The sequence below is a fragment of the Bacillus niameyensis genome (genome assembly GCF_001375535.1).
In the GTDB taxonomy this organism is placed as follows: Bacteria; Bacillota; Bacilli; order Bacillales; family Bacillaceae_C; genus Lederbergia; species Lederbergia niameyensis.
In genome coordinates this window covers 2,912,712-2,964,607 of sequence record NZ_LN831197.1, presented here as the reverse complement: position 1 = coordinate 2,964,607, position 51,896 = coordinate 2,912,712, and the positions used below count along the sequence as shown (strand labels likewise).

Here is a 51,896-nt window from a genome sequence, read left to right as displayed (position 1 = left end):
CGTGCCCGCAATGAGTTGATCTTCTGTGAAACGGTAACGATTGACACTGAATCGTGCCCGCAATGAGTTGATCTTCTGTGAAACGGTAACGATTGACACTGAATCGTGCCCGCAATGAGTTGATCTTCTGTGAAACGGTAACGATTGACACTGAATCGTGCCCGTAATGAGCTGATCTTCTGTGAAACGGTAACGATTGACACTGAATCGTGCCCGTAATGAGCTGATCTTCTATGAAACGGTAACGATTGACACTGAATCGTGCCCGTAATGAACTGATCTTCTGTGAAATAGTAACGATTGTCATTGAATCATGTCCCATTCAGAGAATAAAACGGCACATAAGGGACATGAGAGGCTTTATCATGTCCTTGTTTGTAAAAAAAGGAACTAACGCCATTTGGAAGTTCGGCAAATTTACGCCTCGTAATTTCGAGAGTCTATTTTATATTAATCCACGGGTAGGTAGCAAGGGATTGCTGTCTGCCTTTTATTATGTGTTTTTAATGATTTCTCCCGCAGTCATTGATTTGTAAAGGTTTATCAAAACTTGTATAATTTTATAGCATACATGAGTATATTTTGAAGATACAAAAGGTTATGATGCAATTAAAGGCGGAAGCGTCGCTGGGCGCTGTAACTAGATAATGAAATAGAATCACAATGAAAGAGCTGGAGGGGAACTTAGATGGGAGATCAGAAGAAAACATTTTATTTAACAACTCCAATTTATTATCCGAGCGGAAATTTACATATTGGACATGCTTATACAACAGTAGCTGGGGATGCGATGGCACGCTATAAACGACTTCGCGGCTTTGACGTCATGTATTTGACAGGAACGGATGAACATGGGCAGAAAATCCAACAAAAGGCAACAGAAGCTGGTGTGACACCGCAAGAATATGTCGATAATATTGTGAGCGGAATCCAAGATCTTTGGAAAAAACTTGATATATCTTACGATGATTTTATTCGAACGACAGAAACACGCCATAAGCAAGTTGTCGAAAGGATTTTTAAACGCCTGCTTGACCAAGGAGATATTTATCTTGATGTATATGAAGGCTGGTATTGTACACCATGTGAATCTTTCTTCACGGAGCGTCAATTAGTAAATGGGAACTGTCCTGATTGTGGACGTCCTGTTGAAAAAGTAAAAGAAGAGTCTTATTTCTTTAAAATGAGCAAATACGTCGATCGTTTACTGCAATATTATGAGGAAAATCCTCACTTTATCCAACCAGAATCTCGTAAAAATGAAATGATTAATAATTTTATTAAACCAGGATTGGAAGATTTGGCTGTATCGCGGACGACTTTTGATTGGGGAATTAAAGTTCCTGGGAATCCTAAACATGTCATTTATGTTTGGATTGATGCGTTAACTAACTATATTACAGCTCTTGGCTACGGTACAGGGGACGAGTCGAAATACGAAAAATATTGGCCAGCAGACGTACATCTTGTCGGAAAAGAAATTGTTCGTTTCCACACGATTTATTGGCCGATTATGCTCATGGCGCTCGATTTGCCATTACCAAAGAAAGTTTTTGCTCATGGTTGGCTCCTCATGAAAGATGGAAAAATGTCGAAGTCTAAAGGGAATGTTGTCGATCCTGTCACATTAATTGATCGTTATGGATTGGATGCTCTTCGTTATTATCTTTTAAGAGAAGTTCCATTTGGCTCAGATGGTGTCTTTACACCGGAAGGATTTGTTGAGCGGATTAATTTTGATTTAGCCAATGATCTTGGAAACTTATTAAATCGAACAGTCGCCATGATCAATAAATACTTTGATGGAGAAATTCCTGCATATCAAGGATCTGTGACTACTTTTGATGATGATCTTCGTTCCATGAACGAAGCAACTATTGAAAAATATGAAGAAGCAATGGAGAATATGGAATTCTCTGTCGCACTATCAGCTGTTTGGCAATTAATTAGTAGAACGAATAAATATATTGATGAAACTATGCCATGGGCACTAGCTAAACAGGAAGAGAAGAGAAATGAATTAGGAAGTGTAATGGTGCATCTCGCAGAATCACTGAGAAGAACAGCCATTTTATTAAAGCCATTTTTAACGCAAACTCCTAATAATATCTTTGCCCAACTGAACGTGCAGGAAACTACTTGGGAAAGTCTGTCGAACTTTGGCGCTATTTCGGAAGGAACGGTCGTAGTTAAAAAAGGTGAACCTATTTTCCCACGATTGGATATGGAAGAGGAAATTGCCTATATTAAAGAGCAAATGCAAGGGTCAGCAACTTCCAATAATAATGAAAAAGAGGAAGAACAAGCTTCGGAAGGACAACTGCCTGAAATCACTATCGATGATTTTAGAAAGATCGAATTAAGAGTAGCAGAAGTAATTAGTTGTGAACAAGTTAAAAAGGCTAATAAGTTGTTGAAACTCCAATTAGATCTTGGTTATGAAAAACGCCAAGTTATTTCGGGGATTGCGGAATTTTATAAACCAGAAGATTTAATTGGCAGAAAAGTTATTGTAGTTGCCAACTTAAAGGCTGTTCAGTTGCGTGGAGAATTATCGCAAGGAATGATTCTTGCAGGAGAAAAAGATGGAAAACTTTCTCTTGCATCAGTAGATCAGACGCTAGAAAATGGCGCAATTGTAAACTAAATTTAATATACCATAATTTTCCATAATTATTGAAAACATAATAACATAGGGAGTTTTAAGCGGATTTTATGTTTTTATCCCTTCTCTCTATGTTATTTCTTTGTAATATAAATGTTAGTTGACTGAGATAAATGTTACGAAATTATGGAGTATACTTCTAGGAAGGAGTTTTAGATTAATGTTATTTGATACTCACGTCCATTTAAATGCTGACCAATTTGCTGAGGATTTGGAAGAAACGATTGCTAGAGCGCAAGCAGCTGGTGTTGAGTTTATGACAGTTGTTGGTTTTGATCGTGAAACGATTGAAAAAGCAATTGAGTTAGTTGATCGTTATGATTTTATTTATGCAAGTGTCGGATGGCATCCAGTGGATGCTATTGATATGGAGGACGAAGACCTAGTTTGGCTTGAGGAAGTTGCACAACATCCGAAAGTAGTGGCACTTGGAGAAATGGGATTAGATTACCATTGGGATAAGTCACCAAAGGATATTCAAAAAGCTGTATTCCGTAAACAAATCAAACTAGCAAAAAAGTTAAAATTACCTATCATCATACATAATCGAGATGCTACACAGGATATTCTAGAGATTTTAAAAGAAGAGGATGCAGGAGAAGTCGGTGGGATTATGCATTGTTTCAGTGGAAGTGCTGAAACAGCAAAAGAATGTGTAGACATGAACTTCTACATTTCTCTTGGTGGTCCAGTCACTTTTAAGAATGCTAAAAAGCCAAAAGAGGTGGCAGTTCAAGTTCCAATGGAGCGCTTGCTTATTGAAACAGATTGTCCTTATTTAGCACCACATCCATACCGGGGAAAAAGAAATGAACCGGCTTACGTGAAACTGGTAGCAGAACAAATTGCAGAGTTAAGAGAATTAAGTTTGGAAGAAGTAGCTTCGATTACAACAGCTAACGCAAAAAAAGTATTCGGCATTGATTGATAAAAAACGATGAAAAAAGTGAAAGAGTAGGATCCGTTTTCACAGAAAAACCCGTTAATTCTACAAAACTTAGCTTCTTCCAGATGATATTTGTCGATAACTTTCTCTTTCTTTTTTATAGCAGTCTATGCATAATAGATTTTACCTTGCGAAAGAGATAGGAGTTGACAATTAAAAGACAATCTGTATAATTTCTCGAAGAAGAAGGAGGAGTGTTTTGATGAACACAAATCTCAAGAAAAAATCACTTTTTTCATCGTTAACACGACGAAAAGTAGGGATTTTGATTGCTAGTTTCATAGTTTTTTCCGCTTCTATGACAGTCCTCGCTTTTGAAGGAACGAAAAAAACAGTTGCTCTTACAATTGACGGAGAAGAAGTAGTCGTAAAAACTCATGCTGCAACAGTTGGGGATGTATTACAAGAACAAAATGTGCCTGTAAAGGAAACCGACTATATATCACTTTCACTTGACACTAAACTTGAGGATCAAATAGAAATTAGCTGGGAGCCGGCGAAGCAGATAGCTGTAAAAGATGGCGATGAACAATCATACTATTGGACAACAGCCAAAACTGTGCAGGAATTTCTAGATGAGGAAAATATTAAGATACAAGAACATGATCAATTTAATTTTTCAGTTGAAGATCAAATTAAAGATCAATTAAAATTGGAGATTGATCGTGCTTTTGCATTAACCTTAGCAGATGGCAAGAAGAAAAAGGATGTTTGGTCAACTTCGACTACGGTCGCTGACTTTTTAAAACAACAAGGAATTAAACTCGGCGATTTGGATCGTGTAGAACCAAATCTGAAAGAAGACGTGGAACCAAATAGTACTGTTAAAGTCATCCGCGTTGAAAAGGTCACCGATGTAGTGGAAGAACCGATTGACTATACTGTCGTAACAAAAAAGGATGCTAATCTTTTAAAAGGCACCGAAAAAGTCGTTCAGACTGGTAAAGAAGGTCTGTTGAAAAAAGAGTTTGAAGTAATTAAGGAAAACGGTAAAGAAGTTGACCGAAAGTTAATTGCTGAAAAGACAGTACAAGAAAGTCAAGATAAAGTTGTTGCAGTTGGAACTAAGGTTATTGTTGCACAAGCATCAAGAGGAGTATCCAAGGCAAACACAGCATCTAGTCAGGAGACTCCAAGTGGCGGCAAAGAGATGTATATGAGTGCTACCGCTTACACAGCTAGCTGTAATGGATGTTCTGGTGTTACTGCTACTGGGATTAATTTGCATGCGAATCCAGGTTCCAAAGTTATTGCTGTGGATCCTAACGTGATTCCGCTTGGATCCAAGGTTTGGGTAGAAGGATACGGGTATGCGATAGCTGGCGATACAGGCGGTGCTATTAAAGGAAATCGCATCGACGTTTTTGTTCCGACGAAGGAACAAGCATATCGCTTTGGTAGAAAAAAGGTAAAAATTCGTGTACTAAATTAAATAATTATTTTCGAGGCGGAGAATATAATCTCCGTCTTTTTTTGGATAAGTCAAGTAGAATATTGTATCCTTAAAAAGAGGCTATCTTTTGACCCACTGGCATGTTTCAAAAGATAACCGAAAGGAAGATAGGGGAAAACTATCTCAATACATTAGACGTTTTAAAAATGAAAAAGTTTCACCTTTTGGAGGAAAAATGAAAATAAAAGAAATAATAGTTGTGGAAGGCAAAGATGATACACGAGCAATCCAAAGAGCCGTAGAGGCAGACACGATTGAAACGAACGGATCAGCTGTTTCTTCTGAAACGATCGAAAAAATAAAACTTGCTGAGAAAGTTAGAGGAGTCATTATTTTTACCGACCCTGATTTTCCTGGAGAAAAAATTAGAAAAACGATTGCAGCTCAAGTTCCTGGATGCAAACATGCTTTCATTGAAAAAAGGCACGCCATTTCTAAAAATGGCGATAGTCTAGGTGTAGAGCATGCTTCGCCAACTGTTATCCAAAATGCCCTTAAGGATGCTCACATTATGAGTAATTCCGAACAGGAGATAATATCACAGGCCGATTTAATGGATGCAGGCTTAATTGGAGAGCCGCAATCGAAGGCGCGTAGAGAGCGTCTAGGGGAGTTGTTAAAGATTGGCTATACAAATGGAAAACAACTTCATAAGCGTTTAGTGATGTTTAGAATTTCGCGCGATGAATTTATTAAAGCCGTTCAAGCCGTTTATGAGAAGGAGCAACAGTAATATGCAAAGGGATATTGCAACACCTATAAGGACTAAGGAAATACTAAATAAATATGGCTTTTCGTTTAAAAAGAGCTTGGGACAAAATTTTTTAATTGATTCAAATATATTAAAAAAAATTACAGAAGCAGCCGGATTAACAAAGGAAATAGGAGCGATTGAAATTGGCCCTGGAATTGGGGCATTAACAGAGCATTTAGCTAGAACGAGTGGCAAGGTCGCCGCATTCGAAATTGATAATCGTTTACTCCCTATCCTAAAGGATACGCTATCACCTTATTCTAATGTAACAATCTATCATCAGGATATTTTAAAAGCGGATTTAAAGCCGATCATAGCAGATCAATTTCAAGATATGAAGGATATTATGGTTGTCGCTAATCTCCCTTATTATGTGACAACTCCTATTATTATGAAGCTGCTTGAAGATCATCTTCCAATTAAGGGAATTGTCGTAATGCTGCAAAAGGAAGTTGCTGATCGTATTGCTGCAAATCCTGGTACGAAGAATTATGGATCGCTTTCCATTGCCATTCAATTTTATACTGTTCCAGAAACAGTGATGATTGTGCCTAAGACAGTTTTTATGCCCCAGCCTAATGTTGATTCCGCAGTTATTCGTTTAACGAAGCGAGAACAACCAGCAGTGCATGTAAAGGATGAGCATTTTTTCTTTGAAATTGTTAGGAAGTCCTTCGCCCAGCGCAGGAAAACTATTTTAAATAACTTAGTTAATGGACTTGATAAAGGCAGGGAAAGAAAAGATGAGATCATTGTGGCTCTTGAAGAGTGTGATATCGATCCAGCTAGAAGAGGAGAAACATTAACGATTCAGGAGTTTGGAAAGTTAAGCGACACGTTATTGCCACTTTTTCAGTAAGAATGTCGATCATCCGATGAACAGGCACAAGGCTTGCATGTTTCGCATAGCCTAATCCATAACCGAATTACTCTGTTCATTGGAGTTGACTACTGTGATAGAAGTAAATAAGATTGTTGGTCGCTTATCCCATAATTGTGACATTTTATTCAAAGTGATCGAAATTATGGAGGTTAACGGTCAGAAAGTAGCTATTTTATATGGAGAAGACTACCGTCTGATTGCAGACGCACCTATTGATGACTTAATACCAATAAGTCATTCTGAACAACTACAGAGATCCTCTGAAGTACGCTCATTAGAAGAACAATCCCTCCAGCTATTCAAACAGGATATTGAATTATTACGCAATGAACAAGAATTTAACACTACGGAAGGTTACAAGCAAGACATTAGCTATTTTCAAATACCTGGCCGAATACTGCATCTGGATGGTGACCGCACCTATTTAGATAAATGTCTTGATTTATATGAAAAACTTGGCGTGACTGTTTACGGCGTGCACTGTAATGAAAAGGAAATGCACCAACGCATTGATTCTTTATTGGATTATTATCGACCAGATATTCTCGTTATTACGGGACATGATGCGTATTCAAAGTCAAAAGGAAAAATGATTGACCTAAATGCTTACCGACATTCCAAATATTTTGTCGAAACAGTCAAGCAGGCTCGGAAAAGAAATCCAAATCTTGACCAACTTATTATTTTTGCAGGAGCCTGTCAATCCCATTTTGAATCTCTTATTCATGCAGGAGCTAACTTTGCTAGTTCGCCACTTCGAGTCAATATCCATGCATTAGACCCTGTTTATATAGTAGCTAAAATTTGCTTTACTCCATTTATGGAAAGAATCAATGTTTGGGATGTGCTTAGAAATACGCTTACTGGTGAAAAGGGAATTGGAGGAATTGAAACGAGAGGTGTATTACGAACAGGAATGCCATTTAAGCCTGTTTGGGACGAAGATTGAAAGTGAAAAAAGCATTGGTGCAGATTATGGCTAGTGCTTTTTTACTGTCCAGTTTTGATTGTCTGATCGAGCGAATGACGCTATTGAGTGAGAAGTCAAAGCCCTAAATAACACCTATGTTTATTCGTCTAAGATACTGATTCTTTTTTACTATACATAATAAAAATAAATAAGATCATACTAAAATTGTAGGAAATTGGGCTATATTGTAGATAAAAAAGTGTTGACAACTTTACTGCAATACTGTTAAAATTAATCATTTATTTGACTATTTTTTTCACCTGTGATATACTTATTCTTAGTGAGGTGGAGCCAATGCCAAAAACATTAGCAAGCATTAAGAAATCCCTTGATTCAAATCTGGGTAGGAGATTAATGTTAAAAGCCAATGGAGGCCGCAGGAAAACCATAGAGCGTTCTGGGGTTTTGGCAGAAACTTATCCATCGGTTTTTGTCATCGAATTAGATCAAGAGGAAAATGCATTTGAACGTGTTTCCTATAGCTATGCAGATGTACTTACTGAGACAGTCGAACTTACATTCTTTGAGGATACAGCAGGAAACTTAGCCCTGGGTCAGCAGTAAACTGTTAAGAGTTTACTGCTATTTTTTTGCCTGTTTTGTAATAGGTATACTTAACTGAGCTAAGTTTCACTTTATGTAAAAAGTTGACTCAAATATAATTTTCTCTTTTGCTAACACTATAAAAGCGGGCAAAGGGGGACTTTGTTTTGGGTCGTAGAAAAGGTATCATGTCTGATAAGCTAAAAGTCGAGTTGGCAAAGGAACTTGGTTTTTATGATACAGTCGAGAAAGAGGGCTGGGGTGGAATAAAAGCTAGGGACGCGGGCAATATGGTCAAACGTGCGATTGAAATTGCTGAGCAACAATTAGCTAACAGATCTGAGAATTAATGAAATGATCCATTTGGAGACAAACAACTACCCGCAGACCGAGGCCTTGTGCTTCGGTCTTTTATGTGTAAAGGGCAGTAAATGCATTTTAGTTAATCAAGCGCATTATTATTTGCGTCCGCTGTGATGCGATAAATCGCAAGACGTGTAGTAGAATGTGCAGAACTAAGATAAATTTGAAGACTGGTGACAGGATCTGATTGACACTGTTCAGTCTTGTAATAGTTTTATGGGAAATTTTCTGATAATGTGCCTTTTTTAGAAAAAGGAGCCGGTCCGAAGGCGCATTATCCTGATTATAAATTAGAGGTTTTAGTATATTTGTCTTTCGTGTTAAAATAGGGAAAATGAATTGACGGAAGCAAGCAGGTGAACAGAATGCGACTAATGGTAAAGGCACCAGCAAAGATTAATTTATCCCTTGATGTATTAGGTAAGCGTATGGATGGATACCATGAGGTAGAGATGGTCATGACAACAATTGATTTGGCAGATCGAATTGAACTCGCCAATTTATGTGAAGATCGTATTGAAGTGGTATCCCAAAGTCGTTTTGTCCCCGATGACCAGCGAAATTTGGCTTTTCAAGCAGCCAATCTTCTTAAAAAAAGATTTGGTGTTACAGATGGTGTTCGGATTTCAATTGATAAGGTGATCCCTGTAGCAGCAGGACTTGCGGGTGGTAGTAGTGATGCAGCAGCAACGCTTCGGGGGTTGAATAAATTATGGGGATTAGGATTGTCGATTGATGAGTTAGCACGACTGGGTTCGGAAATAGGCTCAGACGTATCGTTTTGCGTTTATGGTGGCACAGGCTTAGCCCAAGGGCGTGGGGAAAAGGTTACTACATTGCCTGCTCCTCCTAATTGTTGGGTTATATTGGCTAAGCCAGAGATAGGAGTTTCTACGTCTGAAATATATAAAAATGTTGATATGGACAAGGTAACGCACCCAAATACAGGTGCAATGATTAAAGCGTTATATCAACAATCCTATGAAGATGTTTGTCTTCATTTAGGTAATGCTTTGGAAAAGGTTACGTTAAACATGTATCCAGAAGTTGCTTTGATTAAAGAACAGATGGAGAAGTTTGGGGCAGATGCTGTCCTTATGAGTGGAAGTGGTCCAACTGTTTTTGGACTAGTTCAACATGACTCTAGACTTCAACGTGTATATAATGGTTTGCGCGGATTTTGCAACCAAGTTTATGCGGTAAGAATGTTAGGTTGATCGTACAGTTTGAATAAACTTGTCTAAATCCGTACAATCATGTATATTTACTATTATATTATTCGCATTTTTGATTGTGCAGGAGGGTGAAGTATGAAGTTTCGTCGCAGTGAACGTCTTGTAGATATGACACATTACCTATTAAATCATCCGCGGGAACTTGTCTCATTAACTTATTTCTCACAGACTTATCAATCCGCTAAATCATCCATTAGCGAGGATTTAGTGATCATTAAAGAAACGTTTGAAAGTCAGGGGATCGGTACTTTGCAAACAGTACCTGGTGCAGCAGGCGGGGTTAAATATATTCCTAAAATTAAGCTGGAAGAGGCACAAGAATTTATTAACCACTTATGTAAATTAATTGCTGTTCCAGAGAGGTTGTTACCGGGAGGATATTTATATATGACTGATTTACTCGGTGACTCGCAAATTTTAAATCAAGTTGGGAAACTTTTAGCTTCGGCTGTTTCCGAGCGCGAGATAGATGTAATTATGACAGTTGCGACGAAAGGCATACCTATTGCACAAACAATTGCCCATCATTTAAATATTCCATTCGTGATTGTAAGACGTGATAATAAAGTAACTGAAGGATCAACAGTCAGTATTAATTATGTTTCAGGTTCCTCTAAACGAATTCAGATGATGTCCTTATCTAAAAGAAGTTTAACAGAAGGTGCGAAAGTATTGATTGTCGATGACTTTATGAGAGCAGGAGGAACCATCAATGGCATGGTTGACCTTTTAGCTGAATTTAATGCTACTGTTGCAGGAATTGCTGTCTTAGTAGAATCTGAATTCCAAGAAGAAAGATTGATTGATGATTATATTTCCCTTGTAAAACTGACAAATGTAGATATGAGAGAAAAGAATATATCAGTTTCGGAAGGAAATTATTTCTCTAGTCAGGTTGATTTTCTATAATTAGGGAGTAGTTATTAGCAATGAACATAACAGGAGGTATATATGATGAGAGTAGTATCAACAAATAACGCACCTGCGGCGATTGGACCATATTCCCAAGGGATTATTATTAATAACTTATTTTATAGCTCAGGACAAATCCCATTGACACCAGAAGGCGATATTGTTTCTGGCGGTGTTGTGGAACAAACACATCAAGTATTTAGAAATTTAAAAGCAGTATTAGAAGAAGCGGGTGCATCCTTTGAAACTGTAGTAAAAACAACCGTTTTCATTAAAAATATGGATGACTTTGCAACGATTAATGAAGTGTATGCAGAGTATTTTTCAGCACACAAACCAGCACGTTCTTGTGTAGAAGTAGCTAGACTTCCAAAGGATGTACTTTTGGAAATTGAAGTTATTGCTCTAGTTAAATAAACTTTTAAGCGGCGGTTTTAAAAGTTTTTAAAAAATTTATAATTTAAAGAAGGATATTAGCCAAAAGTGTGGAATACATACTTATGTCTATCTTGGAGAAGAAGGTGGTGAGCACAATGGAAGTAACCGATGTGAGATTACGCCGCGTCAACACAGAGGGAAGAATGAGAGCGATTGCATCCATTACCCTTGATGAAGAATTCGTCGTACACGATATTCGTGTAATTGATGGAAACAATGGTTTATTTGTAGCAATGCCTAGCAAACGCACTCCGGATGGAGAATTTCGCGATATTGCTCATCCGATTAATTCGAACACCCGCAGCAAAATCCAGGACGCTGTATTGGCTGAATATCATCGTTTGGGAGAAGTGGAAGAACCGGAACTGGAAGAAGCCGGTGCTTCGTGATCATAGACTGAGAATAAGGGGGTCTGCTTTCGAGCGGGACCCTTTATTTATATTTAATGTTTTCCCTCTAGTGTATACCCCGTGTACCCCAATCTAAACATTTATCCGTCATCTTTTTAACTATATTCTTGCATTTCTTGAAAAAAACCTTCATATAAGATATATTCATTAATGGAAAAACGTTATTGGAGGGCCGTTTATGGCAAATAGATTCGCTGTTATTCTTGCTGCAGGATTAGGAACCCGTATGAAGTCTAAACATTATAAAGTACTTCATCCAGTATGCGGGAAACCTATGGTAGAGCACATTGTTGATAATATTGCTAAGCTTAATGTCGAGCAGGTTGTAACAGTTGTTGGGCATGGAGCTAATCAAGTTAAAGCCTTATTGAAGGAGAAAAGTGAGTTCGTCATCCAAGAAGAGCAGCTAGGAACTGCTCATGCTGTTATGCAAGCAAAGGAAGTATTGCAAGGTAAAGAGGGAACAACTCTTGTCATTTGTGGAGATACGCCTTTAATCACTATAGAAACGCTAGAAGCTTTATTTGAACAACATGATAAGCTGAAGGCTAAAGCGACGGTTTTGACTGCCTTTGCTGAAAACCCGACTGGGTACGGTAGAGTCATTCGCGATTCATCTGGAAATGTTGATAAAATAGTAGAACATAAAGATGCCAGTGATGAAGAGAAAAAGGTTAAAGAAATAAATACAGGAATGTATTGTTTTGATAATCAAGTTTTGTTTGAGGCAATCTCTGAAGTTTCGAATGAAAACGCACAAGGGGAATACTATCTCACAGACATAATTGAAATTCTTAAGTCGAAACAACAAATTGTTACTGCATTTCAGACTATTGATTTTGATGAAACAATGGGAATTAATGACCGGGTAGCTTTATCAAAAGCAGAAGGAATTATGCGGAAAAGAATAAATGAAAAACATATGATGAATGGTGTAACCATCGTTGACCCTGATAATACTTATATTGATACAAGTGTGAAAATCGGTATGGATACGATCGTTTATCCTGGAACAGTAATTAAAGGAAATACAGTTATTGGAGAAAATTGCGAGATTGGTCCTAATAGCGAGCTCGTAGAAGTGACTGTAGCTTCAGAAACAAGTATTCGACAATCAGTTGTTCATGAGAGTACCGTAGGTTCCCATGTTCATATTGGTCCTTTCGCTCATATTCGACCACAGTCGAATATCCATGATGAAGTGAAAATTGGGAATTTCGTTGAACTAAAAAAGGTGGATTTTGGTAAGGGCTCGAAAGCTTCTCACTTAAGTTATATTGGAGATGCCGAAGTTGGTTCTAACGTAAATTTAGGTTGTGGATCTATCACTGTAAATTATGACGGTAAAAATAAGGCATTAACAAAAATAGAAGATAATGTTTTTGTTGGTTGTAATTCTAATTTGATTGCACCTGTAACGATTGGAAAGGGCGCATATGTGGCAGCTGGTTCAACGATTACAGACGATGTACCAGGAGAGGCTCTATCGATTGCAAGAGCAAGGCAAGTTAATAAAGAGGGTTATGTCAAGAAATTAAATTCCAAGAATTAATGGAGGTCTATCATGTCAATTCAAAATCTTGACCCAAGTTTAAGAATATTTTCTTTGAGTTCTAATCGAGCATTGGCAGAGGAAATGGCAAGTATCGTTGGTTTAGAACTAGGAAAATGTTCAGTAAATCGGTTTAGTGATGGAGAAATTCAAATTAACATTGAAGAAAGTATTCGCGGTTGCGATGTATACATCGTTCAATCAACTAGTTCACCTGTTAATAATAATTTGATGGAATTGTTGATTATGATTGATGCGTTAAAGCGTGCATCAGCGAGAACTATAAATCTCGTCATGCCTTATTATGGGTATGCCCGCCAAGATCGCAAGGCGAGAGCGCGTGAACCTATTACAGCTAAACTAGTTGCCAATTTAATTGAAACAGCTGGCGCAACTAGAGTGATTACTCTTGACCTCCATGCACCTCAAATTCAAGGATTTTTTGATATTCCTATCGATCATTTAATGGGAGTACCAATTCTTGGAGATTATTTTAAGGCGAAAAATTACCACAAAGATGATCTTGTCATTGTTTCCCCAGATCATGGCGGTGTAACGCGTGCAAGAAAACTTGCTGACCGCTTAAAAGCACCAATTGCCATTATCGATAAACGTAGACCGCGCCCAAATGTAGCTGAAGTAATGAATATAGTCGGAAATGTAGAAGGAAAAACAGCTATTTTGATCGATGATATTATTGATACAGCTGGAACAATTACACTAGCTGCTAAGGCACTGGCTGAAAATGGCGCAAAAGAGGTATTTGCATGCTGCACACATCCTGTTCTTTCTGGCCCTGCAATAGAAAGAATTGAAAGCTCAAATATCAAGGAATTAGTTGTAACCAATTCAATCGCTCTTCCTGAAGAGAAGAAAATTGGTAAGATCAAAGAACTATCTGTAGCATCGTTACTAAGTGAAGCGATTATCCGAGTACATGAGAATCTGTCTGTAAGTACTTTGTTTGATTAATTAGAACGCAAAGCTTCTAATGAAAAGAGGGTATGAGCAACTACCCTTAAAGAAAGAAGTCTGTTTTAAATTAGATGTTGATCTGCGATCCAGGCGCTTCGCTTCAATCAACGTCTTAAAACCCAAAGCCACTTCTAAGATAAATAAAATAGGTATAGCTTCGGTAATTTCGGAGCTATACCTTTTGGTGTTTCCAATTTTAACAACACGTTATTTCCTTTTTAAACGTTTTCCCTCTCCAACTGAAATTATAAGCTATTACCATAATGTTATCATCCGTATCAAATATAAATTCATATTCTAAATGAGTTTCGTCTTTATACGAGATAAATATTGCATATTTCCCTCGCATCCTTATATATCTGATTTCCCTTTTTGCTATATTTTGATTGAATCAATTTTCAATTTGTCTTACTGTTTCTATGTTGATTGATAATAAGCTACGAAAGTCACTATGGAAATTGTGCTAAAAATTATTACTAAACTTGTAATTATAGTTGTATGATCCAATATTAATTTATCCAAAAGAACAGTTAAATTTGATGAAACTGGTGTCGGTAGGTTACATTCAGAAAGAAATTTACCGAAAACAGAACTATGATGTTTGGCTAAGAAAGCATTATCGGCAATGTTTTATATCATCCATCCTCGAATATGAGAATATTTATGAAAGAGCAACATATTATCTTAATAACATGTAAAGGAGGAATTATTTTGAAAAAGAATCTATTCATAATTCTATCAGTTTCTTTAATAGCTATAGGAGCATTTTTTATTTTTCAATTAGACGATAAGTCTATCGCTAAAACTCAAAATAAATTAGAAGAACTAAAAGAGGGGAATGATATATTAAAAAAAATAGATGAAACAAAATTATCTGATCAAGTTCTAAAAACTTTAAAAGATAATGGATATAACCCTACGGGTGTTATTGGATATCAAATATATCCGGATCAAAGTCTAATTCTTATTTCTATGGAAAGCACAGATGATACAAATAAACGGAATACAGAAAAAGATATTCAAGAAATTGTTGATAAGGTTGCTGCGAAAAATAACTTTGATTCATTTATAGTTGAAATATTAACCGAAGAAGATTAAAAAAGATAATTATTTGAACTGCCCCCCAATTGTTGGACACAATCTAAAATTGGGAGTCCAATTTTTACATGACTGAATTTATTGTTGGACTTAAAATCGATACAAATTATGAAGTTGTATGTATGTGGATCAAACGATTTGAATATCATCCTATTTTCCTCCCTTTTAATTTTGCGTTTTGCTTATTGTTTATAATTCAACATAAAATTCAAAACACCCCCCCATTTTTCTGAAATTTCCCATGTGTAAAACACTAGGTGTACTTTTGCATCTTCCATTAACTAGGAGAATAACATTTAAATTTAGAAATAGTGGTTTCATTAGTGTCTCTCTTAGTCCACTGAAACCTCTCTTAGCATTGTAAATCATCGTTTTTTTGCTGTTTACTAGTTCCAGCAGAAAGGCAACTAGGCCCTTTTATTTTTAGGGGGAAATTCGTAATGCAGGTAGACGTATAGAGAGGGATTTTGAATGGATTGGTTATAGTCATGGTTTGCCCTCTCCCTAGTTGCTGGGGCGTTTTATAACTTCTAAGAAGTAAAAAAGGAGAACAAAGGAATTGAAAAATTAGAAGAGGAAGTATATAAAAGATTTCTACTAAGGGTGCTTTTGTTAAATATCCTCTTGAGGGTTAGCCTGTTAGCGATAATTCCTCACCAATTTTTGAGGCATTATACCTTTTTACAAAACAATGATAGAAGTGGATACTTTTTAAAATTACTGTTGATTGGCGCGGAAGACCTTGAGACTCCTGCGGGAGTAAGGAACAGGAGAGACCCCACAGGCGCTTGCGCCGAGGAGGCTCCCCGGACCGCCCGCGGAAAGCGAAAGGTCTGGAGCGCCAACCAACAACCAAGTTTGGTAACTTTTAATTTAAAGGTAACTCTTCGGCACTCCCCCTAGTGTTGCCCATCCGTTATTAAATCTTTTCATTAGAAGTTTATTCCGCTATATGATAGGGTAATATTAATGATATAAATTTACATTGGGAAGGTCGTGTTATTGATGAGTACAGTATTAGCTGCAAAAGATCGAGAGCATGGACGTCGTTCTCTATTAAATCAGATTCGTAATAGAGGAGACATTCCAGGAATTGTGTATGGATATCAGACAACAAATACACCTATCTATGTAAACGGTTCCGAATTCATTAAAACAATGAGAGAAGTTGGGCGGAATGGGGTTATTTCTTTAGACCTTAATGGAAAAAAGGTCAATGCTATTCTTCATGAATACCAAGAAGACCCGATTAAAAATGAAGTGATTCATGCCGACTTCCTTGCGGTTGACATGAAGCAAGAAATTGAGGCGCTTGTAAGAGTAGGGTTATTAGGTGAAGATGTGAATAGAGGGGGAGGAGTTGTTCAACAAATTCTATACGAATTATCAGTAACAGCAACTCCGAATAAAATACCTGAAGCATTTGAAGTGGATATTACGAATTTAGAAATCGGTGACTCCATTACAATAGGCGATATCAGGTCTAACTATGATATTACGATTAATCATGATGATATTGAAGCCATTGTTACAGTACAACCACCAAGAGTAGAAGAGGAAGAGCCTCAAACTCAGGAGAATGCAGAGCCTGATGTAATTGGTAAAGAATCTAATTCGAACGAAGAATAAAAAGATTGCTTATGCGCAGCTATATGAGGCTGCGCATATTACTGTGAAATAGAAAAAAATCACATGCCAGAATGCGAGTTTTTCTGTATAATAAAAAGGGTTATGAATAAACAGTGATGTTGATCTTACTGGAGTGTATAGGATGAAGTTAATTGTTGGATTAGGAAATCCAGGTGTTCCTTATCGGCAAACGAGACATAATATAGGTTTCGAGGTTATTGATGAATTAGCAAATAGGTATGGAGCTTCATTAGATAAGTCTAAATTTAATGGGCTATACTCAATGATTCACAAAAATGGCGAAAAAGTGATTTTATTGAAACCTATGACATATATGAATTTATCAGGTGAATCGATCCGGCCGATGATGGATTACTATGATATTGGGATAAATGAAATAACGATTATTTACGATGATCTAGATTTACCTGTTGGAAAAATTCGGCTTAGGCAAAAGGGAAGTGCTGGGGGCCATAATGGAATAAAGTCCACTATTCAACATTTAGGGACTCAGCAGTTTAATCGGATTAGGATCGGTATAGATCGACCACCAGCAGGAATGGCTGTGCCTGATTACGTATTAGGGAAATTTTCGAAAGAGGATAGATCCGTAATGGAAACAGCAGTTATAAAAAGCGCAGATGCATGTGAACTATGGCTTAGTAAGCCATTTCTTGAAGTAATGAATCAATTTAATGCATAGAATAAGAATAACTCCTTGAAATCGTGTTCATACTATATGAACTGAATGTAATCAAGGAGGACGAACAATGATTGTTCATTATTATTGCCGTCATTGTACAGCAGATATTGGCACGATTGATAGTTCCTCTCTAACGGAGGAGCAACTCGGTATTCAAACGCTATCAGAAAATGAAAAACAGGAAATGGTTTCGTACGGGGCAAATGGTGATATACGCATCCAGACTATTTGCGAAAATTGCCAAGAGGCTCTCGAGGAAAATCCCGATTTACATCAGTACGACTATCTAATTCATTAGAAGCTTTGGAATGCATCCAAAGCATTTTTCTGTTACGAGATAGTATACCTATCTTAAGTTTGAATATTGAGTCATAGTCTACTGTTGACGTGTCGAAATAATCATTTTTATAGATAAAGGTGGCATGACAGAAACTAGCCACCTTTCCACTGACAAAAAGGAGTAAGACATGCAAGCGATAGCAAATTTGATATTAGAACAAGATGAAATGCAAACAATTATTTCCGGGGTGGAAGAAAACCTCGGTGAACAATTAGTCTCTGGTTTGTCAGGGTCTGCAAGATCTATTTTTATTGCGGCCACAGCAGAAAAAACAGGGAAATCAATTATTGTCGTTACTCACAATCTACTGCAGGCACAAAAGATTTACGAAGATTTAACCCAATTCATGGATGAGAGTCGACTTTTTCTTTATCCATCTAATGAATTGATCGCTGCAGAAATTGGTGTAGCAAGTCCGGAACTTCGTGCTCAGCGAATTGAGACGCTTAATTATATGGTTTCTGGTAAGCAGGGTGTTTTTGTCGTTCCAATGGCGGGGCTGCGAAGGATGTTGCCTTCCCCTGAGCTATGGAGGAAATACCAACTATCCATTGGAGTTGGGCAAGATCTCAATCTTGAAGAAACTATCTTAACCCTAGTTCAGATGGGCTATCAACGAACAGAAATGGTTAGCGCTCCTGGCGACTTTAGTGTTCGTGGCGGGATCGTTGATATTTATCCACTTACAGAAACTGATCCACTTCGAATAGAACTTTTCGATACTGAAGTAGATTCGATTCGTACGTTTTCTTTAGATGATCAAAGATCTAAAGAAAAAAGGGAGCAAGTTATTATTGGTCCTGCAACAGAGATGATTGTAGATGAAAGTCAATTTGGAGAAATTGCGAAAGAATTGGAAATTGACCTAGCTCAATCTTTAAAACGCTTGAAAAGTCAAAGTGCTAAAGAAAGAATGGCGGAAAATATTGGTCATGATTTGGAACAATTAAGAAATGGCCAAAAACCTGAACAGTTTTTTAAATATCTTACCTATGCTTATAAACCCGCTGTTAGTTTGCTAGATTATCTATCTAGCAACGGAGTACTTATTTTCGACGAGATGAGTCGTATTCAGGAGATGAATGAAAGATTAGAAAAAGAAGAGGCGGAATGGTATACGTCTCTACTTGAGCATGGAGAAATTATTCATGATCTATTAATTTCCCATCCTTTTAGTCATTTAATAGCGAATCAGCGTTTTCCTAAAATTTATATGTCTTTATTTTTACGTCATATTCCAAATACAAACCCACAAAATATTTCCAATATACCATGTAAACTAATGCAAAATTTCCATGGGCAGATGCACTTACTCAAAGGGGAAGTTGATCGCTGGATTAATCAACAATTTTCGGTCTTCTTTTTAGCCCCTAATATAGAAAGAGCGAATAAGTTACACTCTGTTTTAGAGGATTATGAAATTGAGGCGTCACTAGTAAGCAACGGGTCTTTTCCACATTCCGGTATCCATATTATTCAAGGGGCTTTAAACACAGGGTTTGAACTGTCATCAGCAAAAATTGTTGTCATTACAGAAGAGGAAATTTTCAATAAAAAGACACGGAAGGCAAAACGAAGACAAAAGCTTTCTAATGCTGAGCGGATTAAAAGCTATTCGGAATTACAAGTTGGAGATTATGTAGTACATGTGAATCACGGGATCGGAAAGTATTTAGGAATGGAAACCTTGGTCATCAATGGTGTGCATAAGGATTACCTTCACCTAAGGTATCAAGGCAGCGATAAGCTTTATGTCCCTGTGGATCAAATTGATCTTGTTCAAAAGTATGTAGGTTCTGAAGGTAAAGAGCCTAAAGTATATAAATTGGGCGGTAGTGATTGGAAACGAGTTAAGAAAAAAGTTGAATCCTCTGTTAAGGATATTGCCGATGATTTAATTAAGTTGTATGCAGAGAGAGAAGCTTCAAAAGGTTATTCTTTTGCACCCGATGGAGACATGCAACGCGAATTTGAAGCTTCCTTCCCATATCAAGAAACTGAAGATCAACTTCGATCTATTGTTGAGATTAAACGTGATATGGAGAAAGAGCGGCCGATGGATCGGCTTTTATGCGGTGATGTCGGTTATGGAAAGACCGAAGTAGCGATTCGTGCTGCTTTTAAAGCAATTGCAGACGGTAAACAAGTTGCATTTCTCGTACCAACAACGATTTTGGCACAGCAACACTTTGAAACGATTAAAGAGCGATTTCAAGATTACCCAATCAATATCGGGCTGTTAAGTCGTTTCCGAACAAAAAAGCAAATGACAGAAACGGCAAAGGGATTAAAAAATGGCACGGTTGATATTGTAGTTGGAACCCATCGACTATTATCAAAGGATATCCAGTTTGCTGATATTGGACTTTTAATTGTCGATGAGGAGCAAAGATTTGGAGTTACACATAAGGAAAAGTTAAAACAGCTAAAGGCAAATATTGATGTATTAACTTTAACAGCGACTCCAATCCCGAGGACTCTCCATATGTCAATGCTAGGTGTTCGCGATTTATCTGTTATTGAAACTCCACCGGAAAATCGCTTTCCAATTCAAACATATGTGATGGAATATAATGGGGCGCTTGTGAAAGAAGCAATTGAAAGAGAAATGGCGAGAGATGGGCAAATCTACTTTCTATATAATCGTGTTGAAGATATTGAGAGAAAGGCTGAAGAGATTTCGATGCTTGTCCCAGATGCAAGAGTTGCTTATGCGCATGGACAAATGACTGAATCGGAACTGGAGTCTGTCATCTTAAGTTTCTTAGATGGAGAATTTGATGTGCTTGTGACAACTACAATTATTGAAACTGGCGTTGATATACCAAACGTTAATACGTTAATTGTCCATGATGCTGATAAGATGGGGCTATCACAACTTTATCAGCTAAGAGGTCGTGTTGGTCGTTCCAATCGTATTGCCTATGCGTATTTTACGTATAGAAGGAATAAGGTCTTAACGGAGGTAGCTGAAAAGAGATTACAGTCTATCAAGGAATTTACGGAGTTAGGCTCTGGGTTTAAAATTGCTATGCGCGATTTGTCGATCAGAGGTGCAGGTAATTTGTTAGGAGCACAACAACATGGATTTATTGATTCTGTTGGTTTTGATTTATACTCACAAATGCTGAAAGAAGCGATTGACGAACGCATAGGTGATGTTCATAAAAAACAACTACCTTCTTTTGAGGTTGAGTTAGATATAGATGCTTATATTCCGGACGATTATATAAAGGATGGGCATCAGAAAATTGAAATGTACAAGCGATTTAGAAACATCGAAACTCTTGAGGAACTAGAGGAACTGCAAGAAGAAATGATTGACCGCTTTGGTGATTACTCTAAAGAGGTTGGTTATCTATTTACTGTTGCTGAGATGAAGATTTATGCGAAGGAAGCTAAGCTTGAATCGATAAAACAGTCAAAGTCGGAAATCACTATTCGTATGACAGAGGAAGGAACAGGAGAAATAGATGGCTCCAAAGTGTTCAAAATCTGTAATCGCTATGGACGGATGGCTGGTCTCGGGATGGAAGGTACCCAATTAAAAATTACCCTTCAAGTTGGGAAAGTTCCTCAGGATGAATGGCTGAATATTGCTAAGGAAATTACAAAAGATTTAAAAATGGCTAAGAAATAACACAAGAGTTGCTACAGGTCTTCATAAGTATTTCCATCAGTTGATGATAAAAAATGATCAAATAATGTATAGAACTTTCCATATGAAAGATACTAAATTTAATCACCGATGGAAAATTAATCAAACAGAAGCTTACAATTAACTAACATATCGGGTATCAGCCTTTTATAGAACGGCAAGGTACGAGTTTTGTGGCTTCGGTAAATCATCTGATGAAAGTGAGGCAGCTTATGATGAAAGCAACTGGAATCGTTCGTCGAATTGATGATTTGGGTAGGGTGGTAATCCCAAAAGAAATTCGTAGGACTTTGAGAATTCGAGAAGGAGATCCACTTGAAATCTTTGTTGATCGGGATGGAGAGGTTATTTTAAAAAAGTATTCACCTATTAGTGAATTGGGAGATTTTGCGAAAGAGTATGGAGAGGCCTTATTCGAAAGTTTGGGTAGTTCTATTTTGATATGCGATCGGGATGCGGTAATCGCTGTAGCAGGAACATCGAAAAAGGAATATTTAAATAAGCATAATGGAGAGGTTATTGAAAAGGCAATGGCCAATCGTGCCTCTTATCTTGAGAAAAATGTGGGGAACGCCGCTCTTATTGAAGGTCATCAAGAAGAAATAACCTCATATGCAATTTCCCCGATCGTAGCAAGCGGTGATCCGATCGGAGCAGTTGTCATCTTCTCAAAGGATCGGACAATTGGCGAAATTGAACAAAAGTCAGCTGAAACAGCAGCAAGCTTTCTTGCTAGGCAAATGGAAAGCTAAGTTTGCTAAAACCCGGACAGAAGCCCATTTCTGTCCGGGTTTTGTTTAATAGAAATGAAAATGTCTCGTTTATCCCGCATTAACTGGCTGTAAGACTCCCACTGATCGAAGTTTCACTTTATATTTATGCTATAATGGTTTTGGTAAAAAATAGTAGTGTATTTTGAAGATCGGAGTTTGCCTATGGATCAATCGAATCAGTATTTGAAAGGGGCATTCATTTTAACAAGCGCAGCATTAATAGTAAAAATTTTAAGTGCAGTTTATCGGGTGCCCTTCCAAAATATCGTCGGAGATATCGGATTTTATATATATCAACAGGTTTATCCGATTTACGGTATAGCTTTGATACTCGCAACATCTGGTTTTCCTGTTATCATTTCAAAGTTAGCGGCAGAAAGTGAATCAGACGATCGAAAACATTTAGCCCATACGATGCAAGCTGCATTTTTAACCCTTCTCATTGTCGGGATTTTTTTATTCTGCTTATTTTTTTTCGGTTCCGATATTATTGCAGGATTTATGGGAGATCAGTTATTAGCTCCATTAGTTAGAATTAGCTCTTATATGTTTTTATTTTTGCCATTTTTTTCACTTGGACGGGGTTATTTTCAAAGTGTCGGAGTAATGGTTCCGACGGCAATTAGCCAAGTTACGGAACAATCAGTCCGGGTCATTATTATCATTTTAACAGCCTTTTTACTAGTTAAAAATGGTGAGTCTCTTTACAAAGTTGGTACTGGTGCCATTACGGGCTCCTTAATAGGTGGAGTTTGCGGAATATTAGTGTTGCTTTTCTTTGCAATGAAGAGAACGGTTCTGCCGTTTTTATTTGTGAAGGGTCTTTCAGTTAAAAAGTTTTACAGAACGGCTCAAATTGTTCTTATTCACGGGATGATAATTTCCCTGAGTGGAATGATCCTAATCTTATTTCAAATGATTGATTCTTTTAGTATATATTCAATACTCGTTAAATCTGGATATGCAGTTGAAGAGGCAAAAGCGATAAAGGGAGTCTTTGATAGGGGACAGCCTCTTCTTCAACTGGGGACCGTAGCCGCCTCTTCTTTTTCTTTGGCACTAGTTCCTTTAATTGCAACAGCATGGAGGAATAACGATAAAGAAACCATTAACCGAAAAGCAGAAAGTGCCATTAAAATCACAACTGTGATCGGTTTAGGTGCGACGGTAGGTCTTGTCAATATTATGAGGCCGACAAATAGCATGTTATTTTCCACTGTTGATGGTTCTGCTGTTTTGTCTGTTTTGGTAGTGACAATATTTTTTAGTTCTCTTATCTTAGTCTGTTCTGGAGTTTTGCAAGGCTTTGGCCAAGTGGGTACACTAGCTAAATATATTGTCGTCGGTTTATTCGTTAAGGCTGTTGGTAATTTCATATTAATACCAATACTTGCGACTATGGGAGCAGCTATTTCCACTTTAATAGGAGTTCTAGTGATGGCGATCCTATTTTTAGCAAATTTAAATAGAAGGATCCATGTTTTGCGAACGCTAACGGCAATATGGAAACCTCTTTTTTTAGCCAGCATACTTATGACAGTTACTTTACAATTGTGGATGCTTTTATTATCCAATTTTGAGCCTAGTCGATTACTAAACACCTTTATAGCTTTATCCAGTGTAATGATTGGAGCGGCTATATATTTAGGGATAATAATGAAATTTGCAGTTCTTTCAGAAGAAGAGCTTGCTCTAATCCCTTTCGGAGATAAATTTTATAAGAGTAGGAAGTGATGAAAAAATGGGTAAACAAATTACAGTCCTTGGTCTTGGTGCAGGTGATTTGGATCAGTTGCCATTAGGAGTTTATAAAGCATTAAAACAGGCAACTTCCCTATTTTTACGAACGAAAGAGCATCCTGTTGTCGAAATGCTTTCAGAGGAAAAAGTGATTTTTCACTCTTTTGACGATGTGTACGAAAGACATGATGATTTTCCATCAGTCTATGAAGAAATATCAGAGATATTATTAGATAAGGCTGAGCATGAGGAAATTACATACGCTGTTCCAGGACATCCGATGATTGCAGAAAAAACAGTGCAATTATTACTAGAAAGGGGATATAGCCGGGGAATTGAAGTGAAGGTTATCGGAGGTCAGAGCTTTCTAGACAGTTTCTTTACGGCAGTCCAAATGGACCCGATTGATGGATTCCAACTACTTGATGGGACTTCACTTCAAAAGGATGACATCCAAATAAATCAGCATTTGATTATCGCTCAAGTTTATGATGCATTTGTAGCTTCAGAGGTAAAATTAACACTAATGGAGAAATATCCAGACGATTATGAAGTGACGATCGTTACAGGAGCAGGCAGCCAACATGAACAAATAAAAAGGCTGCCACTTTATGAGTTAGATCGTCAAGTGAAATTGGATAATTTAACGAGTCTATATGTACCGCCTATTCAGAAAATGGATCTTACATATAAGGAATTTTCTACATTGAGAAGAATCATCACCACATTGCGAGGACCGAATGGTTGCCCTTGGGATAAAAAGCAGACTCATTTATCTCTAAAAAAATATTTAATCGAAGAAGCATATGAACTTTTGCATGCCATTGATCAAGATGATATTGATAATATTGTAGAGGAGTTAGGAGATGTTCTTCTCCAAATTATGTTACATTCCCAAATTGGAGAGGAAGATGGGATGTTCTCCATTGAGGATGTCATAGAGACCCTATCTGCTAAAATGATACGTCGCCATCCACATGTCTTCGGCGAGGAAGAAGTAGCAAATTCGGATGAAGTACTAGTTAATTGGGAAAAAATTAAAGAAGCAGAAAAAGAAGAAAGGATAACTGACCAATCTGTTCTTTCTGAAGTCGATAAAGGATTGCCAGCCCTTATAAATGCCTATGAGTATCAAAAGCGGGCTGCAAAGGTAGGTTTCGATTGGGAAAAGGCAGATGAAGCATTTGAAAAAGTTCAAGAAGAATTGCAGGAATTTCAGGTTGAGTTGGCGAAAGGAAATAAGCAAGAGCAAATGAAAGAGTTAGGGGATCTATTGTTCTCTATCGTTAATGTTTCTCGCCTCTTAAATATTCACCCAGAAGAAGCTCTTCAAACTTCTAACGAAAAGTTTCTTTCCAGATTCTCCTATGTAGAAAAGAAAGTGAAAGAAAGTGGGAAACCTTTTAAGGAATACAGCTTAGATCAATTAGATGCCTTTTGGAATGAAGCGAAGAAAAAGAGGTGATAGTATGGCAACTATGCGTTTAGACAAGTTTCTTAAAGTATCTCGGCTCATTAAGAGACGGACATTAGCAAAGGAAGTAGCGGACAAAGGACGAATTTTAATTAATGGACAACAAGCAAAGGCAAGCTCTAATGTAAAAGTAGGAGATGAACTAGAAATTCGCTTTGGACAAAAACTTGTGACAGCAAAGATCAACGAACTTCAAGAATCTACTAAAAAAGAAGATGCAGCAAGTATGTACACAATAGTGAAAGAAGAACGTCTCTCTGAAGAAGCAGAGTAAAACGTCACCCATGCTTGTTCTAATTCATTCTATTTCCTCATAAGTATTAAATAAATTTAGTACAAAAATGAGGGATGAAAATGAACCAATATCATGAGTCTATGTCGCCTAAAGGAGCTATACCTGAACATGACATTACGATGAGAGGCAGAAAAATACTCGATATTACTGGTGTTAAGCATGTGGAAAGCTTTGATAATGAGGAATTTTTGTTGGAAACGACGATGGGATTCTTATCGATTCATGGGCAAAATTTGCAGATGAAAAATCTCGACGTTGATAAAGGGATTGTATCGATAAAAGGGAAAATTTATGATCTAGTTTATTTAGATGATCATACTGGGGAGAAGGCTAAAGGCTTCTTTGGCAAGTTATTCAGATGACATTATCGACTCAATTTTACACCATGCTTGCCATGATCGGGATGGGAAGCATCTTTGGTGCATCACTGGATACGTACCAACGCTTTTTAAAAAGAGGACGTCGAAAACAATTTTTTGTGTTTTTAAATGATATCCTTTTTTGGGTGTTGCAAGGCTTTGTTATCTTTTATGTCCTATTCCTTGTCAATTACGGTGAGATACGCTTTTATCTTCTGTTAGCACTACTCTGCGGTTTTGCTGCCTATCAGGCCTTAATCAAGCGTATTTACTTATATATGCTTGAGAGAATTATTCGTTTCGTAAAGGCAACGATATCGTTTATAAAAAGACTTTTCATTATTTTGATTTACCGTCCAATTAAAGGAATTGTTCTTCTTCTCCTATCGGTTTTATTGTTTTTTGGACGAGTTTGTCTTACCCTTGTAAAAGTGACTGGAACCGTGTTACTATGGGTACTAAAGGTCATTGGATATCCCTTCCTCCTAATTGGAAAGGGACTTCTGTATCTCATTCCTGAATCGTGGAAGAAATTGTTTCAAAAAGTATACAAGCTGCTTCGGCAATATATTATACTGTTTATAAATTTTATTAGAAATCCCTTTAAATGGAAGTGACAAAAGGATTTTAAATACCTCGATCATTTATTATTCAAGGGTATGTAAGGAGGGCTCAGGATGGGAATAAAAAATGTCGCCGCACTTGAAACTAAATATATGAAGCAGCAAGAAGTTTTAATGAAAAAAGCTGCACGCAGGAAAAAACTTTTAATTCGCCGTCTCACTGTATTCCTACTCCTGACGGTAGCCTTATCTTATCTAGTTATTTCTTCACTTATTTCTAAGTCGTCTGTTTTAGAATCGATGGAAAAGGAAAAGCTGAATCTTGAACAGACATTAACAGATTTAAAGAAAGAGCAATCAATGCTTGAAAATACGATCGTCAAATTAAATGATGATGAATATATAGCAAAGCTTGCTCGCAGTGAGTATTTTCTTTCTAAGGAAGGTGAAATCATTTTTAACCTTCCAGATGAAAAAAAGGATAAGGATAAAGAAAAGGAAAAAGTGTCTTATTGACACTTTTTTTAAAAATTCGATATAATGTAGTGTAAGGGTATTTTTTTTATTATTCTAAGGAGGAAACATTTTTTTATGTCAATCGAAGTAGGCAGCAAGTTACAAGGCAAGGTAACCGGTATTACTCATTTTGGGGCGTTTGTGGAGTTGCCAGGTGGCTCAACAGGTTTAGTTCATATTAGTGAAGTCGCCGATAATTATGTAAAGGACATCAATGAGCATCTAACTGTAGGTGACGAGGTCTTAGTTAAAGTCTTAAATGTTGAGAAAGACGGAAAGATTGGATTGTCGATCCGTAAGGCGAAGGATCAGCCACCTAAGCAATCTCATTCAAACCATCGCCATAGTAATAATAATAGGATGAATGAGCGCACGAAAGAAAGCTTTGAATCAAAAATGAACCGTTTCTTGAAGGATAGTGAGGACCGCCTGGCTTCCTTAAAGCGCAATACTGAATCAAAACGTGGCGGAAGAGGAGCAAGACGAGGATAACTTGCTGTCTGTTTTTAAAGATAAAAGGAGCCTTTCAATCAATATGATTGGAAGGTTTTTTTGATAAAAATATTATTAAAATTTGTTCATACTTTCTGTGTCTAGCTCCAGCGCTTAATGATCTAGGGCAAAGAAAGAGCTAAAAGTTTCGCTAAACGGGAGCTTGCACTTTTGTTCTAAAATAGATTTCGATGATTAGCAGGCTACTTTAATTTACAAGTAGTTTGCTTTTTTTTGTGATTCCTGTAGGAATATGGAGGAAAAAATTAATATTCAGATAATTTGCTTGAAATCGTCGAACTTTTTTTCTAGGCTACCCCTTCAAAGTGACAAAATTTTGTAACTTGTCCCTCTATAATGGATTTAAATTTAAAAATGAGTGGGGAGTGCAAAAAAATGGGAAAAGGAGAAAGAGTTTATGTGGAGGCATCTATCCATAATCCGGATTTTAGAGATACGAAGCTTGAAATCTCAAATGGATTTAAAAAAATGCTTCAGAAGCTAGAAACAGTTTTTCTGCAAAAGGGAATAGCTCTATTTCTAGTTGCTTTACTTTTAGGAAGGGCATTAATATTGTCCCAATTGACACCGTTTGCTTTACCCTTTTTTGCAGTAGTTTATTTAATAAAAAGGGATCGTGCTCCACTTGTCCTTTTTGGTCTTCTTGCTGGTTCTTTAACACTTGGCATTGATTATGCGATTTATACATTTGCCATTTGTTTACTTTATATGTTTAGCAGTAAATTAATGGAATTATTCTTTAAACAAACTCCTAAAGTTTTACCTTATATGGTTTTGGTCATATCTTTCTTTGTTAAATGTGGTTGGATCTTTTTTCAAAATGGACAAACTATCTCTCGTTTTGATGGAGTTATGGCTGGAGTAGAAGCAGGATTATCTTTTGTCTTAGTCTTTATATTTATCCAAAGTATCCCTTTTATCCTTGCGCAGAAAAGGAAAAAGACATTAAAAACAGAAGAAGTGATTAGTCTTATTATTATGTTAGCGTCCATTATGACAGGAACGATTGGATGGGCTATTTACGGCCTGTCTGTTGAACATATATTGTCCCGTTATCTCGTCATTCTTTTTGCCTTTACTGCTGGTGCATCGGTTGGCTCTACCGTAGGGGTTGTTACCGGCTTGATTTTTAGCTTGGCTAGTGTGTCAAGTCTGCATCAAATGAGTTTACTCGCTTTTGCGGGCCTCCTTGGAGGTCTATTAAAAGAAGGCAAGCAAATAGGTACGGCCATTGGATTGCTCGTTGCAACATTATTAATGGGGCTTTATGGTGAATCGAATGCCCCTATTTTGAAAACGGTTTATGAATCGAGCATTGCTGTATTTTTATTACTTTTGACTCCTCGAAGTTGGACGGCAAAACTAGCACGCTATATACCAGGCACTTCGGAATATGCACAAGATCAACAGAAATACGCTAGAAAAATTCGAGATATAACAGTGCGAAGAGTAGAACAATTTTCTTCTGTCTTTCAAGCTTTATCAAATAGTTTTTCACAGTCTGAGAAAATGAGTGAAGTCAAAGATGGAGAACAAGAGTTGGATTATTTTCTTAGTCATGTTACGGAAAAAACATGTCAAAACTGTTATAAAAAAAATCAATGTTGGGGAGCGGACAACTTTGATACAACTTATGAGTTAATGAAGAAAGTTATGCATGATATGGACGAAAATTCCGGTGCCATTCCCATTTCTTTAAACCGTCAGTTGGAGAAACATTGTCATAAGGCGAAAAAAGTTCAAGGTGCCATTCATCAAGAACTAAATGTTTATCAGGCGAATCAGCAATTAAAAATACAAGTTCGGGAAAGTAGAAGGTTAGTAGCTGAGCAACTACTTGGCGTTTCAGAAGTAATGGGGGATTTCGCGCGGGAGATTCAAAGGGAACAGAAAAACCATTATAGACAGGAGGAAATGATCTTAGATGCTTTGCAGGAATTCGGGATCGAAATTGAGGAGGTAGAAATTTATAATTTGGAACCTGGTAATGTAGATATTGATATCACCTTGCCAAGCCGCCATTTACTGGGGGAATGTGAAAAAATTATTGCTCCATTATTATCAGATATTTTAGATGAAACAATTATTGTACAACAGGAAGACCATGGTAAGGGGAATACAGACTATCATTATGCCACCTTTAGGTCGGCAAAGGCTTATGTTGTAGAAACAGGAGTTGCTCACGCAGCGAAAGATGGTGGATTTCTATCAGGGGATAGTTATTCGATGATTGAGCTTGGTCCAGGAAAATATGCTGTTGCTATTAGCGATGGGATGGGGAATGGGGAACGCGCCTATCATGAAAGTAGTGAAACGTTAAAATTATTGCAAAAGATTTTAAAATCAGGAATTGAGGAAAAGGTGGCGATCAAATCAGTCAATTCTATATTATCCCTAAGATCTACAGATGAAATATTCTCGACTTTAGATTTAGCGATGATCGATTTACAAGATGCACAAACAAAGTTTCTTAAGATTGGTTCCATCCCAAGTTTTATAAAGAGGGGGAATAAAATCATTAAAATAGAGGCAGCAAATTTACCGATGGGTATTCTTCAAGAATTCGATGTAGAAGTTGTCTCGGAACAACTGCGTGCTGGAGATTTACTGATTATGATGAGTGATGGTGTATTTGAGGGACCGAGAAATGTGGAGAATCATGAGTTATGGATGAAAAGGAAACTTCGGGAGATGGAAACGGATGACCCACAAGCTGTTGCCGATTTAATTATGGAGGAGGTTATTCGAACATGTTCCGGGGCAATTATCGATGATATGACGATTGTCGCCGTGAAAATCAAGCATAATACCCCAAAGTGGGCAGCTATACCAATAAGGAGCAGCATGCTAAAAATCTCCTAAATTTTGTATAAAAGTAAGTGCTCCCGGAGAGGATGGTAAAAACGGAGGGTTCACGACCGTAAATTGGAGGGGAGCTTATGAAGAAAGGTAGTTTAAAACAAATTTTGTTAATAACCGATGGATGTTCCAATCAAGGAGAAGATCCGATTGCAATGGCGGCTCTTGCTAAAGAAAATGGAATAACTATAAATGTTATTGGTGTTATTGAAAATGATACGATCGATCAAAAGGGTGTAAATGAAATTGAAGGGATAGCAGCATCTGGCGGTGGAATAAGTCAAATTGTCGTTGCAGAACAATTATCACAAACCGTTCAAATGGTAACAAGAAAGGCGATGACTCAAACATTACAAGGTGTCGTCAATAAAGAGCTTCGGCAAATTCTTGGCAAAGCAACAGAAATTGAAGAACTACCCCCAGATCAACGAGGCGAGATTATGGAAGTAGTTGATGAGCTTGGAGAAACGGCCGATATTGAGGTATTAGTCTTAGTAGATACAAGTGCAAGTATGAAAATGAAGCTTCCAACAGTAAAAGAAGCATTACTGGATCTATCATTAAGTTTAAATGCACGAATGGGCAATAATCGCTTTTCTGTCTTTGTATTTCCCGGGAAACGGAAAGAAGTAGAGCGACTTTTAGATTGGACACCAAATCTGGAATTGTTGACAAGCATTTTCCCGAAGTTGGCTGTTGGCGGGATTACTCCGACTGGGCCTGCCTTACGTGAAGCGATGGCCCATTTCAAGAAAAAGCGTTCTTTGAGAGGGCTGTTATCCAATGATGAATACATGGAAGACTCAATGTAATTTCTCTGCCGGCACAATTATTACGGGAAAGTGGCATAGGCATTTTTATCAACTTAAAAGTGAGCTTGGTTCTGGGGCAAATGGCGTAGTCTATCTTGCAAAAGCAAAAACGGGCTATGTTGCTTTAAAGATGAGTACGGATAGTCTTTCTATTACGTCCGAGGTTAATGTGTTAAAGGCGTTTGCGAAGGTCCAGGGATCATCCCTAGGGCCTTCTTTGTATGACGTTGATGATTGGGATAGCCCGAGGGGAAGAATCCACTTTTATGTGATGGAATATATTCAAGGACCTGATCTCCTTTCTTTTATCCAAAAGGGAGGTAAGTCGTGGGCTGGAGTTATGATTGTTCAGCTATTAGACGTTTTGGAAGGTCTCCATAAGAATAATTGGGTGTTTGGCGATTTGAAGCCGGAAAATTTAATTGTATCAGGCCCTCCTCCAACTATTCGTGTAATCGATGTTGGAGGAACTACTATGATTGGAAGAGCTATTAAGGAATTTACCGAGTTCTTTGATAGAGGTTATTGGGGACTCGGGTCAAGAAAGGCGGAACCTTCCTACGATTTATTTTCTACGGCTATGCTATTTATTAATCTTTACTATCCAAAGAGATTTTCAAAAAGAGAAAATAGCTATCAGCAATTGAGTGAGTTAGTTCGTAATCACCAAGAGTTAAGTCGATTTGAACCAGTTTTACTGAAGGCTTTGACTGGAAAATACCGTTCCGCTAGAGAAATGAAAGAGGAGATTCTTCTATTATTATCAGGAGGAAACCAACAAGTGCCAAAAACAAGAACAGCCCGATATACGCAAAAACGTAAGAAGAAACGGGTAGGCTCCTTTATGGAAACTGTATTGGTTTTAACTCTAACAATTATTTTATATGCACTTTATATATATGGTTATATTTTATAAGACTCAAGTTAAGTGGTAACATAATGGATAGACCAATGCTGTATTTGGAAGATGGGAAGGGTTTATTATGTTGCAATTTGAGAAAAAAACAAAGGAATTTGTAAAGAAACATTCCTTAATAAAAGAAAAAGACTTTATTGTCGTTGCTGTATCCGGAGGTCCGGATTCGCTTGCCTTACTTCACTATCTTGTTTCTAGAAGGGCAATTTATGATATCGAACTAGCTGTTGTTCATGTTGATCATATGTTAAGAGGAAAGGAATCTGAGAATGATCGTCTATTTGTTGAGGAATATTGCAAGCAGAACAATATAGTTTGTAAAAGTACCTCTATTCCCATTGCAGAGAAGATGGAAAAGGATCGTGCTGGATTACAAGAAACAGCAAGAAAGTACCGTTACCAATTTTTTGAGCATGTAATGAGGGACTTAAAGGCAACTAAATTAGCCGTTGGGCATCATGGTGATGATCAAATAGAGACGATATTAATGAGATTGACTAGAGGGGCAAGTGGAATAGCAAGAGCAGGAATCCAGGTAATTCGCCCATTTCAAAATGTTGGGGAAATCATTCGGCCATTGCTAGCTGTTTCCAAAGAGGAAATTGAAGAGTATTGTAAATACTATCACCTTGAACCGAGGCTAGACTTGAGCAACCAAAAACGCACGTATACGAGAAATCGTTTCCGTTTTGACGTTCTCCCATTTTTGAAAAGGGAAAACCGCCAAGTTTTGGATCACTTTCAACGATTTAGTGAAGAACTAAGCGCTGATGAAGCCTATTTGCAAGAATTAGCAAAAGAGCAATTTCCTAAAATGTGTAGAGAAGGTGAAAATGGAGGAATTTTACTTGATATTAACCAGTTTTCAGAGATACCTTTGCCTTTACAAAAAAGGGTGATTCATCTAATATTAAACTATCTTTACCTTCACATGGCACCTGACTTAACTGCATTTCATGTAGATCAACTCCAAAACTTATTAAAAGGTACCCATCCATCTGGAAGTTTAAACTTTCCAGTAGGGTTAAAAGTTATTCGTTCTTATGAAGTATGTCAGTTTACATTTGATGAAGAGGAACCTCCTTCTCCATACTATTATGAACTATATCCGGGAGATCATGTATATTTACCTAGTGGAGGGGTAATAGGTGTAGAAGAGAAGAAAGGTGATTTTCCTCCGCCAAACCCAAATATATTCAGATTTAATCTAACGGACATTGAGTTACCGATAATTATAAGAACGAGAAAACCTGGTGACAAAATAAGGATTAAAGGAATGGATGGGAGTAAGAAGGTAAAAACACTCTTTATTGATGAGAAGGTGTCTCGGATAGAGCGATTAGCTTGGCCTATCGTTACGGATAACACTGGTAAAATTTTATGGATCCCTGGGCTAAAGAAGTCGTCCTATCATTTAGTATCCAACAACACCACGGAATATTATCAAATATATTACAGCCTTGAAACCAATTTTGGAGGGTACATATGAAAAATGATATTGAGAAAGTATTAATAACTGAAGAAGAAATCAATAAAAAGATTGTGGAGCTTGCTGAACAACTGACGGAAGAATATAAGGATCGATTTCCTCTTGCGATTGGTGTTTTAAAAGGCGCTACACCATTTATGACTGATCTTTTAAAACGGGTTGATACATATTTAGAAATTGATTTCATGGACGTATCAAGTTATGGAAGTGGGACGGTTTCCACAGGTGAGGTAAAAATTCTTAAAGACTTAAATACCCGTGTTGAAGGAAGAGACATATTAATTATTGAAGATATTATTGATAGTGGTTTAACCTTAAACTATTTGGTTGATTTATTCCGTTATCGGAAGGCAAAAACGATTAAAATTGTTACCTTATTAGACAAACCGACTGGCAGAAAGGCAAATATTGAAGCTGATTACGTAGGTTTTTCTGTACCAGATGAGTTCGTTGTCGGATACGGGTTAGACTATGCAGAAAAATACCGCAATCTCCCTTATATTGGGATATTAAAACCGGAGATATATGGAAAGAATGAGGAAGAGTAAAATATATAATAAAAAGAAGTTGAATTATTGTAAAAGCAGAATTTTCTATGATACTATTGAATATAGTTTTTTTACCGTGGGAGGAGGTAAGGGATGAACCGGGTTTTGAAAAATGTCATTTTCTACGCTCTCATTTTCCTGGTACTAGTTGGGATCTTGAGTTGGTTTAAAAACAGTAATGAAATGACAAAACCAATATCTTACAACGAATTTGTAACACATTTGGAAAATGGTGATATTGAGAAATATAGTATGCAGCCGGAACGTGGCGTTTATGAAATTAAAGGTAAGTTAAAAGACGCTAAAGAAGGTAACTTTTTCATTACTTATGTCATGAACAGTCCAGCTATGCTGGATCGAATTGATGCTGCATCATCTGAATTAGAGGTAAAACCTGCGAAGGAATCGAGTGTTTGGGTTTCGTTTTTCACAACTATTATTCCTTTCGTTATCATCTTTATTCTATTTTTCTTCCTGTTAAATCAAGCACAGGGTGGCGGAAGCCGAGTAATGAACTTTGGGAAAAGTAAAGCAAGGCTATATTCCGAAGAAAAGAAAAAAGTTCGCTTTAAAGATGTAGCTGGTGCAGATGAAGAAAAACAAGAACTTGTAGAAGTGGTTGAATTTCTAAAGGATCCACGGAAGTTTTCTGAGCTTGGAGCAAGAATCCCTAAAGGTATCCTTCTTGTAGGACCTCCAGGAACAGGTAAAACGTTACTCGCTAGAGCGGTTGCGGGTGAAGCTGGTGTACCGTTTTTCTCTATTAGTGGTTCTGACTTTGTAGAAATGTTTGTTGGTGTAGGTGCTTCACGTGTTCGTGACTTGTTTGAAAATGCCAAGAAAAATTCACCATGTATCATCTTTATTGATGAAATTGATGCTGTTGGACGTCAGCGTGGTGCAGGGCTCGGTGGTGGACATGATGAGCGTGAACAAACATTGAACCAATTACTTGTAGAAATGGATGGATTTGGTGAAAATGAAGGGATCATCATCATTGCTGCTACAAATCGTCCGGATATTTTAGACCCAGCACTTCTCCGCCCTGGTCGTTTTGACAGGCAAATTACAGTTGATCGCCCAGATGTTAAAGGCCGTGAAGCTGTACTTAAAGTTCATGCACGTAATAAACCGCTAGATGCTTCTGTTGATTTAAAAGCTATAGCGATGAGAACACCTGGATTCTCAGGTGCTGATCTCGAAAATCTTCTGAATGAAGCAGCATTAGTAGCTGCTAGAAGAGATAAAAAGCGGATTGATATGGACGATGTAGATGAAGCAACAGATCGTGTCATTGCTGGTCCTGCAAAGAAAAACCGCGTCATCTCGGAAAAAGAGCGAAACATCGTTGCTTATCACGAAGGTGGTCATACTGTAATTGGTTTAGTTTTGGATGAAGCCGAAATGGTTCATAAAGTTACGATCGTACCACGTGGGCAAGCAGGCGGATATGCGGTTATGCTACCTAAGGAAGATCGCTATTTTATGACGAAGCCAGAGTTGTTGGATAAAATTACTGGGCTTCTCGGTGGACGTGTTGCTGAGGAAATCACTTTTGGAGAGGCATCAACCGGAGCTCATAATGACTTCCAACGGGCAACAGGCATTGCGCGTAAGATGGTAACCGAATTTGGAATGAGTGAAAAGCTTGGTCCGCTTCAATTCGGTCAATCCCAAGGTGGTCAAGTATTCTTAGGACGCGATATCCATAATGAACAGAACTATTCAGATGCTATAGCCTATGAAATTGATTTAGAAATTCAAAGAATCATTAAAGAATGTTATGATCGTGCGAAGAGAATACTTACCGAAAATAACGATAAGCTGGAACTAATTGCTCAAACTCTTCTTAAAGTGGAAACACTGGATGCTGAACAAATCCGTAGTCTATATGAAGAAGGAAAGCTTCCAGATCGTCCGATTATTGAAGTGAACGAGAAAGATGATCCAATCGTTACGATCCAACCTAAGGACGAGTTAAAGGATATGGCGATTAAGGAAGATCGTGAAGATCCACTACTTGATCGTCCGGAGAAATTCGGTCCAACGCATCGCCCTAATGATTCTGAAGATGATTCTCATAAAGAATAGACGAAAAGACATCCGTTTGGATGTCTTTTCTTACGTTGATTGGACTTTAAGTTTAAACTTTACTAAGTGGGACTTCCGGCTTCTTCCTAAGATAAGTCAACATCGATTTGCCTACGGCTCATCGTGTTTCCTATATCTCAGGCCAACAGGACGTTGGTCAGAACGGCGTTGCGCCAGGACGGCGCGTCTTTAGCCGTTCATCCTTATTAAAGTTCGTACGTCGCTAAACGGGCACTTCCACTTTTCACGGTCTAGCGTCATTGCCCAGCGACTAGAAAACTTCTACGCGTCTTCCTACGATAAGTCAACATCGGCTCGTCCTATCGGACTCTCCGTGTTTCCTTTATCTCGTCAGAAGCTAGGAAGTTTTTACGTCGCTAAACGGGCACTTCCACTTTTCATATGTTATGATATTTTGGAGAAAAAACTTTGAGTGTAAAGTGGTGAGATTATTGATCTTTGTATTAGATGTAGGGAACACGAATATTGTTCTTGGTGTTTATGATCGTGATACTTTGAAATATCATTGGAGAATACACACGAACCGACATAAAACAGAAGATGAATATGGAATGGATATTAAATCTTTATTTCAGCATGTAGGACTTGATTTTAAGGATATTAAGGGAATCATTATTTCTTCTGTCGTTCCACCTCTTATGTTTACTCTAGAAAAAATGTGTAAAACGTATTTTCAAATTACTCCATTAATTGTTGGTCCTGGAATTAAAACAGGCCTTAATATTAAATATGATAATCCACGTGAAGTCGGAGCCGATAGGATTGTTAATGCTGTTGCTGGGATTCATGAATACGGAAGCCCGCTAATTATCGTTGATTTTGGAACAGCGACAACTTTTTGTTATATTAATGAAAAAAGTGAATACATGGGTGGAGCAATTGCTCCTGGTATCGGTATTTCCACAGAGGCTTTATACTCTAGGGCGGCGAAACTTCCTAGAATTGAGATTACACATGTCGATGAAGTTATTGGGAAAAATACCGTGGCGGCTATGCAAGCGGGGATTTTGTTTGGCTTTGTTGGGCAGGTCGAGAGTATAGTTGAGCGCATGATGGCTAAATCTAGTAAAAAGCCGACCATTATTGCAACTGGAGGATTAGCTAATTTAATTGCTTCTGAAACAAAGATGATTGATATCGTTGATCATGATCTAACATTAAAAGGCCTACAATTAATTTATAAAAGAAATATTAGCGAGTGAAGGGCGGTTTATATAGATGGGAGATTACTTAGTTAAGGCATTGGCATATGATGGCCAAGTTCGTGCATATGCGGCATTAACAACTGATACGGTTGCCGAAGCGGAACGCCGTCATCACACGTGGCCAACGGCATCTGCTGCTCTTGGAAGAACTATGAGTGCGGGTGTTATGATGGGCGCTATGCTAAAAGGTGATAATAAAATTACAATTAAAATAGAGGGTGGCGGTCCGCTGGGCGCTATTTTAGTGGATGCAGACGCTTTTGGCCATGTTCGTGGATATGTAACTAATCCTCAAACACATTTTGATTTGAATGAGTTTGGAAAATTAGATGTTCGGCGTGCAGTAGGAACAGAAGGTACACTAACAGTTGTTAAAGATGTGGGGCTTCGTGATCATTTTTCTGGTCAAGTCCCGATTGTTTCTGGTGAAATTGGGGATGATTTTACCTATTATTTTGCTAAGTCTGAACAGACCCCATCATCAGTGGGAGTCGGTGTTTTAGTGAATCCAGATAACACCATTTTAGCTAGTGGGGGTTTTATCATGCAAATGATGCCTGATGCATCAGATGAAGTGATTTCTGAAATTGAGCAAAGACTTCAGTCAACCCCACCTGTTTCAAAATTAATACATGAAGGCCATTCGCCTGAAAGAATACTGGAATTTCTCCTCAAAGATGTGCATATTTTGGATAAAGTACCGATAGAGTTTCGTTGTACTTGTTCAAATGAGCGTCTTGCGAACGCGATTATAAGTCTCGGAGTTGAAGAAATACAAGCAATGATTACGGAGGATGGCGAAGCGAATGCGCAATGTCATTTTTGCAACGAAACATATCATTTCTCTAAAGAAGACCTTGAGGCATTAATGACGGAAGCGAAAGGGTAATATAAAGGAAGGTGGGAGTTGCCACCTTCCTATTTTATTTTTGAAGAATTGATTATAATCGGAAGTTTCTCATTGACTATATAATGGAGGCGTGTTATTTTAATAATAAACCAATAAAAATACTCGGATTTAGAGGTGAGGGAATGGCGAAGATTGCAAATTCTATTACAGAATTAATTGGAAACACTCCGATTGTTAAATTAAACCGACTCGTTGATGACACAAGTGCAGATGTTTATTTAAAGTTAGAATACATGAACCCTGGCAGTAGTGTAAAAGACAGAATTGCCCTTGCTATGATTGAAGCCGCAGAAAAGGCCGGGAAATTAAAAACTGGTGATACTATTATTGAGCCTACAAGTGGAAACACTGGAATTGGATTGTCGATGGTAGCTGCTGCTAAAGGATATCGTGCCATTTTAGTAATGCCAGATACAATGAGCCTAGAACGAAGAAGCTTGTTGCGAGCTTATGGTGCAGAACTTATTTTAACTCCAGGTTCTGAGGGAATGAACGGTGCGATAAAGAAGGTAAGTGAACTTGCGGAAGAACATGGTTATTTTGTTCCTCAACAGTTCGAAAATGGGGCAAACCCGGAAATTCACCGTTTAACGACAGGTAAAGAAATTGTTGAGCAAATGGGCGATCAACTTGATGGGTTTGTTTCAGGTATTGGGACAGGTGGAACGATTACTGGTTCGGGCAGTGTATTAAGGGATGCTTATCCAAATATACGAATTTATGCAGTTGAACCGAATGATTCACCTGTATTATCAGGTGGAAAGCCAGGGCCTCATAAAATTCAAGGCTTAGGTGCAGGTTTTGTACCTAAAGTACTGAATACGGATATATATGATGAGGTTGTTAAAGTAAAAAATGAGGAAGCCTTTGAATGGGCAAGACGTGCTGCGAAAGAGGAAGGAATTCTAGGTGGAATTTCGGCCGGTGCAGCGATTGCAGCAGCATTAAAGGTGGCTAAAGAGTTAGGTAAAGGTAAGAAAGTATTGGCAATTATCCCGGATAACGGGGAGCGTTATTTGAGTACACCACTATATCAGTTCGAGGACTAATAGATAGAAAGAGCAGGTTCATTAATTTGAACCTGCTCTTTTGTGTTTAGCATTTTTAGTAGATGCCACACGCGGGGTTTTGTTCTTTTCAAAAAGGGCTTAATACGGTAGTCTAAGGATATAAGTAAGGTAAAAAAGGGTGTAAATAGGTGAAGAATGTTATAAAATGTGGACCGTTTGAATTGGATTTAGAAAAGAAGACAATGATTATGGGAATTTTAAATATTACACCGGATTCATTTTCAGATGGCGGCCTCTATAATCATCATACATTAGCTGTAAATCATGCTGAGGAAATGGTTGCTAATGGAGCAGATATTATTGACATCGGTGGGGAGTCAACTAGGCCAGGGCATGAACCAGTGACGGTCGAGGAAGAAATAGCTCGTGTTGTCCCTATTATTGAGGCGCTTGCTATGAAAGTGAATGTTCCGATTTCCATTGATACTTATAAAGCAGAGACGGCAAAGTGGGCAGCAAATGCTGGGGCCACTATGATTAATGATATATGGGGAGCAAAAAGGGACCCAGAGATCGCTATTGTGGCTGCGGAAACAGGTTTGCCGATTGTATTGATGCATAATCGCGAAGATCGAAACTATTCTTCTTTTGTTCGAGATGTACTAAATGATTTATATGAAAGTATTTCTATTGCAAAAAAGGCTGGCGTAGCAGATGAGCAAATTATTATAGATCCGGGTATTGGTTTTGCTAAAGATTATGAAGAGAATCTTAAAATGATGGCTAATCTAGATAAAATAGTTGGTCTTGGTTATCCGGTTTTGCTTGCTACATCGAGAAAGCGGATGATAGGAACCGCGCTTAATTTATCTGTTGATGAAAGAATGGAAGGAACGGGCGCTACGGTGTGCTTTGGTATTCAAAAGGGATGTCAAATGGTGCGTGTCCACGATGTGAAGGAAATTAGCCGAATGGCCCAAATGATGGACACTTTAATGGGTAAGGGAGAACGTTTTAATGGATAAGATTTATTTAAATGAAATGGAATTTTACGGATACCACGGAGTGCTACCTGAAGAGACACGGCTTGGTCAGAGGTTTCGTGTTACTATGGTTATTGAGACAGATTTTCGTGAAGCAGGCCTTGAGGATAATTTAGAAAAAACAATCAGTTATGTAGATATTTATGAAATGTGTAAGCAAGTAGTGGAAAATGAAACCTATAAATTAATTGAGGCTGTGGCTGAAAGAATATCGACAGTCGTTTTAGAAAATTTTAAAAAAATTGAACGAGTTACAGTAAAGGTTATTAAGCCAGATCCGCCTATTCGGGGGCACTATCATTCTGTAGCGGTTGAAATTACGAGGGAGCAGCATTCATGAAAAATAATGCCTTTTTATCACTTGGCTCAAATATGGGCATTAGGGAAGAGTTTTTAAAGCATGCCATTTCGAGACTTCATCAATCCCCTAATATCGAAGTGACTGCACTTTCATCTATATATGAGACAGACCCTGTTGGTTATACAGATCAAGGCCTTTTTTTAAACATGGTCGTACGAATTTCCACAACACTATCTCCTCTTGAGCTCTTAAAGCTATGTTTAGATGTTGAAAAAGAGATGGGAAGAATAAGGGAGTTTAAGTGGGGGCCGAGGGTTATCGACCTTGACATTTTATTGTATAATAAAGAAAATATTGAAATGGAGGCACTACATATACCTCATCCACGAATGAGAGAACGTGCTTTTGTTCTTGTGCCACTGTTAGAAATAGATCGGAGTCTTGTACTTCCGAATTCAGATACCCCGCTAGTTGAAGTTCTGGACGAAATACCTGACAAAGAAGGAGTTCGGTTATGGAAACAGATAAATGGGGAAGACGCATTCGCGCTTTTCGAAAGCTAAAAGGTTTTACGCAAGAAGGTCTTGCAAATGATATAGGAGTATCCGTTTCTGTTTTTGGTGAAATTGAACGAGGCACGAGGTTACCATCGGATCATATGTTGGAGAAAATATCTGATTGCCTTGGTGTTTCGATTGCTGAATTAACACCTGAAGATGAAAGGGAGTGAGGTAAAGTCAGTGTTGGAAATTGCAGATACACCAAGATGTACTCACTCCGATGGCTGGAGTATTAGAAGGAACTCGATGAAGTTATGATTGGATGAGCAACTTTTGGAAAGCCATGGGTGGTTTATTAAACTGTCAAAGAGTTTCTAGATCGATTAATTGTTTAAAGGAAGAAAATGTAGCAGTGTGAGAAATGCTGAAACATGCTGCTCGGTATTTAAAAAGGATTCATGGAAACCCCAAATTAGGAATGCCATTAATCACTGTGATACTAGAGCTGAATTGTAGTTTTGTTTGATGGAAATATCAAACAAGCTAGACAACATGCATGTCATACTGCCGGTATATTACTGGCAGTTTGTTTTTTTGGGGGAAAGAATTAAACTAATCATTAAAGTGATTTTATAAAAAACTGTTAGCATTTGAGAATAATGTGTAATAATGGGGATTAATAAGTGACGTTAAATAGAATGGAGTGTTTTTACGTGAGTCATGAAGAAACTAATGATCAAATACAAGTAAGACATGAAAAAATGCTAGCTCTGCGCGAAAATGGAATCGACCCATTTGGCAAACGTTTCGAACGTTCAAGCAATACTCAGGAAATAAAAAGTGAATATGAAGCACTTTCGAAAGAAGAATTAGAAGAAAGAGAAATTGAAGTAACGATAGCTGGGCGTGTAATGACTAAGCGCGGAAAGGGTAAAGCTGGTTTTGCCCATATCCAAGATTTACAAGGACAGCTCCAAATTTATGTTCGTAAAGACGCTGTTGGTGAAGAGGCGTACGAACTTTTTAATTCAACAGATCTTGGTGATTTAGTTGGAATTACGGGTAATGTTTTTAAAACAAAAGTAGGGGAACTCTCTATAAAAGCAAAGGATTTCCAATTGTTAACAAAGGCACTACGTCCGCTACCAGATAAATTCCATGGTTTAAAAGATGTGGAGCAACGCTATCGTCAACGCTACCTAGATTTGATTACGAATCAGGATAGTAAAGAAACATTTATTAAGCGTAGTTTAATCATTAAAGGAATCCGAAATTATCTAGATCAAGAGGGCTTTCTAGAAGTCGAAACGCCGATGCTACATGCTATTGCCGGGGGAGCTGCTGCCCGTCCTTTTAAAACCCACCATAACGCATTGGACATGCCCTTTTATATGCGTATTGCTATTGAACTGCATTTAAAACGTTTAATAGTTGGTGGTCTTGAGAAAGTGTATGAGATTGGACGAGTGTTCCGTAATGAAGGTGTTTCAACTCGTCATAATCCTGAGTTTACGATGATTGAATTATATGAAGCATATGCTGATTACAATGATATTATGGAATTAACCGAAAATATGATAGCGCATGTCGCAAAAGAAGTACTTGGGAAGACATTAATCCAATACGGAGATTATGAGGTTAATTTGGAACCGAAATGGCGCCGGCTCCATATGGTCGATGCTGTTAAGGAGTATACTGGAGTAGACTTTTGGGGACAAATGAGTGATGAGGATGCTAGAAAGTTAGCTGCTGAACATAATATTGAAATTACAGAACATATGACGTTTGGCCATATCGTTAACGAATTTTTTGAGCAAAGAGTAGAAGAAAAGTTAATTCAACCTACATTTATTTATGGCCATCCAGTAGAAATCTCACCACTGGCCAAGAAAAATGAGGAAGATTCCAGGTTTACCGATCGCTTTGAATTATTTATTGTTGGTCGTGAACACGCAAATGCATTTACAGAATTAAATGATCCAATTGATCAGCGGTCACGGTTTGAAAGTCAATTGCTTGAGCGTGAGCAAGGGAATGATGAAGCCCATGAAATGGATGAGGATTTTGTAGAGGCACTTGAATACGGTATGCCGCCGACTGGAGGACTAGGAATTGGTATCGATCGCTTAGTAATGTTATTGACTAATGCTCCTTCCATTCGTGACGTATTATTGTTTCCGTTAATGAGAAGCCGGGATTAATATTATTTATTTGGTAAATATAGAGGTGTGTAGCTATTTAAGAGGCTGCACTCCTCCTTTTTTAAAAAAAGTATAAATAGGTATTGCGCTACTTAAAAAATGATGGTATATTATTATTCGTGCTTTTGAAAAAGAGAAATCAAAAAAACAATTCAAAAAAAGTTGTTGACATATGATTCTCAGCTTGATATAATAGAAAAGTCGCCAAAAGAGGCGAGGAGAAATTTGATCTTTGAAAACTGAACGAAACAAACGTCAATAATAAATAGATGATCTTTGATCATCGCCAGCTTTATATGAGCTAAACAAACTTTAAATGAGAGTTTGATCCTGGCTCAGGACGAACGCTGGCGGCGTGCCTAATACATGCAAGTCGAGCGAATGGATGGGAGCTTGCTCCCTGAAGTTAGCGGCGGACGGGTGAGTAACACGTGGGCAACCTGCCTGTAAGACTGGGATAACTCGCGGAAACGTGAGCTAATACCGGATAATTTCTTTCTTCACATGGAGAAAGGTTGAAAGACGGTTATGCTGTCACTTACAGATGGGCCCGCGGCGCATTAGCTAGTTGGTGAGGTAACGGCTCACCAAGGCGACGATGCGTAGCCGACCTGAGAGGGTGATCGGCCACACTGGGACTGAGACACGGCCCAGACTCCTACGGGAGGCAGCAGTAGGGAATCTTCCGCAATGGACGAAAGTCTGACGGAGCAACGCCGCGTGAGTGAAGAAGGTTTTCGGATCGTAAAACTCTGTTATCAGGGAAGAACAAGTACCGTTTAACTGACGGTACCTTGACGGTACCTGACCAGAAAGCCACGGCTAACTACGTGCCAGCAGCCGCGGTAATACGTAGGTGGCAAGCGTTGTCCGGAATTATTGGGCGTAAAGCGCGCGCAGGCGGTCTCTTAAGTCTGATGTGAAATCTCGCGGCTCAACCGTGAGCGGTCATTGGAAACTGGGGGACTTGAGTGCAGAAGAGAAGAGCGGAATTCCACGTGTAGCGGTGAAATGCGTAGAGATGTGGAGGAACACCAGTGGCGAAGGCGGCTCTTTGGTCTGTAACTGACGCTGAGGCGCGAAAGCGTGGGGAGCGAACAGGATTAGATACCCTGGTAGTCCACGCCGTAAACGATGAGTGCTAAGTGTTAGAGGGTTTCCGCCCTTTAGTGCTGCAGCAAACGCATTAAGCACTCCGCCTGGGGAGTACGGCCGCAAGGCTGAAACTCAAAGGAATTGACGGGGGCCCGCACAAGCGGTGGAGCATGTGGTTTAATTCGAAGCAACGCGAAGAACCTTACCAGGTCTTGACATCCCGCTGACCGGTCTGGAGACAGGCCTTTCCCTTCGGGGACAGCGGTGACAGGTGGTGCATGGTTGTCGTCAGCTCGTGTCGTGAGATGTTGGGTTAAGTCCCGCAACGAGCGCAACCCTTGAAATTAGTTGCCAGCATTTAGTTGGGCACTCTAATTTGACTGCCGGTGACAAACCGGAGGAAGGTGGGGATGACGTCAAATCATCATGCCCCTTATGACCTGGGCTACACACGTGCTACAATGGATGGTACAGAGGGTTGCGAGACCGCGAGGTTTAGCCAATCCCTTAAAACCATTCTCAGTTCGGATTGTAGGCTGCAACTCGCCTACATGAAGCCGGAATCGCTAGTAATCGCGGATCAGCATGCCGCGGTGAATACGTTCCCGGGCCTTGTACACACCGCCCGTCACACCACGAGAGTTTGTAACACCCGAAGTCGGTGGGGTAACCTTTTGGAGCCAGCCGCCGAAGGTGGGACAGATGATTGGGGTGAAGTCGTAACAAGGTAGCCGTATCGGAAGGTGCGGCTGGATCACCTCCTTTCTAAGGAATAAACGAAAAGCGGAGGCGCCTGTCCATCGACGTACAAATATCATAGATTCTGACGAGATAAAGGAAACACGATGAGCCATTAGGCGAATCGATGTTGACTTATCGTAGGAAGAAGCGTAGATATTTGCTAGTCGATAGGCGCCAGAGCTAGACATCGTAAAAAAGACGTTTCGTTTCGTTCAGTTTTGAGAGTTCAAACTCTCAAAAGTTTGTTCTTTGAAAACCAGATAAAATGAGAAGATATAAACCGAGAAACATTCACCTTACGGAGAATTCCGTAAGAAAACTAGTAAGACCTTATTAAGGTCGAGCAAGGAGAAGCGAGAAGATCAAGGAAGCAAATGAGTGAGCGCCGGAGCGTATATAATACGTGAGGATGCGAATGAATGAAGCTGACGCAGAGATTCGAAGCTTATCATTGCACGAACGATTAAGTTAGTAAGGGCGCACGGTGGATGCCTTGGCACTAGGAGCCGATGAAGGACGGGACTAACACCGAAATGCTTCGGGGAGCTGTAAGTAAGCTTCGATCCGGAGATTTCCGAATGGGGAAACCCTCTGCTCGTAATGGGGCAGAATCCATTTCTGAATACATAGGAAATGGAAGGCAGACCCGGGGAACTGAAACATCTCAGTACCCGGAGGAAGAGAAAGAAAAATCGATTCCCCGAGTAGCGGCGAGCGAAACGGGAAAAGCCCAAACCAAGAGGCTTGCCTCTTGGGGTTGTAGGACACTCTATACGGAGTTACAAAAGGATGATGTAGACGAAGCGGTCTGGAAAGGCCGGCCACAGAAGGTAACAGCCCTGTAGTCGAAATGTCATCCCCTCCTGAGTGGATCCTGAGTACGGCGGGACACGTGAAATCCCGTCGGAAGCTGGGAGGACCATCTCCCAAGGCTAAATACTCCCTAGTGACCGATAGTGAACCAGTACCGTGAGGGAAAGGTGAAAAGCACCCCGGAAGGGGAGTGAAATAGATCCTGAAACCGTGTGCCTACAAATAGTCAAAGCATGGATGCGTATTTCCCTATGGGAAAACGCTGTGTGATGGCGTGCCTTTTGTAGAATGAACCGGCGAGTTACGATTTCATGCAAGGTTAAGTTGAAGAGACGGAGCCGCAGCGAAAGCGAGTCTGAATAGGGCGCATATAGTATGAGGTCGTAGACCCGAAACCAGGTGATCTACCCATGTCCAGGGTGAAGGTAAGGTAACACTTACTGGAGGCCCGAACCCACGTACGTTGAAAAGTGCGGGGATGAGGTGTGGGTAGCGGTGAAATTCCAATCGAACCTGGAGATAGCTGGTTCTCTCCGAAATAGCTTTAGGGCTAGCCTTGAGAAAGAGTCTTGGAGGTAGAGCACTGTTTGGACGAGGGGCCCTCATCGGGTTACCGAATTCAGACAAACTCCGAATGCCAAAGACTTGATTCTCAGGAGTCAGACTGCGAGTGATAAGATCCGTAGTCGAGAGGGAAACAGCCCAGACCGCCAGCTAAGGTCCCCAAGTATCCGTTAAGTGGAAAAGGATGTGGAGTTGCTTAGACAACCAGGATGTTGGCTTAGAAGCAGCCACCATTTAAAGAGTGCGTAATAGCTCACTGGTCGAGTGACTCTGCGCCGAAAATGTATCGGGGCTAAACGGATCACCGAAGCTGCGGACTGACACCGTAGGTGTCAGTGGTAGGAGAGCGTTCCAAGGGCTGTGAAGCCAGACCGGAAGGACTGGTGGAGCGCTTGGAAGTGAGAATGCCGGTATGAGTAGCGAAAGAAGGGTGAGAATCCCTTCCACCGAATGCCTAAGGTTTCCTGAGGAAGGCTCGTCCGCTCAGGGTTAGTCGGGACCTAAGCCGAGGCTGAAAAGCGTAGGCGATGGATAACAGGTCGATATTCCTGTACCACCTCCCCGCCGTTTGAGTAATGGGGGGACGCAGGAGGATAGGGTAAGCGCGCTGCTGGATATGCGCGTCCAAGCCGTTAGGCTGAAGAGGAGGCAAATCCTTCTCTTTAAAGCGGAGCGGTGATGGCGAGGGAAATATAGTACCGAAGTTCCTGATTCCACACTGCCAAGAAAAGCCTCTAGCGAGGCGGGAGGTGCCCGTACCGCAAACCGACACAGGTAGGCGAGGAGAGAATCCTAAGGTGATCGAGAGAACTCTCGTTAAGGAACTCGGCAAAATGACCCCGTAACTTCGGGAGAAGGGGTGCTCTTTTGGGTGAAAGCCCGAGAGAGCCGCAGTGAATAGGCCCAGGCGACTGTTTAGCAAAAACACAGGTCTCTGCGAAGCCGCAAGGCGAAGTATAGGGGCTGACGCCTGCCCGGTGCTGGAAGGTTAAGAGGAGTGCTTAGGCGCAAGCCGAAGGTACGAATTGAAGCCCCAGTAAACGGCGGCCGTAACTATAACGGTCCTAAGGTAGCGAAATTCCTTGTCGGGTAAGTTCCGACCCGCACGAAAGGCGCAACGATCTGGGCACTGTCTCAACGAGAGACTCGGTGAAATTATAGTACCTGTGAAGATGCAGGTTACCCGCGACAGGACGGAAAGACCCCGTGGAGCTTTACTGCAGCCTGATATGGAATGTTGGTGCAGCTTGTACAGGATAGGTAGGAGCCGTCGAAGCAGGAGCGCCAGCTTCTGTGGAGGCATCGGTGGGATACTACCCTTGCTGTACTGACATTCTAACCCGCACCCGTGATCCGGGTGGGAGACAGTGTCAGGCAGGCAGTTTGACTGGGGCGGTCGCCTCCTAAAGAGTAACGGAGGCGCCCAAAGGTTCCCTCAGAATGGTTGGAAATCATTCGCAGAGTGTAAAGGCACAAGGGAGCTTGACTGCGAGACCTACAAGTCGAGCAGGGACGAAAGTCGGGCTTAGTGATCCGGTGGTTCCGCATGGAAGGGCCATCGCTCAACGGATAAAAGCTACCCCGGGGATAACAGGCTTATCTCCCCCAAGAGTTCACATCGACGGGGAGGTTTGGCACCTCGATGTCGGCTCATCGCATCCTGGGGCTGTAGTCGGTCCCAAGGGTTGGGCTGTTCGCCCATTAAAGCGGTACGCGAGCTGGGTTCAGAACGTCGTGAGACAGTTCGGTCCCTATCCGTCGCGGGCGCAGGAAATTTGAGAGGAGCTGTCCTTAGTACGAGAGGACCGGGATGGACGCACCGCTGGTGTACCAGTTGTCTCGCCAGAGGCATAGCTGGGTAGCTATGTGCGGAAGGGATAAGTGCTGAAAGCATCTAAGCATGAAGCCCCCCTCAAGATGAGATTTCCCTTGGTTTATACCATAAGACCCCTGAAAGATGATCAGGTTGATAGGTCCGAGGTGGAAGTGTGGCGACACATGGAGCTGACGGATACTAATCGGTCAAGGGCTTAATCAAATGAATGTTTTTCAATTACTACTTCTCTTTTATCTGGTTTTGAGGGAATGAACCTCATTAAAAGGATCTTCTGCTAAGATCGCTCACGTCCTGTGAGCAACGCAGAAGTCAGCACATCCTGTGCAAGTAGTCTGGTGACGATAGCGAAGAGGTCACACCCGTTCCCATCTCGAACACGGCAGTTAAGCTCTTCAGCGCCGATGGTAGTAAGGGGCTTCCCCTTGTGAGAGCAGGACGTTGCCAGGCTACGTAATAATTGGAGGATTAGCTCAGCTGGGAGAGCATCTGCCTTACAAGCAGAGGGTCGGCGGTTCGATCCCGTCATCCTCCACCATACTTATTTGCCGGCCTAGCTCAATTGGTAGAGCAACTGACTTGTAATCAGTAGGTTGGGGGTTCAAGTCCTCTGGCCGGCACCATGGTATGAGCCATTAGCTCAGTTGGTAGAGCATCTGACTTTTAATCAGAGGGTCGCAGGTTCGAATCCTGCATGGCTCACCATTTTTAATTATAATATTTATTTAAGAACTTTATATTTGCGGGTGTGGTGGAACTGGCAGACACGCTAGACTTAGGATCTAGTGCCGCAAGGCGTGGGGGTTCGACTCCCTTCACCCGCATCATTTCCTTTCGTAATAAATAACGATTATTATTTGCGGAAGTAGTTCAGTGGTAGAACATCACCTTGCCAAGGTGGGGGTCGCGGGTTCGAATCCCGTCTTCCGCTCCAAGGGAATATTTACACATGTTTGGCGGAAATGGGTATACCCGGGAAGTAGCTCAGCTTGGTAGAGCACTTGGTTTGGGACCAAGGGGTCGCAGGTTCGAATCCTGTCTTCCCGACCAGTTAATATATTTATTTGGGGCCTTAGCTCAGCTGGGAGAGCGCCTGCTTTGCACGCAGGAGGTCAGCGGTTCGATCCCGCTAGGCTCCACCAAAAAATAAAACAAAAAAGTGTTGACATTATATTACATACGTAATATAATAGAAAAGTCGCCAAAAGAGGCGGAGAGAAATTTGATCTTTGAAAACTGAACGAAACGAATGTCAATAATAAATTTTAGATGATCTTTTGATCATCGCCAGCTTTATATGAGCTAAACAAACTTTAAATGAGAGTTTGATCCTGGCTCAGGACGAACGCTGGCGGCGTGCCTAATACATGCAAGTCGAGCGAATGGATGGGAGCTTGCTCCCTGAAGTTAGCGGCGGACGGGTGAGTAACACGTGGGCAACCTGCCTGTAAGACTGGGATAACTCGCGGAAACGTGAGCTAATACCGGATAATTTCTTTCTTCACATGGAGAAAGGTTGAAAGACGGTTATGCTGTCACTTACAGATGGGCCCGCGGCGCATTAGCTAGTTGGTGAGGTAACGGCTCACCAAGGCGACGATGCGTAGCCGACCTGAGAGGGTGATCGGCCACACTGGGACTGAGACACGGCCCAGACTCCTACGGGAGGCAGCAGTAGGGAATCTTCCGCAATGGACGAAAGTCTGACGGAGCAACGCCGCGTGAGTGAAGAAGGTTTTCGGATCGTAAAACTCTGTTATCAGGGAAGAACAAGTACCGTTTAACTGACGGTACCTTGACGGTACCTGACCAGAAAGCCACGGCTAACTACGTGCCAGCAGCCGCGGTAATACGTAGGTGGCAAGCGTTGTCCGGAATTATTGGGCGTAAAGCGCGCGCAGGCGGTCTCTTAAGTCTGATGTGAAATCTCGCGGCTCAACCGTGAGCGGTCATTGGAAACTGGGGGACTTGAGTGCAGAAGAGAAGAGCGGAATTCCACGTGTAGCGGTGAAATGCGTAGAGATGTGGAGGAACACCAGTGGCGAAGGCGGCTCTTTGGTCTGTAACTGACGCTGAGGCGCGAAAGCGTGGGGAGCGAACAGGATTAGATACCCTGGTAGTCCACGCCGTAAACGATGAGTGCTAAGTGTTAGAGGGTTTCCGCCCTTTAGTGCTGCAGCAAACGCATTAAGCACTCCGCCTGGGGAGTACGGCCGCAAGGCTGAAACTCAAAGGAATTGACGGGGGCCCGCACAAGCGGTGGAGCATGTGGTTTAATTCGAAGCAACGCGAAGAACCTTACCAGGTCTTGACATCCCGCTGACCGGTCTGGAGACAGGCCTTTCCCTTCGGGGACAGCGGTGACAGGTGGTGCATGGTTGTCGTCAGCTCGTGTCGTGAGATGTTGGGTTAAGTCCCGCAACGAGCGCAACCCTTGAAATTAGTTGCCAGCATTTAGTTGGGCACTCTAATTTGACTGCCGGTGACAAACCGGAGGAAGGTGGGGATGACGTCAAATCATCATGCCCCTTATGACCTGGGCTACACACGTGCTACAATGGATGGTACAGAGGGTTGCGAGACCGCGAGGTTTAGCCAATCCCTTAAAACCATTCTCAGTTCGGATTGTAGGCTGCAACTCGCCTACATGAAGCCGGAATCGCTAGTAATCGCGGATCAGCATGCCGCGGTGAATACGTTCCCGGGCCTTGTACACACCGCCCGTCACACCACGAGAGTTTGTAACACCCGAAGTCGGTGGGGTAACCTTTTGGAGCCAGCCGCCGAAGGTGGGACAGATGATTGGGGTGAAGTCGTAACAAGGTAGCCGTATCGGAAGGTGCGGCTGGATCACCTCCTTTCTAAGGAATAAACGAAAAGCGGAGGCGCCTGTCCATCGACGTACAAATATCATAGATTCTGACGAGATAAAGGAAACACGATGAGCCATTAGGCGAATCGATGTTGACTTATCGTAGGAAGAAGCGTAGATATTTGCTAGTCGATAGGCGCCAGAGCTAGACATCGTAAAAAAGACGTTTCGTTTCGTTCAGTTTTGAGAGTTCAAACTCTCAAAAGTTTGTTCTTTGAAAACCAGATAAAATGAGAAGATATAAACCGAGAAACATTCACCTTACGGAGAATTCCGTAAGAAAACTAGTAAGACCTTATTAAGGTCGAGCA

Annotated in this window: 42 protein-coding genes, 7 tRNA genes and 4 rRNA genes; 52 read left to right on the top strand and 1 reads right to left on the bottom strand. The window is 39.9% G+C overall.

Going from position 1 to position 51,896, the window contains the following annotated elements; genetic code table 11:
- Positions 1 to 322 (bottom strand): hypothetical protein (locus tag BN1243_RS22690; protein WP_230200206.1); only part of this gene is annotated, 322 nt, incomplete at its 3' end.
- Between the two features lie 366 nt (positions 323 to 688).
- Between BN1243_RS22690 and metG the strand changes: the two genes are divergently transcribed.
- From metG to BN1243_RS13775, 52 genes are all read left to right on the top strand, one after another.
- The gene (gene metG / locus BN1243_RS14030) at positions 689 to 2,647 is read left to right on the top strand and encodes a methionine--tRNA ligase (RefSeq protein WP_062107799.1); all 1,959 of its coding nucleotides are present in this window, start codon (positions 689 to 691) and stop codon (positions 2,645 to 2,647) included.
- Between the two features lie 178 nt (positions 2,648 to 2,825).
- Entirely contained in the window at positions 2,826 to 3,593 is a 768-nt protein-coding gene (locus BN1243_RS14025; RefSeq protein ID WP_062107797.1) for a TatD family hydrolase, read from the top strand.
- A gap of 220 nt (positions 3,594 to 3,813) precedes the next feature.
- The gene (locus BN1243_RS14020; protein WP_062107795.1) at positions 3,814 to 5,043 is read left to right on the top strand and encodes a G5 and 3D domain-containing protein; all 1,230 of its coding nucleotides are present in this window, start codon (positions 3,814 to 3,816) and stop codon (positions 5,041 to 5,043) included.
- A 196-nt stretch (positions 5,044 to 5,239) separates the two neighbouring features.
- Positions 5,240 to 5,797, top strand: a complete 558-nt coding sequence (gene rnmV, locus BN1243_RS14015; RefSeq protein WP_062110637.1) for a ribonuclease M5 — start codon at positions 5,240 to 5,242, stop codon at positions 5,795 to 5,797.
- Between the two features lies 1 nt (position 5,798).
- Entirely contained in the window at positions 5,799 to 6,677 is an 879-nt protein-coding gene (gene rsmA / locus BN1243_RS14010; RefSeq protein WP_062107793.1) for a 16S rRNA (adenine(1518)-N(6)/adenine(1519)-N(6))-dimethyltransferase RsmA, read from the top strand.
- A gap of 85 nt (positions 6,678 to 6,762) precedes the next feature.
- The gene (yabG, locus tag BN1243_RS14005; protein ID WP_062110636.1) at positions 6,763 to 7,650 is read left to right on the top strand and encodes a sporulation peptidase YabG; all 888 of its coding nucleotides are present in this window, start codon (positions 6,763 to 6,765) and stop codon (positions 7,648 to 7,650) included.
- A gap of 315 nt (positions 7,651 to 7,965) precedes the next feature.
- Positions 7,966 to 8,235 (top strand): biofilm formation stimulator Veg, encoded by a 270-nt coding sequence (gene veg, locus BN1243_RS14000; RefSeq protein WP_062107791.1) that lies wholly within the window; start codon positions 7,966 to 7,968, stop codon positions 8,233 to 8,235.
- Positions 8,236 to 8,381: 146 nt separating this feature from the next.
- Complete coding sequence (locus tag BN1243_RS13995; protein WP_062107789.1) at positions 8,382 to 8,564, top strand: small, acid-soluble spore protein, alpha/beta type; 183 nt, start codon at positions 8,382 to 8,384, stop codon at positions 8,562 to 8,564.
- Between the two features lie 378 nt (positions 8,565 to 8,942).
- On the top strand, positions 8,943 to 9,794 hold the full coding sequence (gene ispE / locus BN1243_RS13990) for a 4-(cytidine 5'-diphospho)-2-C-methyl-D-erythritol kinase (protein ID WP_062107788.1): 852 nt from the start codon (positions 8,943 to 8,945) through the stop codon (positions 9,792 to 9,794).
- 93 nt (positions 9,795 to 9,887) lie between these two features.
- Positions 9,888 to 10,721 (top strand): pur operon repressor, encoded by an 834-nt coding sequence (gene purR / locus BN1243_RS13985; protein WP_062107786.1) that lies wholly within the window; start codon positions 9,888 to 9,890, stop codon positions 10,719 to 10,721.
- Positions 10,722 to 10,766: 45 nt separating this feature from the next.
- Positions 10,767 to 11,141, top strand: a complete 375-nt coding sequence (locus tag BN1243_RS13980) for a RidA family protein (protein ID WP_062107783.1) — start codon at positions 10,767 to 10,769, stop codon at positions 11,139 to 11,141.
- Positions 11,142 to 11,257: 116 nt separating this feature from the next.
- Entirely contained in the window at positions 11,258 to 11,551 is a 294-nt protein-coding gene (gene spoVG, locus BN1243_RS13975) for a septation regulator SpoVG (RefSeq protein WP_062107780.1), read from the top strand.
- A gap of 199 nt (positions 11,552 to 11,750) precedes the next feature.
- A complete protein-coding gene (glmU, locus tag BN1243_RS13970) occupies positions 11,751 to 13,124 on the top strand; it encodes a bifunctional UDP-N-acetylglucosamine diphosphorylase/glucosamine-1-phosphate N-acetyltransferase GlmU (protein ID WP_062107778.1) in 1,374 nt (457 codons plus the stop codon).
- A gap of 12 nt (positions 13,125 to 13,136) precedes the next feature.
- Entirely contained in the window at positions 13,137 to 14,096 is a 960-nt protein-coding gene (locus BN1243_RS13965; protein ID WP_062107776.1) for a ribose-phosphate diphosphokinase, read from the top strand.
- Positions 14,097 to 14,810: 714 nt separating this feature from the next.
- A complete protein-coding gene (locus BN1243_RS13960) occupies positions 14,811 to 15,197 on the top strand; it encodes a hypothetical protein (RefSeq protein ID WP_062107774.1) in 387 nt (128 codons plus the stop codon).
- A 1,005-nt stretch (positions 15,198 to 16,202) separates the two neighbouring features.
- Positions 16,203 to 16,826 carry a 50S ribosomal protein L25/general stress protein Ctc gene (locus BN1243_RS13955; protein ID WP_062110635.1) on the top strand — a complete coding sequence of 208 codons (624 nt, stop codon included), beginning with the start codon at positions 16,203 to 16,205 and terminating at the stop codon, positions 16,824 to 16,826.
- Between the two features lie 142 nt (positions 16,827 to 16,968).
- Positions 16,969 to 17,529, top strand: a complete 561-nt coding sequence (gene pth, locus BN1243_RS13950; RefSeq protein WP_062107772.1) for an aminoacyl-tRNA hydrolase — start codon at positions 16,969 to 16,971, stop codon at positions 17,527 to 17,529.
- Between the two features lie 67 nt (positions 17,530 to 17,596).
- Positions 17,597 to 17,827 carry an anti-sigma-F factor Fin gene (locus BN1243_RS13945; protein WP_062107770.1) on the top strand — a complete coding sequence of 77 codons (231 nt, stop codon included), beginning with the start codon at positions 17,597 to 17,599 and terminating at the stop codon, positions 17,825 to 17,827.
- Between the two features lie 169 nt (positions 17,828 to 17,996).
- Complete coding sequence (gene mfd / locus BN1243_RS13940; RefSeq protein ID WP_062107768.1) at positions 17,997 to 21,509, top strand: transcription-repair coupling factor; 3,513 nt, start codon at positions 17,997 to 17,999, stop codon at positions 21,507 to 21,509.
- A 233-nt stretch (positions 21,510 to 21,742) separates the two neighbouring features.
- Complete coding sequence (gene spoVT / locus BN1243_RS13935) at positions 21,743 to 22,279, top strand: stage V sporulation protein T (protein WP_062110633.1); 537 nt, start codon at positions 21,743 to 21,745, stop codon at positions 22,277 to 22,279.
- A gap of 183 nt (positions 22,280 to 22,462) precedes the next feature.
- A complete protein-coding gene (locus BN1243_RS13930; RefSeq protein ID WP_062107766.1) occupies positions 22,463 to 24,034 on the top strand; it encodes a putative polysaccharide biosynthesis protein in 1,572 nt (523 codons plus the stop codon).
- 7 nt (positions 24,035 to 24,041) lie between these two features.
- A complete protein-coding gene (gene yabN / locus BN1243_RS13925) occupies positions 24,042 to 25,505 on the top strand; it encodes a bifunctional methyltransferase/pyrophosphohydrolase YabN (RefSeq protein WP_062107764.1) in 1,464 nt (487 codons plus the stop codon).
- Between the two features lie 13 nt (positions 25,506 to 25,518).
- Positions 25,519 to 25,788: an RNA-binding S4 domain-containing protein gene (locus BN1243_RS13920; RefSeq protein ID WP_062110630.1), complete on the top strand. Its 270-nt coding sequence runs from the start codon at positions 25,519 to 25,521 to the stop codon at positions 25,786 to 25,788.
- A gap of 80 nt (positions 25,789 to 25,868) precedes the next feature.
- Positions 25,869 to 26,171: a sporulation protein YabP gene (yabP, locus tag BN1243_RS13915; protein ID WP_062107762.1), complete on the top strand. Its 303-nt coding sequence runs from the start codon at positions 25,869 to 25,871 to the stop codon at positions 26,169 to 26,171.
- Positions 26,168 to 26,785: a spore cortex biosynthesis protein YabQ gene (gene yabQ / locus BN1243_RS13910; RefSeq protein ID WP_062107760.1), complete on the top strand. Its 618-nt coding sequence runs from the start codon at positions 26,168 to 26,170 to the stop codon at positions 26,783 to 26,785. The genes yabP and yabQ overlap by 4 nt, the downstream gene beginning before the upstream one ends.
- A gap of 60 nt (positions 26,786 to 26,845) precedes the next feature.
- Positions 26,846 to 27,247 (top strand): FtsB family cell division protein, encoded by a 402-nt coding sequence (locus BN1243_RS13905; RefSeq protein WP_062107758.1) that lies wholly within the window; start codon positions 26,846 to 26,848, stop codon positions 27,245 to 27,247.
- Positions 27,248 to 27,322: 75 nt separating this feature from the next.
- Complete coding sequence (locus BN1243_RS13900; protein WP_062107756.1) at positions 27,323 to 27,739, top strand: S1 domain-containing RNA-binding protein; 417 nt, start codon at positions 27,323 to 27,325, stop codon at positions 27,737 to 27,739.
- A 396-nt stretch (positions 27,740 to 28,135) separates the two neighbouring features.
- Positions 28,136 to 30,622, top strand: coding sequence for a stage II sporulation protein E (gene spoIIE / locus BN1243_RS13895; RefSeq protein WP_062107754.1), 2,487 nt, complete (start codon positions 28,136 to 28,138; stop codon positions 30,620 to 30,622).
- Positions 30,623 to 30,699: 77 nt separating this feature from the next.
- Positions 30,700 to 31,431, top strand: a complete 732-nt coding sequence (locus BN1243_RS13890) for a vWA domain-containing protein (RefSeq protein WP_062107753.1) — start codon at positions 30,700 to 30,702, stop codon at positions 31,429 to 31,431.
- Positions 31,403 to 32,347: a protein kinase domain-containing protein gene (locus BN1243_RS13885; RefSeq protein WP_062107751.1), complete on the top strand. Its 945-nt coding sequence runs from the start codon at positions 31,403 to 31,405 to the stop codon at positions 32,345 to 32,347. The genes BN1243_RS13890 and BN1243_RS13885 overlap by 29 nt, the downstream gene beginning before the upstream one ends.
- Before the next feature lie 67 nt (positions 32,348 to 32,414).
- Entirely contained in the window at positions 32,415 to 33,836 is a 1,422-nt protein-coding gene (gene tilS, locus BN1243_RS13880; RefSeq protein WP_062107749.1) for a tRNA lysidine(34) synthetase TilS, read from the top strand.
- Complete coding sequence (hpt, locus tag BN1243_RS13875) at positions 33,833 to 34,384, top strand: hypoxanthine phosphoribosyltransferase (RefSeq protein ID WP_062107747.1); 552 nt, start codon at positions 33,833 to 33,835, stop codon at positions 34,382 to 34,384. Before tilS ends, hpt begins: the two co-directional genes overlap by 4 nt.
- A gap of 93 nt (positions 34,385 to 34,477) precedes the next feature.
- On the top strand, positions 34,478 to 36,475 hold the full coding sequence (gene ftsH / locus BN1243_RS13870; RefSeq protein ID WP_062107745.1) for an ATP-dependent zinc metalloprotease FtsH: 1,998 nt from the start codon (positions 34,478 to 34,480) through the stop codon (positions 36,473 to 36,475).
- 452 nt (positions 36,476 to 36,927) lie between these two features.
- Positions 36,928 to 37,698, top strand: a complete 771-nt coding sequence (locus BN1243_RS13865; protein ID WP_195892110.1) for a type III pantothenate kinase — start codon at positions 36,928 to 36,930, stop codon at positions 37,696 to 37,698.
- A 16-nt stretch (positions 37,699 to 37,714) separates the two neighbouring features.
- Positions 37,715 to 38,590, top strand: coding sequence for an Hsp33 family molecular chaperone HslO (hslO, locus tag BN1243_RS13860; protein ID WP_062107741.1), 876 nt, complete (start codon positions 37,715 to 37,717; stop codon positions 38,588 to 38,590).
- 143 nt (positions 38,591 to 38,733) lie between these two features.
- Positions 38,734 to 39,660, top strand: a complete 927-nt coding sequence (gene cysK, locus BN1243_RS13855) for a cysteine synthase A (RefSeq protein ID WP_062107739.1) — start codon at positions 38,734 to 38,736, stop codon at positions 39,658 to 39,660.
- A gap of 203 nt (positions 39,661 to 39,863) precedes the next feature.
- Entirely contained in the window at positions 39,864 to 40,646 is a 783-nt protein-coding gene (gene folP / locus BN1243_RS13850) for a dihydropteroate synthase (protein ID WP_062110628.1), read from the top strand.
- Positions 40,639 to 41,004, top strand: a complete 366-nt coding sequence (gene folB, locus BN1243_RS13845; RefSeq protein WP_062107737.1) for a dihydroneopterin aldolase — start codon at positions 40,639 to 40,641, stop codon at positions 41,002 to 41,004. The genes folP and folB overlap by 8 nt, the downstream gene beginning before the upstream one ends.
- On the top strand, positions 41,001 to 41,528 hold the full coding sequence (folK, locus tag BN1243_RS13840) for a 2-amino-4-hydroxy-6-hydroxymethyldihydropteridine diphosphokinase (protein ID WP_062107735.1): 528 nt from the start codon (positions 41,001 to 41,003) through the stop codon (positions 41,526 to 41,528). Before folB ends, folK begins: the two co-directional genes overlap by 4 nt.
- Positions 41,480 to 41,695 (top strand): helix-turn-helix domain-containing protein, encoded by a 216-nt coding sequence (locus BN1243_RS13835; protein WP_062107733.1) that lies wholly within the window; start codon positions 41,480 to 41,482, stop codon positions 41,693 to 41,695. The genes folK and BN1243_RS13835 overlap by 49 nt, the downstream gene beginning before the upstream one ends.
- A 483-nt stretch (positions 41,696 to 42,178) precedes the next feature.
- Positions 42,179 to 43,666 carry a lysine--tRNA ligase gene (lysS, locus tag BN1243_RS13830; RefSeq protein ID WP_062107731.1) on the top strand — a complete coding sequence of 496 codons (1,488 nt, stop codon included), beginning with the start codon at positions 42,179 to 42,181 and terminating at the stop codon, positions 43,664 to 43,666.
- A gap of 312 nt (positions 43,667 to 43,978) precedes the next feature.
- Positions 43,979 to 45,526 (top strand): 16S ribosomal RNA (locus BN1243_RS13825).
- 437 nt (positions 45,527 to 45,963) lie between these two features.
- Positions 45,964 to 48,917, top strand: a 23S ribosomal RNA gene (locus BN1243_RS13820).
- A 130-nt stretch (positions 48,918 to 49,047) separates the two neighbouring features.
- Positions 49,048 to 49,163, top strand: a 5S ribosomal RNA gene (gene rrf / locus BN1243_RS13815).
- A gap of 12 nt (positions 49,164 to 49,175) precedes the next feature.
- Positions 49,176 to 49,251, top strand: a tRNA-Val gene (locus tag BN1243_RS13810).
- 9 nt (positions 49,252 to 49,260) lie between these two features.
- A tRNA-Thr gene (locus BN1243_RS13805) sits at positions 49,261 to 49,336 on the top strand.
- A 6-nt stretch (positions 49,337 to 49,342) separates the two neighbouring features.
- Positions 49,343 to 49,418, top strand: a tRNA-Lys gene (locus tag BN1243_RS13800).
- 37 nt (positions 49,419 to 49,455) lie between these two features.
- Positions 49,456 to 49,537 (top strand) — tRNA-Leu (locus BN1243_RS13795).
- Positions 49,538 to 49,572: 35 nt separating this feature from the next.
- Positions 49,573 to 49,647, top strand: a tRNA-Gly gene (locus tag BN1243_RS13790).
- Positions 49,648 to 49,686: 39 nt separating this feature from the next.
- Positions 49,687 to 49,763: transfer RNA gene (locus tag BN1243_RS13785), tRNA-Pro, on the top strand.
- A 16-nt stretch (positions 49,764 to 49,779) separates the two neighbouring features.
- A tRNA-Ala gene (locus tag BN1243_RS13780) sits at positions 49,780 to 49,855 on the top strand.
- A 171-nt stretch (positions 49,856 to 50,026) separates the two neighbouring features.
- Positions 50,027 to 51,574, top strand: a 16S ribosomal RNA gene (locus BN1243_RS13775).
- Together the 16S, 23S and 5S rRNA genes with 7 tRNA genes alongside form the textbook arrangement of a ribosomal RNA operon.
- The last annotated feature ends 322 nt before the right edge of the window (positions 51,575 to 51,896 follow it).

What these genes read in the sequence shown, in the direction of transcription:
- metG (WP_062107799.1), top strand. Translation starts at nt 689, where the DNA reads ATGGGAGATCAGAAGAAAACATTTTATTTAACAACTCCAATTTATTAT.
- BN1243_RS14025 (WP_062107797.1), top strand. Translation starts at nt 2,826, where the DNA reads ATGTTATTTGATACTCACGTCCATTTAAATGCTGACCAATTTGCTGAG.
- BN1243_RS14020 (WP_062107795.1), top strand. Translation starts at nt 3,814, where the DNA reads ATGAACACAAATCTCAAGAAAAAATCACTTTTTTCATCGTTAACACGA.
- rnmV (WP_062110637.1), top strand. Translation starts at nt 5,240, where the DNA reads ATGAAAATAAAAGAAATAATAGTTGTGGAAGGCAAAGATGATACACGA.
- rsmA (WP_062107793.1), top strand. Translation starts at nt 5,799, where the DNA reads ATGCAAAGGGATATTGCAACACCTATAAGGACTAAGGAAATACTAAAT.
- veg (WP_062107791.1), top strand. Translation starts at nt 7,966, where the DNA reads ATGCCAAAAACATTAGCAAGCATTAAGAAATCCCTTGATTCAAATCTG.
- ispE (WP_062107788.1), top strand. Translation starts at nt 8,943, where the DNA reads ATGCGACTAATGGTAAAGGCACCAGCAAAGATTAATTTATCCCTTGAT.
- purR (WP_062107786.1), top strand. Translation starts at nt 9,888, where the DNA reads ATGAAGTTTCGTCGCAGTGAACGTCTTGTAGATATGACACATTACCTA.
- BN1243_RS13980 (WP_062107783.1), top strand. Translation starts at nt 10,767, where the DNA reads ATGAGAGTAGTATCAACAAATAACGCACCTGCGGCGATTGGACCATAT.
- spoVG (WP_062107780.1), top strand. Translation starts at nt 11,258, where the DNA reads ATGGAAGTAACCGATGTGAGATTACGCCGCGTCAACACAGAGGGAAGA.
- glmU (WP_062107778.1), top strand. Translation starts at nt 11,751, where the DNA reads ATGGCAAATAGATTCGCTGTTATTCTTGCTGCAGGATTAGGAACCCGT.
- BN1243_RS13965 (WP_062107776.1), top strand. Translation starts at nt 13,137, where the DNA reads ATGTCAATTCAAAATCTTGACCCAAGTTTAAGAATATTTTCTTTGAGT.
- BN1243_RS13955 (WP_062110635.1), top strand. Translation starts at nt 16,203, where the DNA reads ATGAGTACAGTATTAGCTGCAAAAGATCGAGAGCATGGACGTCGTTCT.
- pth (WP_062107772.1), top strand. Translation starts at nt 16,969, where the DNA reads ATGAAGTTAATTGTTGGATTAGGAAATCCAGGTGTTCCTTATCGGCAA.
- BN1243_RS13945 (WP_062107770.1), top strand. Translation starts at nt 17,597, where the DNA reads ATGATTGTTCATTATTATTGCCGTCATTGTACAGCAGATATTGGCACG.
- mfd (WP_062107768.1), top strand. Translation starts at nt 17,997, where the DNA reads ATGCAAGCGATAGCAAATTTGATATTAGAACAAGATGAAATGCAAACA.
- spoVT (WP_062110633.1), top strand. Translation starts at nt 21,743, where the DNA reads ATGAAAGCAACTGGAATCGTTCGTCGAATTGATGATTTGGGTAGGGTG.
- BN1243_RS13930 (WP_062107766.1), top strand. Translation starts at nt 22,463, where the DNA reads ATGGATCAATCGAATCAGTATTTGAAAGGGGCATTCATTTTAACAAGC.
- yabN (WP_062107764.1), top strand. Translation starts at nt 24,042, where the DNA reads ATGGGTAAACAAATTACAGTCCTTGGTCTTGGTGCAGGTGATTTGGAT.
- BN1243_RS13920 (WP_062110630.1), top strand. Translation starts at nt 25,519, where the DNA reads ATGCGTTTAGACAAGTTTCTTAAAGTATCTCGGCTCATTAAGAGACGG.
- yabP (WP_062107762.1), top strand. Translation starts at nt 25,869, where the DNA reads ATGAACCAATATCATGAGTCTATGTCGCCTAAAGGAGCTATACCTGAA.
- yabQ (WP_062107760.1), top strand. Translation starts at nt 26,168, where the DNA reads ATGACATTATCGACTCAATTTTACACCATGCTTGCCATGATCGGGATG.
- BN1243_RS13905 (WP_062107758.1), top strand. Translation starts at nt 26,846, where the DNA reads ATGGGAATAAAAAATGTCGCCGCACTTGAAACTAAATATATGAAGCAG.
- BN1243_RS13900 (WP_062107756.1), top strand. Translation starts at nt 27,323, where the DNA reads ATGTCAATCGAAGTAGGCAGCAAGTTACAAGGCAAGGTAACCGGTATT.
- spoIIE (WP_062107754.1), top strand. Translation starts at nt 28,136, where the DNA reads ATGGGAAAAGGAGAAAGAGTTTATGTGGAGGCATCTATCCATAATCCG.
- BN1243_RS13890 (WP_062107753.1), top strand. Translation starts at nt 30,700, where the DNA reads ATGAAGAAAGGTAGTTTAAAACAAATTTTGTTAATAACCGATGGATGT.
- BN1243_RS13885 (WP_062107751.1), top strand. Translation starts at nt 31,403, where the DNA reads ATGATGAATACATGGAAGACTCAATGTAATTTCTCTGCCGGCACAATT.
- tilS (WP_062107749.1), top strand. Translation starts at nt 32,415, where the DNA reads ATGTTGCAATTTGAGAAAAAAACAAAGGAATTTGTAAAGAAACATTCC.
- hpt (WP_062107747.1), top strand. Translation starts at nt 33,833, where the DNA reads ATGAAAAATGATATTGAGAAAGTATTAATAACTGAAGAAGAAATCAAT.
- ftsH (WP_062107745.1), top strand. Translation starts at nt 34,478, where the DNA reads ATGAACCGGGTTTTGAAAAATGTCATTTTCTACGCTCTCATTTTCCTG.
- hslO (WP_062107741.1), top strand. Translation starts at nt 37,715, where the DNA reads ATGGGAGATTACTTAGTTAAGGCATTGGCATATGATGGCCAAGTTCGT.
- cysK (WP_062107739.1), top strand. Translation starts at nt 38,734, where the DNA reads ATGGCGAAGATTGCAAATTCTATTACAGAATTAATTGGAAACACTCCG.
- folP (WP_062110628.1), top strand. Translation starts at nt 39,864, where the DNA reads ATGATTATGGGAATTTTAAATATTACACCGGATTCATTTTCAGATGGC.
- folB (WP_062107737.1), top strand. Translation starts at nt 40,639, where the DNA reads ATGGATAAGATTTATTTAAATGAAATGGAATTTTACGGATACCACGGA.
- folK (WP_062107735.1), top strand. Translation starts at nt 41,001, where the DNA reads ATGAAAAATAATGCCTTTTTATCACTTGGCTCAAATATGGGCATTAGG.
- BN1243_RS13835 (WP_062107733.1), top strand. Translation starts at nt 41,480, where the DNA reads ATGGAAACAGATAAATGGGGAAGACGCATTCGCGCTTTTCGAAAGCTA.